This window comes from Tropicibacter alexandrii, from assembly GCF_003667315.2.
Classification (GTDB): Bacteria; Pseudomonadota; Alphaproteobacteria; order Rhodobacterales; family Rhodobacteraceae; genus Tropicibacter; species Tropicibacter alexandrii.
Map to the genome: position 1 here is coordinate 1 of NZ_RCTZ02000029.1, position 51335 is coordinate 51335.

At 64.9% G+C, this 51335-nt stretch carries 49 protein-coding genes; 21 read left to right on the forward strand and 28 right to left on the reverse strand.

From position 1 onward, the window contains the following. Positions 1-272: 272 nt before the first annotated feature. Complete coding sequence (locus D8Z78_RS22560) at positions 273-1127, reverse strand: dioxygenase family protein (protein ID WP_121633147.1); 855 nt, start codon at positions 1125-1127, stop codon at positions 273-275. Positions 1128-1133: 6 nt separating this feature from the next. Next, positions 1134-1349 carry a hypothetical protein gene (locus D8Z78_RS22565; RefSeq protein WP_128910893.1) on the reverse strand — a complete coding sequence of 72 codons (216 nt, stop codon included), beginning with the start codon at positions 1347-1349 and terminating at the stop codon, positions 1134-1136. A gap of 52 nt (positions 1350-1401) precedes the next feature. Between D8Z78_RS22565 and D8Z78_RS22570 the strand changes: the two genes are divergently transcribed. From D8Z78_RS22570 to D8Z78_RS22595, 6 genes are all read left to right on the forward strand, one after another. Next, entirely contained in the window at positions 1402-2325 is a 924-nt protein-coding gene (locus D8Z78_RS22570; protein ID WP_121633145.1) for a LysR family transcriptional regulator, read from the forward strand. A gap of 114 nt (positions 2326-2439) precedes the next feature. Continuing rightward, complete coding sequence (gene arfA, locus D8Z78_RS22575; RefSeq protein ID WP_121633143.1) at positions 2440-3960, forward strand: arabinosylfuranosidase ArfA; 1521 nt, start codon at positions 2440-2442, stop codon at positions 3958-3960. A gap of 26 nt (positions 3961-3986) precedes the next feature. Further along, a complete protein-coding gene (locus D8Z78_RS22580) occupies positions 3987-5072 on the forward strand; it encodes an ABC transporter ATP-binding protein (protein ID WP_121633141.1) in 1086 nt (361 codons plus the stop codon). Between the two features lie 28 nt (positions 5073-5100). Beyond that, entirely contained in the window at positions 5101-6378 is a 1278-nt protein-coding gene (locus D8Z78_RS22585) for an extracellular solute-binding protein (protein WP_121633139.1), read from the forward strand. Between the two features lie 64 nt (positions 6379-6442). Continuing rightward, the gene (locus D8Z78_RS22590) at positions 6443-7330 is read left to right on the forward strand and encodes a carbohydrate ABC transporter permease (RefSeq protein WP_121633136.1); all 888 of its coding nucleotides are present in this window, start codon (positions 6443-6445) and stop codon (positions 7328-7330) included. Further along, entirely contained in the window at positions 7327-8151 is an 825-nt protein-coding gene (locus D8Z78_RS22595) for a carbohydrate ABC transporter permease (RefSeq protein WP_121633134.1), read from the forward strand. The genes D8Z78_RS22590 and D8Z78_RS22595 overlap by 4 nt, the downstream gene beginning before the upstream one ends. A 16-nt stretch (positions 8152-8167) precedes the next feature. Here the strand turns inward: D8Z78_RS22595 and D8Z78_RS22600 are convergent, their stop codons facing one another. Then, a complete protein-coding gene (locus D8Z78_RS22600) occupies positions 8168-9121 on the reverse strand; it encodes a GlxA family transcriptional regulator (protein ID WP_121633132.1) in 954 nt (317 codons plus the stop codon). Positions 9122-9374: 253 nt separating this feature from the next. On the opposite strand from D8Z78_RS22600, the gene D8Z78_RS22605 reads away from it, so the two are divergent. From D8Z78_RS22605 to D8Z78_RS22620, 4 genes are read left to right on the forward strand one after another with little or no spacing between them, the layout of a single operon-like run. Further along, the gene (locus D8Z78_RS22605) at positions 9375-10097 is read left to right on the forward strand and encodes a GntR family transcriptional regulator (protein ID WP_121633130.1); all 723 of its coding nucleotides are present in this window, start codon (positions 9375-9377) and stop codon (positions 10095-10097) included. Next, positions 10094-11029 carry a dihydrodipicolinate synthase family protein gene (locus D8Z78_RS22610; protein WP_121633128.1) on the forward strand — a complete coding sequence of 312 codons (936 nt, stop codon included), beginning with the start codon at positions 10094-10096 and terminating at the stop codon, positions 11027-11029. The genes D8Z78_RS22605 and D8Z78_RS22610 overlap by 4 nt, the downstream gene beginning before the upstream one ends. Next, entirely contained in the window at positions 11026-12522 is a 1497-nt protein-coding gene (locus tag D8Z78_RS22615) for an aldehyde dehydrogenase (protein ID WP_121633126.1), read from the forward strand. The genes D8Z78_RS22610 and D8Z78_RS22615 overlap by 4 nt, the downstream gene beginning before the upstream one ends. Before the next feature lie 5 nt (positions 12523-12527). Continuing rightward, positions 12528-13859 (forward strand): NAD(P)/FAD-dependent oxidoreductase, encoded by a 1332-nt coding sequence (locus D8Z78_RS22620; protein ID WP_121633124.1) that lies wholly within the window; start codon positions 12528-12530, stop codon positions 13857-13859. A gap of 16 nt (positions 13860-13875) precedes the next feature. Here D8Z78_RS22620 and D8Z78_RS22625 read toward each other — a convergent pair whose 3' ends face one another. From D8Z78_RS22625 to D8Z78_RS22690, 14 genes are all read right to left on the reverse strand, one after another. Next, the gene (locus D8Z78_RS22625) at positions 13876-14616 is read right to left on the reverse strand and encodes an SDR family NAD(P)-dependent oxidoreductase (protein ID WP_121633122.1); all 741 of its coding nucleotides are present in this window, start codon (positions 14614-14616) and stop codon (positions 13876-13878) included. Positions 14617-14700: 84 nt separating this feature from the next. Further along, positions 14701-16257, reverse strand: coding sequence for a trimethylamine methyltransferase family protein (locus tag D8Z78_RS22630; protein ID WP_121633120.1), 1557 nt, complete (start codon positions 16255-16257; stop codon positions 14701-14703). 185 nt (positions 16258-16442) lie between these two features. Next, complete coding sequence (locus D8Z78_RS22635) at positions 16443-17471, reverse strand: trans-3-hydroxy-L-proline dehydratase (RefSeq protein ID WP_121633117.1); 1029 nt, start codon at positions 17469-17471, stop codon at positions 16443-16445. Positions 17472-17473: 2 nt separating this feature from the next. Continuing rightward, a complete protein-coding gene (locus D8Z78_RS22640; RefSeq protein ID WP_121633115.1) occupies positions 17474-19519 on the reverse strand; it encodes an NADH:flavin oxidoreductase in 2046 nt (681 codons plus the stop codon). Positions 19520-19934: 415 nt separating this feature from the next. Further along, positions 19935-20390, reverse strand: coding sequence for an SRPBCC family protein (locus D8Z78_RS22645; protein WP_121633113.1), 456 nt, complete (start codon positions 20388-20390; stop codon positions 19935-19937). Between the two features lie 99 nt (positions 20391-20489). Next, entirely contained in the window at positions 20490-21257 is a 768-nt protein-coding gene (locus D8Z78_RS22650) for an XdhC family protein (protein ID WP_240672232.1), read from the reverse strand. Positions 21258-21259: 2 nt separating this feature from the next. Next, the gene (locus tag D8Z78_RS22655; protein ID WP_121633110.1) at positions 21260-22438 is read right to left on the reverse strand and encodes a vWA domain-containing protein; all 1179 of its coding nucleotides are present in this window, start codon (positions 22436-22438) and stop codon (positions 21260-21262) included. Further along, on the reverse strand, positions 22435-23313 hold the full coding sequence (locus D8Z78_RS22660; protein ID WP_121633107.1) for an AAA family ATPase: 879 nt from the start codon (positions 23311-23313) through the stop codon (positions 22435-22437). The genes D8Z78_RS22655 and D8Z78_RS22660 overlap by 4 nt, the downstream gene beginning before the upstream one ends. 110 nt (positions 23314-23423) lie before the next feature. Then, complete coding sequence (locus D8Z78_RS22665; protein ID WP_121633105.1) at positions 23424-25853, reverse strand: aerobic carbon-monoxide dehydrogenase large subunit; 2430 nt, start codon at positions 25851-25853, stop codon at positions 23424-23426. Continuing rightward, complete coding sequence (locus tag D8Z78_RS22670) at positions 25850-26344, reverse strand: (2Fe-2S)-binding protein (protein WP_121633103.1); 495 nt, start codon at positions 26342-26344, stop codon at positions 25850-25852. The genes D8Z78_RS22665 and D8Z78_RS22670 overlap by 4 nt, the downstream gene beginning before the upstream one ends. 21 nt (positions 26345-26365) lie before the next feature. Further along, entirely contained in the window at positions 26366-27220 is an 855-nt protein-coding gene (locus D8Z78_RS22675) for an FAD binding domain-containing protein (protein WP_121633101.1), read from the reverse strand. Positions 27221-27332: 112 nt separating this feature from the next. Next, positions 27333-28505, reverse strand: coding sequence for an MHYT domain-containing protein (locus D8Z78_RS22680; protein WP_240672233.1), 1173 nt, complete (start codon positions 28503-28505; stop codon positions 27333-27335). Between the two features lie 28 nt (positions 28506-28533). Further along, a complete protein-coding gene (locus D8Z78_RS22685) occupies positions 28534-28956 on the reverse strand; it encodes a PaaI family thioesterase (RefSeq protein WP_121633155.1) in 423 nt (140 codons plus the stop codon). A gap of 25 nt (positions 28957-28981) precedes the next feature. After that, on the reverse strand, positions 28982-29641 hold the full coding sequence (locus D8Z78_RS22690) for a TetR/AcrR family transcriptional regulator (RefSeq protein ID WP_240672234.1): 660 nt from the start codon (positions 29639-29641) through the stop codon (positions 28982-28984). Between the two features lie 111 nt (positions 29642-29752). Between D8Z78_RS22690 and D8Z78_RS22695 the strand changes: the two genes are divergently transcribed. The 5 genes from D8Z78_RS22695 to D8Z78_RS22715 all read left to right on the forward strand — a co-directional run bounded on the left by D8Z78_RS22695 (position 29753) and on the right by D8Z78_RS22715 (position 33946). Then, positions 29753-30589: a shikimate dehydrogenase gene (locus tag D8Z78_RS22695; RefSeq protein WP_121633099.1), complete on the forward strand. Its 837-nt coding sequence runs from the start codon at positions 29753-29755 to the stop codon at positions 30587-30589. A 188-nt stretch (positions 30590-30777) separates the two neighbouring features. After that, complete coding sequence (locus D8Z78_RS22700; RefSeq protein ID WP_121633097.1) at positions 30778-31488, forward strand: ABC transporter permease; 711 nt, start codon at positions 30778-30780, stop codon at positions 31486-31488. Beyond that, positions 31481-32215 carry an ATP-binding cassette domain-containing protein gene (locus D8Z78_RS22705; protein WP_121633095.1) on the forward strand — a complete coding sequence of 245 codons (735 nt, stop codon included), beginning with the start codon at positions 31481-31483 and terminating at the stop codon, positions 32213-32215. The genes D8Z78_RS22700 and D8Z78_RS22705 overlap by 8 nt, the downstream gene beginning before the upstream one ends. Before the next feature lie 30 nt (positions 32216-32245). Beyond that, positions 32246-33049: an ABC transporter substrate-binding protein gene (locus D8Z78_RS22710; protein ID WP_121633093.1), complete on the forward strand. Its 804-nt coding sequence runs from the start codon at positions 32246-32248 to the stop codon at positions 33047-33049. A 27-nt stretch (positions 33050-33076) separates the two neighbouring features. Continuing rightward, positions 33077-33946 carry a helix-turn-helix transcriptional regulator gene (locus D8Z78_RS22715; protein ID WP_121633091.1) on the forward strand — a complete coding sequence of 290 codons (870 nt, stop codon included), beginning with the start codon at positions 33077-33079 and terminating at the stop codon, positions 33944-33946. A gap of 43 nt (positions 33947-33989) precedes the next feature. On the opposite strand, the gene D8Z78_RS22720 is transcribed toward D8Z78_RS22715, so the two are convergent. From D8Z78_RS22720 to D8Z78_RS22760, 10 genes are all read right to left on the reverse strand, one after another. Continuing rightward, positions 33990-35315 carry a sigma-54-dependent transcriptional regulator gene (locus tag D8Z78_RS22720; protein ID WP_121633089.1) on the reverse strand — a complete coding sequence of 442 codons (1326 nt, stop codon included), beginning with the start codon at positions 35313-35315 and terminating at the stop codon, positions 33990-33992. Between the two features lie 4 nt (positions 35316-35319). After that, positions 35320-35445, reverse strand: a complete 126-nt coding sequence (locus D8Z78_RS25270) for a hypothetical protein (RefSeq protein ID WP_255446375.1) — start codon at positions 35443-35445, stop codon at positions 35320-35322. Beyond that, positions 35442-36746 carry a c-type cytochrome gene (locus tag D8Z78_RS22725; protein WP_121633086.1) on the reverse strand — a complete coding sequence of 435 codons (1305 nt, stop codon included), beginning with the start codon at positions 36744-36746 and terminating at the stop codon, positions 35442-35444. Before D8Z78_RS22725 ends, D8Z78_RS25270 begins: the two co-directional genes overlap by 4 nt. Further along, the gene (locus D8Z78_RS22730; protein ID WP_121633083.1) at positions 36746-37987 is read right to left on the reverse strand and encodes a formate dehydrogenase subunit gamma; all 1242 of its coding nucleotides are present in this window, start codon (positions 37985-37987) and stop codon (positions 36746-36748) included. Before D8Z78_RS22730 ends, D8Z78_RS22725 begins: the two co-directional genes overlap by 1 nt. Before the next feature lie 111 nt (positions 37988-38098). Continuing rightward, positions 38099-38692: a formate dehydrogenase FDH3 subunit beta gene (fdh3B, locus tag D8Z78_RS22735; protein WP_121633081.1), complete on the reverse strand. Its 594-nt coding sequence runs from the start codon at positions 38690-38692 to the stop codon at positions 38099-38101. A gap of 12 nt (positions 38693-38704) precedes the next feature. After that, entirely contained in the window at positions 38705-41599 is a 2895-nt protein-coding gene (locus D8Z78_RS22740; RefSeq protein WP_121633079.1) for a formate dehydrogenase subunit alpha, read from the reverse strand. Positions 41600-41704: 105 nt separating this feature from the next. Next, a complete protein-coding gene (locus D8Z78_RS22745) occupies positions 41705-41896 on the reverse strand; it encodes a twin-arginine translocation signal domain-containing protein (protein WP_121633076.1) in 192 nt (63 codons plus the stop codon). 69 nt (positions 41897-41965) lie between these two features. Further along, a complete protein-coding gene (locus D8Z78_RS22750; RefSeq protein ID WP_420824338.1) occupies positions 41966-42571 on the reverse strand; it encodes a TorD/DmsD family molecular chaperone in 606 nt (201 codons plus the stop codon). Beyond that, positions 42568-43152: a DUF3306 domain-containing protein gene (locus D8Z78_RS22755; protein WP_121633072.1), complete on the reverse strand. Its 585-nt coding sequence runs from the start codon at positions 43150-43152 to the stop codon at positions 42568-42570. Before D8Z78_RS22755 ends, D8Z78_RS22750 begins: the two co-directional genes overlap by 4 nt. Continuing rightward, positions 43149-43688: a DUF3305 domain-containing protein gene (locus D8Z78_RS22760; protein ID WP_121633151.1), complete on the reverse strand. Its 540-nt coding sequence runs from the start codon at positions 43686-43688 to the stop codon at positions 43149-43151. The genes D8Z78_RS22755 and D8Z78_RS22760 overlap by 4 nt, the downstream gene beginning before the upstream one ends. A 369-nt stretch (positions 43689-44057) precedes the next feature. Between D8Z78_RS22760 and D8Z78_RS22765 the strand changes: the two genes are divergently transcribed. Then, complete coding sequence (locus tag D8Z78_RS22765; protein ID WP_121633071.1) at positions 44058-46004, forward strand: 4Fe-4S binding protein; 1947 nt, start codon at positions 44058-44060, stop codon at positions 46002-46004. A gap of 5 nt (positions 46005-46009) precedes the next feature. On the opposite strand, the gene D8Z78_RS22770 is transcribed toward D8Z78_RS22765, so the two are convergent. Next, positions 46010-46744 carry a hypothetical protein gene (locus D8Z78_RS22770; protein ID WP_121633069.1) on the reverse strand — a complete coding sequence of 245 codons (735 nt, stop codon included), beginning with the start codon at positions 46742-46744 and terminating at the stop codon, positions 46010-46012. 56 nt (positions 46745-46800) lie between these two features. Here D8Z78_RS22770 and D8Z78_RS22775 point away from each other — a divergent pair, with 56 nt between their 5' ends. The 5 genes from D8Z78_RS22775 (at position 46801) to D8Z78_RS22795 (ending at position 51175) form a co-directional block, all read left to right on the forward strand. Further along, positions 46801-46992 (forward strand): DUF6494 family protein, encoded by a 192-nt coding sequence (locus D8Z78_RS22775; protein ID WP_121633067.1) that lies wholly within the window; start codon positions 46801-46803, stop codon positions 46990-46992. 4 nt (positions 46993-46996) lie between these two features. Next, positions 46997-48046, forward strand: a complete 1050-nt coding sequence (locus D8Z78_RS22780) for an Mrp/NBP35 family ATP-binding protein (protein ID WP_121633065.1) — start codon at positions 46997-46999, stop codon at positions 48044-48046. Between the two features lie 2 nt (positions 48047-48048). Continuing rightward, positions 48049-48741, forward strand: a complete 693-nt coding sequence (locus D8Z78_RS22785) for a biotin/lipoate--protein ligase family protein (protein WP_121633063.1) — start codon at positions 48049-48051, stop codon at positions 48739-48741. After that, entirely contained in the window at positions 48738-49217 is a 480-nt protein-coding gene (locus D8Z78_RS22790) for a DUF6505 family protein (protein ID WP_121633061.1), read from the forward strand. Before D8Z78_RS22785 ends, D8Z78_RS22790 begins: the two co-directional genes overlap by 4 nt. 71 nt (positions 49218-49288) lie before the next feature. Next, positions 49289-51175, forward strand: a complete 1887-nt coding sequence (locus D8Z78_RS22795) for a sensor histidine kinase (RefSeq protein WP_240672236.1) — start codon at positions 49289-49291, stop codon at positions 51173-51175. Positions 51176-51335: the final 160 nt, after the last annotated feature.

Sequence of the window (51335 nt, forward strand, 5' to 3'; positions counted from 1 at the left end):
CTCCAATCCTGTCAGCAACAGGGGAAGTGTGACACTTCTGATTTGCAGATGTGGGACACTTTAACTTTGCGGCTACAGGTGACGCGCGGATAATCGAGGTTATGTTGTGAATTGTCGGAACCCGAAACTGATGTGCGCTGGCCATTATTCTGGTGCAGCCGTCGCAAAGCTCGGTCGCGAACCGTTCAAGATCCTTGACCTGTCGGGCATCGAGGCTCCTTCTCCGCGTTGCGACACATGCAACTTAGTTAAAGACGGTATCTGACCTTGGGTCAGGATCGCTGCAGCACGAAATCGTACCGTGATTGCCATCTTGTCTCGCCGCCTTCGACCGGGTCGAACGTCGCGATCAACGACTGTTTCACCCCGAACACCGCGTCCGAGGTCAAATAGTCGTCGCCCGCGACGAAGGTATGCGTGGTGACCGGGTCGAAGCCCTCTGCGCTGACGATGAAATGCATATGAGCGGGGCGATAGGGATGCCGCCCGAGATGCCCCAGCATTTGCCCCACGGGCCCATCATCCGGGATGGGGTATGAGACGGGCTTGATCCCGTCGAACCAGTATTTGCCATCCGCCCCGGTGGTGAACACACCGCGGTTGTTGTGCCGGGGCTGCACATCCGGTTGCTGCACGTCGTAGAACCCGTCCTCGCTGTCGCTCCAGACGTCGATGCGGGCGCCCGCGACCGGGTGGCCATCCAGATCGGTGACTGTGCCGAAGAACCGGCAGGTCTCGCGTCCGCCTGCCTTGGTGATGTTGGCGCCCATCTCGTAATCCGGCACGCCATCGACGTGGAACGGGCCAAGCACGGTGTTTTCCGTGGCCCCGCTGGGGCGGCGGTTGTTGATCGCATCGACCAGCATCGAGACGCCCAGCACATCCGACAGCAGGATGAATTCCTGCCGGTTGCCGCCGCAGATCTGGCCGGTGCGCGTCAGAAAGTCGATGGCCACGCCCCATTCGTCCTGCGTCAGCTCCACGTCCTTGACGAAAGCATGCAGGTGTTTGACGAGGCTTTCCATGACGGTCTTCAACCGCGCATCGGCATCGTCGGAGACACGCGCGTTGACGGTCTCGGCCGAGGCTTCCTCGGTGAAATAGGCGATCTGGGTCTGGTCGGTCATGGCGTCCTATCCGTTGGCTGGGGGGCGCTGCCCGACATGCGCGCGGGTCAGCAGGTCAAGGATACCCTTTCGGGTCACGTCGCGCGGATACTTGTAAGGCGTCTGCACGCCGCTGTCTGCGCCCTTTGTCGGATCGTCGTGCGACAGAGCCGGATCGCGCAACTCTGGCGCGCGGCTTGACGGCTTGAACAGGCCGACAGCGCGGTTAAGCTTGCACGGCACAGGGCCACCGACGGCCCTGTTCCTGGGTCTGGTCTTGGGGAGAACACCGGGAGTGAGTCTTTATCTTCGTTCGCTGAGACCGGTGCAGCTGCGCCTGATCGCCGCGATTGCGCAGCTGGGCAAGTTGCGGCTGGCGGCGGATCTGTGCGGCATGACGACGCCCGCCGCCTCGCGCATGTTGACCGACATGGAAACCCAACTGGACACCGAACTGTTCGAGCGCAGGCCGAAGGGAATGGTGCCGACCCCCGCAGGCGCGGTGTTGGTGCGGCATGCAAGCAAGCTGGTGCATGATGTCGACCAGATGGCAGCGGAATTCGATGCGCATCTCGCTGGCAAGGGGGGCGCGGTCCGTGTGGGCGCGGTGACCGGCGGCGCGCTGGCGATCGTGATCCCCGCCATCCTCGAGATGAAACGCGAGTCGCCCCTCGTGGATGTTTCGCTGGACGTCTCCTCGACCGCGCAACTGATGCATGGGCTCGAACGCGGCGAGTTCGACTTTACCCTCAGCCGGGTCGGGTCGGACGACTATTCACGCGATTTCGACATCACGCCCGCGCAGACGGAATCGGTGCTGTTGATGGTGCGGCGTGGCCACCCCTTGGCAGAGGCCGGGCCGGTTGCGCTGGCCGATCTGCAGGATGCGATGTGGACGATGCAGGACCGGGGCGCACCGATCCGGCACGCGCTGGAAATCGCCTTTCATGACGAGGGCATCGACCTGCCGGAAAACCTGATCAAGACCGCGTCGGTGGTCGCGATCATGGCGCTTTTGCGGGACTCGGACGTGATCGCGGTCATCACGCAGGAAGTCGCTGACCTGCTGCTGTCGCCGCCCTACAACGCCGATCTCGTGCTGTTGGAGACGCAAAAACCGATCTCGATCGAGCCCTATTACGTGTTGTGTCCGCGTGACAGGCTGATGTCGCAAGCCGCCCGGACCCTGCTGGAGCGGGTGCGCGCGCGGTTGAAATAGCTGCGGGACCGCGCGTTACCAATGCTGTCAACGCGAATGTAGAAAATGTAAATTTCTGTTAACGCCGTAGGTGCGTAGGGTCCTCCTCAAGCAAGATTCGCACCGGGAGGGGACATGAAAGGCCGCGCAACAATCCACCGCGATTTCAGCATCGCGCGCATCGACGACCGCCTGTATTCGGCATTCATCGAACATATGGGCCGCGCCATTTACAGCGGCATCTACGAACCGGGGCACCCCACCGCCAACGCGCAGGGCTTTCGCAAGGACGTGCTCGATCTGGTGCGGGGGCTGGAAATCCCGGCGATCCGCTATCCGGGCGGCAACTTTGTCTCTGCCTACAAATGGGAGGACGGCATCGGCCCGAAGGAAGACCGCCCCGTGCGGCTGGACCTTGCGTGGCGGTCCAAGGAAACCAATCAGGTGGGCATCAACGAATTCGCCGGTTGGGCCAAGGACGCGGGTATCGAGATGATGCTGGCCGTCAACCTCGGCACGCGCGGCATCGAAGAGGCGCGCAACTTCGTCGAGTATTGCAACCATCCCTCGGGGACGTATTGGAGCGATCTGCGCCGCAGCCATGGCGTGGCCGACCCCTATGGCGTCAAGATGTGGTGCCTTGGCAATGAGATGGACGGCCCTTGGCAGATCGGCCACATGGAGGCCAAGGAATACGGGCGTCTGGCGGACGAGACATCCAAGGCAGTGAAGGCGTTCGGCGGCGGCATAGAAACCGTGGTGTGCGGGTCTTCGAACGACGAAATGCCAACCTATCCCGATTGGGAACGTCAGGTGCTGGAGGAATGCTACGAGAATGTCGACTACATCTCGCTGCACAAGTATTTCGGCAATTCCAGCCGCAACACCCTGAACTACTTCGCCAAGATCGAGGAAACCGGGCGCTATATCCAGTCCATCGCCGGGGTGATCGATTATGTGAAGGCCAAGAAGCGGTCGAAGCACGACATCTATATATGCTTCGACGAATGGAACGTCTGGTATCACAACCGCGAGCAGGACAGTAAGAACTGGCACAGTTGGGATTGGCCAGAGGCCCCCGCGCTGCTCGAAGAGGATTACAACCTCGAAGACGCGATCTTTGTCGGCGGGCTGCTGAACGAATTCATCCGCCGCTCCGACCGGGTCAAGATCGCCTGCATTGCGCAATTGGTGAACGTCATCGCGCCGATCCGCGCCGAACGGGGTGGCAAGGCATGGGCGACGTCGATCTACTATCCTTACCAATTCGCCAGCCTCTACGGGCGTGGGACGGCGCTGAACGTGGCGGTGGACAGCCCGCGCTATGACGCGGACGCGGCGCAGGATGTGAACTATCTCGACTTGGCGGCCGTGCTGGCCCCGGATGGCACCTCGATCACCGTATTCGCCATCAATCGCAGCCTCGATGAGCCGATGGAACTCGACCTTGCGCTGCACGGGTTCACCAATCTGCAGCTTGTCGATCATCAGGTCATGGGCGGCGATCACGCGCAGGCGCGCGTGGCCAACACCAAGGACGAGCCGGACCGGATCAAACCGCGCAAGGGCGAGGACCTCGGCGTGGTCGATGGCGCGGTCAAGGGCACGCTGCCCGCCTTTTCCTACAGCGTCATCCGGCTGTCGGTCGGATCGTAGGCACGGCACAAAAGGGAGGAGCCAGCATGGAGGACACCGGCGTACACCTGCGGGGCGTGACGAAGGATTTCGGCGCGGTTCAGGTCATTCGCGGCGTCGATATCGATATCGAACGCGGGCAATTCGCGGTCTTTGTCGGGCCGTCGGGCTGCGGCAAGTCCACGCTTCTGCGGATGATCGCGGGGCTGGAGGAAACCAGCGGCGGCAAGATCATCATCAGCGACCGCGACGTGACCGATTTCGACCCGGCGGATCGCGGCGTGGCGATGGTGTTCCAGTCCTACGCGCTGTATCCGCACTTGTCGGTGTTCGAGAACATGGCCTTCAGCCTGCGCCTTGCGAAACGCCCCAAGGCCGAGGTCAAGGACAAGGTCGTTGAGGCGGCGCAGATCCTGCAACTGACCGACCATCTGGACAAGAAGCCCTCGCAACTGTCGGGCGGCCAGCGCCAGCGCGTCGCCATCGGGCGGGCCATCGTGCGCGACCCGGATGTGTTCCTGTTCGACGAACCCTTGTCCAATCTGGATGCAGAGCTGCGCGTCGCGATGCGGCTGGAACTGGCCCGTCTGCATCAAAAGCTGGGTGCGACGATGATCTACGTCACCCATGATCAGGTCGAAGCCATGACGCTGGCCGACGTGATCTTTGTCCTGCAAGGCGGCTATGTGCAGCAATCGGGCGCGCCGCTGGACCTGTATGACGACCCAAGCAACCGCTTTGTCGCCGGGTTCATCGGCTCGCCCTCGATGAATTTCTTCAATGCCACGGTGGAGGACCGGACCGATACCGGTATACGCGCCCGGCTCGAAGGGCAGCCGGACGTGGCCTTTGACGTGGACCTGACCGCGCCGCCCGATCCCGGCGCGACCGTCGTGCTGGGCATGCGCCCCGAACATCTGGTCGTGACCGAGGGCGAGGGCATGCGCGTCACCGTCGACGTGGCCGAGGAACTGGGCGGCGTGTCCTACCAGCATGGCACGCTCGACGGCGGCGACCCGGTGATCTTTCAGCAGACCGGCGCGCGCCACAACATGCACGGCACCGTGCAGACCGTCACCCCGCAGACCGACCGCATTTTCGCGTTCACCCCGGAAGGGGACCGCATTCGGTGAAACACCGACAACAAGGAGGAGGACTGAAATGAAACACACATTGTCCAAGCTGGCGGCCACCACCGCCCTGATCACTGGCCTGTGCAGCCCCGCATGGGCGCAGGTCGAGGTCGAATGGTGGGATTTCCTCGCAGGCGGCGACGGCGTCCGGATGAAGGCGCTGATCAGCCAGTTCAACGAAGAACACCCCGACATCCAGATCGAGGGCACGACGCTGGAATGGGGCCTGCCCTTCTACACCAAGGTGCGGACATCCGTTGCCGTGGGCGCAGGCCCCGACATCATGACCTATCACCTCTCGCGCCTGCCCTTGGCGCTGGAAGAGGACGTGCTGTCGCCGATCTCGGATGCCGATCTGGAAACCGCCGGCCTGTCCAAGGACGACTTCTTCGAGGCGTCGATCACCGCCGCGTCCACCGATGATGGCCAGCTGATGGCGATCCCCTTCGACATCCACGCGGTCGTCGTGCACTACAACCGCACGGCGCTGGAGGGCACGGAATGGCTGGACGATGATGGCAACCTGACCAACATCAACTCGATCGAGGACATGACCAACCTGCTGACATGGGCCAAGGAGCAGGGCTTTTCCGACCCGCTCAGCTTCCAGTCCGAGGGCGGCGGCGGCACATGGCGGATGTTCTACACCCTGCTCAGCCAGCAGGGCGGCGAGATCCTGACCGATGGCGAAGTGCTGGCGGGCGACAACATGGACAAGGCCGTGACCGCGATCCAGACGCTGGCCGACTGGCGCGCAGCCGGGCTGATCCCCGAACAGGCCGCCTATGAGGCATCGGTCGCGCTGTTCTCGGGCAGGAAATCGGTGCTGCACATCAACGGTGTTTGGGAGGTCCCGACCTTCAAGGACCAGACCGAGGACGGCTCGCTGGGTTTTGAGTGGTTCGCCAACGAGGTGCCGCAGATGATGGACCAGCCCGCCACTTGGGCGGACAGCCACGCCTTTGCCATCCCGAACGACCCCGAGATGACGCAGGAAAAGCGCGACGCGGTGTTGGCGGTGATCGGCTGGATGCAGGAACATTCGCTGGCATGGGCGGGCGCGGGCCATATCCCCGCCTACAAACCCACCGTCGAAAGCGCCGAATATGCGGAACTGCAACCCAACGCCACCTACGTGTCCTTGGCGGACAACGCGGCCTTTGACCCCCGGTCCAAGATCGCCGGTGTCGCCTCGCCGATCTATGACGCGGTGGACAACCTGATCGCGCCGGCGGTGCATGGCTTCCTCAGCGCCGAGGATGCCGCCGCCCAGATGAAGGACCAGTTGCAAGGTCTGCTGGACTGATCCAAGACGACCGGGGGCGCCGCGCGTGCCTCCGGACTCCGCCAGATGACAAAGGGAGGTCGCCATGTCCATCGCCACGCGCCGCCGCCGGGAAGTGCGGGATGCGATCCTGCTGGTCGCGCCCTTCCTCATCATCTTCGGCGTCTTTTTCCTGTATCCGACCTACAAGGTCATCGCGCTGAGCTTTACCGACGCGCCGCTGATCGGCGAAGGCAACTGGATCGGGCTCGACAACTACATCAAGCTGTTCAGTGACCGGCTGTTCTATACCTCGGTCTGGAACAACTTCTACTTCGTGCTGCTGACGGTCATCCCGACCACCATCATCGCGCTGTTGATCGCGCTGGCGGTGGGCAAGTTGAAGGGCCGGATGCAGGCGCTGGTTCTGACGCTGTTCTTCCTGCCCTACGTGCTGCCGGTCTCCGTCGTCACGATGATCTGGGCATGGATGCTGGATTTCCAGTTCGGCATCCTGCAACCGCTGATCGAGGCGGTGACGGGCAAGCCGGTGCCCGTGTTCAAGAACCCCTATTGGGTCATGCCGATGATCGCCGTGGTGACGATCTGGTGGACCAATGGGTTCAACGTGCTGCTGTTCATCGCCGGGCTGCGCAACATCCCCGATGATCTGTACGAGGCCGCCGCGCTTGACGGCGCCACCGCGTGGCAACGCTTCTGGCGGGTGACATGGCCGCTTCTGTGGCCGATCACGGCGCTGGTGCTGACGCTGCAACTGATCCTGCAATTGAAACTGTTCGATCAGGTCTACCTGCTGTCCAACGGGGGGCCGTTCAATTCCTCTTACGTGGTACTGATGCAGATGTATCGCGAGGCGTTCCAGCTGAACAATGGCGGCTATGCCTCGGCCATCGCCATGGTGCTGTTCGGGATCATCGTCATCGTATCCGTCCTGCAATTCCAACTGCTCCGCATCGGAGGGCGCCGCAAATGACCGCGAAACAGGGCCGCAACATCGCCTTTTCCGCGCTGGTGCTGATCGCCGCCGCGATCTGGATCTTTCCGCTGTACTGGGCGCTGACCACCTCGCTGCGCAGCGAAAACCGCATCGTCTCCGATGCGGGCGTTTGGATCGACGAGTTGAACTTCTCCGCCTATATCGAGGTGCTGTCGACCTCGAAACTGCCGATCTGGTATCTCAATTCCGTCGGCACCTCGCTGATCATCACCGTGATCGTGCTGATCACCGGGATGATGTGCGCCTATGCGCTGTCGCAACTGCGCTTTCCGGGGCGGCGGTTGTTGTATCTGGTCGTGGTGGCCAGCTTCATGGTGCCGGTACCCGCGCTCTATGTCGCACAATTCGTGTTGATGAGCGACCTTGGGCTGGTCAATTCGTGGTGGGGGATCATCCTGCCGCAGTTGATCGTGCCGGTCGTGGTGATCGTCTACAAACAGTTCTTCGACGCGATCCCGAAGGAAATGCGCGAGGCCGTCCTGCTGGATGGCGGGGGCGAGTTCACCCTGCTGTTCAAGCTCTACCTGCCGCTGAACTGGGGCATCACGGCGGCGCTGGCGATCATCACCTTCATCAGCGCGTGGAACAACTTCTTCTGGCCGTTCCTCGTGGTGACGAGCGAAAGCATGATGACCATCCCGGTCGGCATCACGCAGGTCAATGACAGCTTCGGCGTGTTCTATGCGCGCATGATGGCGCTGGCCCTGCTGGCGGCGGCGCCGGTGATCATCGGCTACCTGATCTTCCAGAAGCGCGTGACAGAGGCGGTCATGATCTCGGCCGGGGTCAAGGGCTGATGGCGGGGCCTGTGCCCTAGCCCAGCCTGCCGCGCTGCATCATCGGTGTGCAGCCAAAGGCGGTCCTGTAGACCCGCGAGAAATGCCCCGGGCTTTCAAAGCCGCAGGCGACGGCCACGTCCATGATCGACATTTCGGTCTGAACAAGTAGGTGGCGCGCGCGTTCCAGCCGCATCTCCATGTAGTATTTCTTGGGGGACGCGTTGAGATACTTGCCAAAGAGCCGCTCCAGCTGTCGCGTCGAGATGCCAAGCTCGCGCGCGATCTCGGACGGCGAAATCGGGTCTTCGAGCTGTTCCTTCATGCGGGCAATTGCGGCGGCAAGATGGGGATTGCGCATGCCGCTGCGCGATTGAAGCGACACTTTCTGTTCCGCCGTGGCCTCTCGGACGGCGGTGTAGACCATCTGGTCGGCCACCGCGAAGGACAGGTCGCTGCCGTGGTCCTCGGCAATCATGTGCAGCATCAGGTCCGCCGTGGCGGTGCCACCGGAGGCGGTGGGATGCTTTGCATCCGAGACGAAGACGTTCCGAAGCAGGCTGACTTCGGGGAATTTCTCCATGAAGCTGTCGTGATATTCCCAGTGAATCGCGGCCTCCCGACCGTTCAGGAACCCGCCAAGTGCCAGCACCCAACTGCCCGAACACAACGCTCCGATCCGGGTTGTGCTCATCCGGTCCTTGCGCCGCAGGGCATTGAGCAGAACGGAATGGTCCTTGGATTGCATCCTGATGCCCGAAAGCACGAACAGCCGATCGCAATCGGGGAGCGCGTCAAACCGATGCTGCACCTCGATCCGGGTGCCATCGGAACTGCTGGCGGTCTGCCCGTCGAGAGAGGCGTAGGACCATCGGTACAAGGTCTGACCAGAGATCAGGTTGGCGATGCGCAAGGGGTCCACCGCACAGGCGAACGCCATATGGGTGAAGTCGTCGACCAGTGCGAAAACGATATGTTGTGGTCCCGACATGCGCGGTGCCCTTACCGGAAAAGCGCTGCGCGGATGGCTTCAAGAGCCGCTGTCGCGCGCTTTTCAAAGATTTTCCAGACGTCTTCGCAGCGGATCACCGCATCATCGGATTGCTCTGCCATGTGGTCCTCCATCGCGTTGGAGATCGCATGAATGTCTTGTGTAGACAAGATGTCTTTTATTAGACTACACACGGTCGTGCCGAAACCTGTCGCAAGCCCCCTTGCGGCATGACTGTTCAGGAGGCGGACCCATGAGCGGACGATCAATCAGCAAGAAGGCGCGCTGCGTCGAGGACCTTCGCCGACGGATTCTGACGCAGGATTTCGAGCCGGGCAGCTACCTCGAAGAGGCCGAACTGTCCGAATCCTACGAGATCTCCCGCCCGCCCCTGCGCGAGGTGTTCAACCAGCTTGCCGGTGAGGGATACGTCGTCCTGCATCAAAATCGCGGTGCGCAGGTCGCGCCGATGACGCACAAGACGATGCGCAATTTCTTCATGGCCGCGCCGATGCTCTATTCCGCCGTCTCGCGGCTGGCCGCCGAACACGCGACCGAGGCGCAGATCATGCGGCTGAAGGACACGCAGACCCTGTTCCGCAAGGCGATCCGCGACGGCGAAACGGCGGAGCGTGCCCTGATGAACCAGCGCTTTCACGCGATCATCGGCGAGATGGCCGATAACGAATTCCTGACGCCCAGCCTGCGGCGCCTGCTGATCGACCACACGCGCATCGGCATGTCGTTTTACAACCCCCGCAACCAGACGATGGCCGCGCAGCGCAATGTCGCCGCCGACCAGCACGACCAGTTCATCGCTCTGATCGAGGCTGGCGACGCCGATGGCGCAGCCCAGCTTGCCCTTGATCATTGGGAACTGTCGCGGGTCGAAATCGAAAGCTTTGTCACACCAGTTGGCATGCAGATCCCGCTTGGCCCCGCGCCGGGCGCTCTGGGCCAGAAAGGAGCCTCATGAAATTCGACGGCATTTATACGCCTGTCATCACGCCGCACCGCGCGGATGGCAGCATCGACCGTGACGCGCTGGTCGCCCAGATCGAGTATCTGATCGAGGCAGGCGTGCATGGGCTGATCAATGGTGGCTCGACGGGCGAATACTATGCCCAGAGCCTTGAAGAGCGGATGGAACTGGCCAGCTTCGTCAAGGACGTGATCGGCGACCGGCTGCCGCTGATCGTCGGCACCGTGGCGATCCGCCTGCCCGATTCCGTGGCCATGGCCGAACATGCGGCCAGGATCGGTGCCGCCGCGCTGCTGGTCGGCTCGCCGCCCTATGCCGTGCCGACCGAGCGCGAAAACGCGCTGAACGCGCTGGCAATCGACCGCGCCGCCGACCTGCCGATCATGCTCTATAACTATCCCGGCCGCATGGGCATCGACATGGGCGAGGAATTCCTCGACCGCGTCGGGCGCAGCCGCAATTTCTGCGCGATCAAGGAATCCTCGGGCGATATCAACCGTGTGCACCTGCTGGCGCGGGATTATCCGCATATCCAGATGTCCTGCGGCATGGACGATCAGGCGCTGGAATTCTTTGCCTGGGGCGCGCGCAGCTGGGTCTGCGCCGGGTCCAACTTCCTGCCAAAGGAGCACATCGCGCTGTGGAACGCCTGCCGGGTGGAGGGCGACTTTGACAAGGGCCGCCGGATCATGTCGGCGATGATGCCCCTGATGCGGGTGCTCGAACAGGGCGGCAAGTTCATCCAATGCGTCAAGCATGGCTGCGAGATGATGGGCAACTACGCCGGTCCGCCGCGCCCACCCCTGCGCCCTCTGAACAAGGACGACAAGCGGCAATTGGAACAGGTGGTCCGCGTGCTGAAACGCACCGTGGCCGAAATCGAAGCCGGGGCAAACGCCGGCACTCAGGCGGAGGCAGCAGAATGAGCGACCTTTTGACAACCGAGGAATACAAGGCCATCGCAGCAGATCTGGACCTGCCGACACAGGCCTTTGTCGATGGCAGCTTCCGGCCCGCCGCGTCGGGCGCGACCTTCGACACGATCAACCCGGCAACGGGCGCGGTGCTGGCCAAGGTGGCGGCCTGCGGCGCAGAGGACGTTGATTTTGCGGTGGAAAAGGCGCGTGAGGCGTTTGAGGACGGGCGCTGGTCGCGCCTGCATCCGTCCGAGCGCAAGGCGGTGCTGATCCGCCTTGCCAAGCTGCTGACGCGCAATGCCCGCGAACTGGCTGTGATGGAAAGCCTCGATTCCGGCAAGACGATCTACGATTGCGAAACCGTAGACGTGCCGGAGACGATCAACTGCCTCAAGTGGCATGCCGAGTTGATCGACAAGATCTATGACCAGGTCTCGCCCGCCTCGGACGATCACATCGCGATGGTGGTGCGTGAGCCCGTGGGGGTCGTGGGGCTTGTGCTGCCGTGGAACTTCCCGCTTTTGATGCTGGCGTGGAAGATCGGCCCGGCGCTGGCGGCGGGCTGTTCGGTGATCGTGAAACCGGCCGAGGAAACGTCCCTCACCGCGCTGCGGGTCGCCGAACTGGCGATGGAGGCGGGGGTGCCCGCCGGTGTCTTCAACGTGCTGCCCGGCACCGGCCCGGATGTGGGCGAGCCGCTGGGCCGTCACATGGATGTGGACGCGCTCAGTTTTACCGGCTCAACTGAAACCGGCCGCCGTTTCTTGCGCTACGCCGCCGAGAGCAACCTTAAGGAAGTCACGCTTGAGATGGGGGGCAAGAACCCGGCCGTGGTGCTGGACGATGCCGAGAACCTCGACCGCGTGGCGGCGCATGTGGTCAACGGTGCCTTCTGGAACATGGGCGAGAACTGTTCCGCCTCCTCGCGCCTCATCGTGCAGAAGGGCGTCAAGGATGCGCTTCTGGACCGGATCAAGGCGCATGCCCGCGAATGGCCGATGGGCGATCCGCTCGACCCGGTGAACCGGGTGGGCGCGCTGGTGTCGAAGGATCACTTCGACAAGGTCTGCTCCTATCTCGGCAAAGGGCCGAAGGTGGTGATGGGCGGCAGCGCCAAGGACGGCTTCGTCGAGCCGACAATCCTTGAAGTCACCGCCGACGCCCCACAGGCGCGGGAGGAGATCTTCGGCCCGGTCCTGTCGGTGCTGACCGTGGACAGCTTTGACGCGGCGATCGCCATGGCCAATGACACCGAATACGGGCTGGCGGCGTCGATCTTTACCGCCAATGTCAAACGCGCGCTCCGCGGCGCGCGGGCGATCCGGGCCGGCACCGTGACGGTCAACAGCTTTGGCGAGGGCGACAGCACGACCCCCTTCGGCGGGTTCAAGCAATCGGGCTTCGGCGGGCGCGACAACGGCATCCACGCGCATGACCAGTACACCCAACTCAAGACGATCTGGATCGACCTGAGCGATGACGCGGATGAGGCCGTCGATTGACGGGGATGCGCGTAAGCCGTCTGCCGGTTCTTCCCGGACCGGCGGCCTGGAACACGATCCTGGGCCCCGCGCCCGTGCGCCCCGCGCTGGACGGCGCGCGGACGGCGGACGTGGTCATCATCGGTGCGGGTTTTGCCGGGCTGTCCGCCGCGCGCCGGGTGCTGCAACTGCAACCGCAGGCCTCTGTCGTGGTGCTAGAGGCGGGCCGCATTGCCGAAGGCTCGGCAGGCCGCAATTCCGGCTTCATGATCGACCTGCCGCATGAGCTGACATCGGAGGATTACGCCGGGGCGGGTGATGACCGCGCGATGATCGCGCTCAATCGGCATGCCATCGGCTTTGCCGGTGAGGCGGTCGATGCCTACCAGATCGACAGCAATTTCTTTGACCGCGCGGGCAAGGTGAACGGCGCGGCCAGCGACACGGCCCATGCGCATAACGAAAGCTACGCGCAACACCTCGCCTCGCTGGGCGAAGGGTCTGAAATGCTGGACGCGCAAGACATGGCTGCGCTGACCGGCTCGCGGCATTACCGCTCCGGGCTGTATACGCCCGGCACGGTGATGCTTCAGCCCGCGGGCTATATCCGGGGTCTGGCCGCCGGGCTGTCGCGGGCGGGCGTGACGATCCATGAGACCAGCGCCGTCACCGCGCTGACCCGACAGGGTCAGGCGTGGAAGGTCGAGACGGCGCAGGGCCATGTCAGCGCGGGCCGCGTGATCCTCACGGTGAACGGCCATCTCGAAAGCTTTGGCTTTGAAAAGGGGCGGCTGATGCAGTTGTTCCTTTATGCCGTCATGACGCCGGAACTGGACGCAGACGCATTGACCAAGCTGGGCGGTCACAGCCGCTGGGGCATCACGCCCTCGGACCCGATGGGCACCACCGTGCGCCGGATCGACACCGGCCAGGGCGGCAACCGCATCGTGACGCGCACTTGCGCGACGCTTGCGCCGGGGCGCCGGATAGGGCCGGGCCATGTGGCCCGCGCCGCCCGCGTGATGCAGCGCAAGTTCGACCAGCGCTTTCCGCAATTGGCCGGGATGCGGATGGAGCACGCCTGGTCCGGGCATCTGTGCCTGACGCTGAATGGCGTGTCCGTCATGCGCCAACTCGACGACGGGCTGTTCTCGGGCTGCGTGCAGAACGGGCTTGGCACCGCGCGCGGCACCCTGACCGGGATCGGCGCGGCGGAACTGGCCTGCGGGGTCGACAGCGCCATCACCCGCCACTTCACCTCCGAGTCAAAGCCCAAACGCCTGCCCCCGCAGCCCTTTCAGCAGATCGGCGCAAATGCCGTGCTGCGCTGGAAGGAATGGCGCGCCGGGAACGAATAAGGCCCCTACGGGGGTATCAAACCTGCGGCAGGCTCAGCTTGGCCATGCGCCCGCCATCGACGGCGTAGACCTGCCCGGTGATGAAACCGCTTTCCTCTGACGCGAGGAACGCGACCAGCGCGGCCACCTCCTCGGGCCGCCCGGTCCGGCCAGCGGGATGAATCCGCGCGATCTCGTCGCGAAAGCCCTCAGGGTCGGGCATGCCGTCGATCATGGCGGTGTTCAGATCAGTGTCGATCCAGCCCGGCGCGACCGCGTTGCAGCGGATGCCCTCGGCCCCGTGATCGACCGCGACGGCGCGGGTCAGCCCGTGCAGCCCGGCCTTGGTCGCGCAATAGGCGGCATGGTTCGGGTTCGCGCCCAGCCCCTCGATCGAGCCGGTGTTGACGATGCTGCCGCGCGTCTTGCGCAGATGCGGCAGCGCGGCGCGGATCATCAGGAAGGGCGCGGTCAGGTTGATCATGACGGACCGGTTCCAATCGTCGAGCGACATGTCCTCGACCCGCGCCTCTTGCATCATGCCCGCATTGTTCACCAGCACGTCCAGCCGCCCGGCCCGGCGCACCACCTCGGCGACTACCGCATCGGGGCTGGCCGGGTCGCTGAAATCGGCCGCGACATGTTCGCAGTCAGGGTCCGGCCCCCGCTGCGCGGTGAACACCTGCGCGCCTTCACGGGTCAGGCGCCGGGCGATGGCCTGACCGATGCCGCTGCGCCCGCCGGTGACCAGTGCGACCTTGCCGTGAAACCGTGTCATGTTCTGGTCCTTCCTTGGCCCCATGCATACCGCCCGACAGAAAAGACCCGCCGGGAGCGGCGGGTCCAGTTGAGGAGGGAACCGTCAATACTCCTGGTTCAGCGCATCCGCTGCCGGGATCTCGCGCTCGCGGCGGGCGATGTAATCCAGCAGCGCCTCGTTCTTGGCCTCGTCCAGGGTCGGTTCCTGATACTCGGACAAGAGCTTGCGGGCATGTTCCAGCGCGCGCTGGGTGATCTCTTTCGATCCTTCGGCGGCCCATTGCTCGATCGAGTTGTTGTCGAAGAGTTCGGGCATGAAGAACGCGGTTTGGAAGTTGTCCTGCGTGTGCGGATGGCCAAGGTAATGCCCGCCCGGGCCCACATCCGGCACCGCCGCCAGCGCTTGGTCGAAATCGCCCCATTGCGGCCCCTGCGCCATGCGGTAGCCCATGGCGCATTGTTCCGCATCGACCACGAACTTGGCAACGGAACAGTGCATCCCGGCCTCGTTCCACCCAGCACTGTGCCAGATGTAGTTCGCGCCCGCATGCAGCACCGCCGACAGGGTGGTGGCGGATTCATAGCCCGCCTGCGCGTCAAAGGTCTTGGCCCCGCCCAGCGTGTTCGAGGTCCGCCACGGCACGCCGTAGAAGCGCGCCATCTGGCCGATCATGAAGTTCATGAGGCTGATCTCGGGCGTGCCTGCCATCGGCGCGCCGGACTTCATCGAGACGGTAGACAGGTAGTGGCCATAAATCGCCGGGCAGCCGCGCCGGATCACCTGCGTATAGGCCAGCGCCGACAGCGCCTCGGCATTCAACTGCGCCACGGTCGCGGGCACGCTTGCCGGCGTGTTCGCGCCGCCCAGCACGAAGGGAGAGCACAGCACGGGTTGGTTGCGCTTGCACAGCGCGCGCATCGCGCCCAGCATCGTCTCGTCCCAGACCAAAGGCGAGTTGCCGTTGCAATTGCCGGTGGTGACCGGGTTCTGCTCCATGAACTCTTCGCCGAAGAGAATGGCGCACATCTCCATCACGTCTTCGGCGTTCTTCGGGCTGGTGGTCATCGCCATGAAGGTCTTGTCGGAATGCTTCATCGACGAATAGGTGATGCGCAGGTGCCGCTGGCTGATCGGGTGATCATAGGGCTCGACGATGTGATGCGCCGAGGAATGCAGGGCGGGCATCATGTGGCTGAGCTTGTGGAACATCGCCAGATCGTCAAGCGTCGGGTTGCGCCGCACGTCGTCGAGGTCGCGCAGATAGGGCGCGCCGGTCATCGGCACGAAGATCGAGTGCGGCCCGCCAAGGCGCACATTCTTGGCCGGGTTGCGCGCGGAATAGGTGAAATCCGCCGGGATCGTCGCGATCAGGTCGCGCACGAGACCACGGTCCAGATAGACCATCTCGCCCACGACCTTGGCGCCCACCCGCTTCCAGTCTGCCAGCGCGATCGGATCGCGGAACTGCACGCCAACATTTTCGAGGATATTCATCGAGGCCGCGTCGATCTGTTCGACTTGCGCGCCATCCATCACCTCGCATAGCGGCAAGGCCCGGGTCAGGCCCGGCAGCATGGTGAAGTCGCGGGTGGTGCGCAGGGTGCGGCGGGCAGAGCGGCCGCCGGAGCGGGCGCGGGGGCGGGTCAGTGTCTCGGTCATGGCGGCCTCCTCTGGGGTTGCCCATAGAATGAGCGCAGGACCGAGTCGGCTCGTGACGGATTGCGAAGCGGAGACGACTACAAACGACTCCGTCGGGGTCGAATGGCACGCGGTCGCCATTGGACGCGGGGCTGCGGCGAAGGATCAGCGCGTCTTGCAGGGCATCGGCATCGCGCCAGTCCGCGTCAGCGCGCGCCCCATGTATCCGAAAGCCGGTACCCTTCGGGCCACGGATCGCTTGGGTCCAGCATGTGTTGATGGATGCCGGTGATCCAGCCACGGCCCGAGATTTCAGGGCGGATGGCGGGGCGGTCGCCCACGGTGGTTGCACCAAGGATCGTGCCCGAAAAGGTCGAGCCGATCAGCGAGCGCGCGGTCAAGCGGTCGCCGGTTTTCATCACGCCACGGGCCTGCAGCAGCGCCATGCGCGCGCTCAACGCCGTGCCGGTGGGGGAGCGGTCCACCTTGCCCGGCTGGATCGCCACGGCGGCGGCGGTTTCCAGACCGTTGGTGGTTTGCGTCAAAGGCCCGGCGAAGAGGCAAAAGGAAATGTGCCGCCAGTCCGGGTTTTCCGGATGGTGGAATCCGATCCGTGCATTGGCAGCGTTGGTGATCTGCACGCCGAGTTTGGCGATGTCATGCGCCTCATCCTCGACCAGCGCAAACCCCATCGCGGCGGCGTCGACGACCACGAAACTGTCACCGCCATAGGCGGTATCCACGGTCAGGGTGCCGATCCCCGCGACCTCCAGCCTGCGGTCCAATTCACCGGCGAAGGAGGCGACGTTCTGGACATGAATGCGCTCTGCCTTGCCATCGCGGCAGTCGGCCCGGACGCGCACCAGCCCGCCGGGGGCCTCCAGCACCATCTCCGTCACCGGCTCGACCATCGGCACCAGCCCGCCATCGAGCAGAACGGTGGCCACGCAGATGGAATTGGACCCGGACATGGGCGGCGTGTCCTCGGGCTCCATGATGATGAAGGCCGCGTCGGCCTCGGGGTGTTTCGGCGGCACCAGCAGGTTCACGTGCCGAAAGACCCCGCCGCGTGGCTCGTTCAGCACGAAGTTCCGCAGGGTCTGGTCGCGGGCGATCCAGCGGGATTGCGTCCAGATCGTATCGCCGGGCGGCGGCAGCACGCCGCCCACGATCACGTCACCCACCTCGCCTTCGGCATGGGCCGAGATGACGTGGATCGTCTTGGACGACCGCACCGTCAGATGTCCTTGACCAGCCGGAGCGCGTCGTAGATGGCGGCGTGGGTGTTGCGCGCGCTGACCGCGTCGCCGATGCGGAACAGCTGGAAGCTGCCTTGCGGGTTGCGCGTCACGGCCTGCGGACGGCCCTCGATCAGCGCCTCGTGATCGACCGCGCCGCCGTTGGTGGACAGGTCCTTGAGGTCGAAATACAGGTCGTCCAGCGGCAGGGTGCCGTAGTTCACGACCACTTGGTCATAGGTCTTTTCACTGGTGAAACCGCTGTAATCCGTGCCGATCAGGGCCTTCAGCCGGTTGCCGTCCTTCTCGACCGCTTTCAGGCGGCGGGTGACGGTGAAGGTCACGTCCTTGTCCTGCAGCGCGCGCATGTAAGGCACAAGGTTCATCGCCATCACCTCGGGGGCAAAGCTGCGGTCGGGGGTCATCACCTCGACCTTGGCGCCTGCTTGCGCGGCGACCTCGGCGGCCATCAGACCTGCGTGATCGCCCGCCTCGTCAAAGATCAGAACGTCCTGCCCCGGCTTCACATCGCCCGAGATCAGGTCCCACGAGGACACGATCAAGGGCTGCTCGGCGGGGTCCTCGAATAGGCCCGTATTGGGCATGCCGCCGGTGGCGACGATTACCACATCGGGGCTCAGCGCGGTGACGTCCTCGGCCTCGGCCCATGTGTTGAAGTGGAAGGCCACGTCGCGCGCCGCGCATTGCGCCATGCGCCAGTCGATGATGGAGATCATCTCGCGGCGGCGCGGGTTTTGCGCGGTCAGGCGGACCTGTCCACCGGGATCGGGCTGGGCCTCGAACACGGTGACGTCATGACCCCGTTCCGCCGCCACCCGCGCCGCCTCCAGCCCGGCGGGGCCGGCACCGACGATCACCACCTTCTTCGCCGTGTCGGCGGGGGGGATGGTGTGCGGCATGGTTTCCTCGCGCCCGGTCGCCGGGTTGTGGATGCACAGGGCCATGCCGCCCTGATAGATGCGGTCCAGACAGTAGGTCGCGCCGACGCAGGGGCGGATGTCCTCCTCGCGCCCCTCCATGATCTTCTTCACCACATGCGGGTCGGCCATGTGGGCGCGGGTCATGCCGACCATATCGAGCAGGCCCGAGGCGATGGCATGGCGCGCGGTCGCCACATCGGGGATCTTGGCGGCGTGGAAGGTGGGCATGCCGGTCGCGGCCTTGACCGCGCCTGCGAAATCCAGATGCGGGGCGTTCTTCATCCCCTGCACCGGGATCACGTCGGTCATCGCCGGATCGGTGTGGATGCGGCCCCGGATCACGTTGAGGAAGTCGACCATGCCCGACTGCGCCAGCTTTTTCGAAATCTCGATGCCTTCTTCTGCGGTGATGCCGCCGGCCTCGGCCTCATCCGCCGTGTAGCGCAACCCGACGATGAACTCGTCGCCCACCCGCTTGCGGATGCCGGCCAGCACGTCCATCAGCAGCTTCATCCGGCTGTCGAGGGTCTGGCCGCCGTAAGGCCCGTCGAGATCGTTGGTCAGCGGCGACCAGAATTGATCGAGCAGGTGGCCATAGACCTGCAGCTCGATCCCGTCCATGCCGCCCGCCTTCATCCGCTCGGTGGCGTCGGCGAAATCGGTGATGATGCGCTCGATATCCCAATCCTCGGCGCGCTTCGGGAAGGCGCGGTGCGCCGGTTCGCGGTGCATCGTCGAAGACACGGAGGGCAGCCAGTCGCCCTTGTCCCAGCGGGTGCGGCGGCCCAGATGCGTCAGCTGGATCATCACCGCGCAGCCATTGTCGTGGCAGGCATCGGTCAGCTGCTTGATATAGGGCACCACCTCGTCCTTGTAGGCGAGGATGTTGTTGAAGACCGGAGGGCTGTCCTTCGACACCGCCGCCGAGCCCGCCGTCATCGCCAGCGCCACGCCCGCCTTGGCGCGTTCCGCGTGGTAGGCGGTATAGCGGCCCTTGGGCATGCCGTCCTCGGGATAGGCCGGTTCATGGCTGGTGGTCATGATGCGGTTGCGCAGCGTCAGATGCTTGAGCTGGTACGGCTGGAGAAGGGGATCGGTGGACATGGCGCGCCTTTTGGTATGATGTCGCCACTATTTTCAAAATGTTCAGTTGTGTCAATTAAAAGTTCATCTGTGTTTATTTCCTGCACGGCAGCGAGGTGCAAAGCCTTGGGCCCGCCGGATCGGTGCGATCCAACGGGAAGCTTCACTGCGGCTCTGGGTGATGATCCCGGCACGGGGACGTGGGGCGAAAAATCCAGCAAACCATGCGACATAGCCCATTTCGGCGGGCTTCATGCGCGAGTACAAAGGCGCACTGATCGCCGGTCAGCACAGAGATGGCCCCTTCCGGTCCCGGACCGGTTCGGCGCCATTGTGCAGCCGCACGGTGCGCGGCGTCAGCAGATTGCGCGATTCGATTGGACGGCGCGCGGGCCACGACAATGGCGCGACCCGCACAGAAAGTCAGGAACCGGGTTCAGCCCGCGACCCGTTCCTCCACGACCTCGGCGAAGTTCTCAAAGAACTTGGCCGCCAGCTTCCGGGCCGTCCCCTGAATGAGACGGCTGCCCAGCTGGGCCAGCTTGCCCGACACCTCGGCCTTGGCATCGTAGCGCAGCAGGGTCGTGTCCGGGTCTAAAGCCGTCAGGGTCACATCGGCGCCGCCCTTGGCATGGCCAGCCGCGCCGCCATTGCCCTGCCCGGTCAGCGAAAACGACTCCGGTGCGCCTGCGGTGTCCAGCGTGACGGTGCCACCGAACTTCGCCTTCACCGGCCCGACCTTGAGCACGACACGGGCCTCGAGTTCGGTGTCGGAATGCTTGACCAGTTCCTCGCATCCGGGAATGCACCGCTTGAGCACCTCAGGGTCGTTGAGCGCCGCATAGACACGGTCGCGGGGTGCGTTGATCGTGATTTCGTCGTTCAGTTCCATGGTCTTGTCATCCTCAGCAACAGGGGAAACGTATCTCGGCAAGCCGCTCGGCCTGCTCCTTGGTCGGGGCAAGTCGGCACATAAGCCGGGCCAGCCACGTCATGACGGCGCACGCCGCCGGCGCACATGAACCAGCTCGGCCAAGATCGACAGAGCGATCTCTTCGGGCGTCACCGCCCCGATATCGAGCCCGGCTGGCGCGCGCACCGCATCGACCCGGGCGGGGTCGATGCCGTCCTTCTTCAGGGTGGCCGCCAAGGCCGCGAATTTCCGGCGGCTGCCGACAAAGGCCACGTGGTCGAAAGGCTGCGCCAGCGCCGATTTCAGCGCGTCGAGATCCGCCTGCCCCTGCGTGGCGATGACGACGATCCGCTGGCCCGGCCCGCGCGTTTCGTCCGGCACGGTGCCGCGCACCTGCCAGTGGAACTGCGGGGCCAGCGCGGCCAGCGCCTGCGCCACGGGCGAGCCGCCGAGCACTACCAGTTCCGGCACCGGCAGGCAGGGTTCGACGAAGATCTCGATGGCGCCCTTGGACGGGCAGCCATTGCGGGCATAGCGCCGCCCGTCGAGCTCGTCACCGGGCGAGACGCCCAGATCCGACAGCACCTCTTCGGGCGCTACGGATACGAGTTGCGGCCTGCCCTCGTCGAGCGCCCGCAACACCGCCGCCTTGACCGCGCCACGCGTGCATCCGCCGCCCAGCCAGCCGTGCAGGATCATGCCGTCTGCACCAAGCACCGCCTTGGCGCCGGGTTTCGCGGCTGTCGCGCCGACCGTGCGCAGGATGGTCGCAAAGGCAAACGCCTCGCCCCGTTCGCGCAGCTCGCGCGCGACGCTCTCCACATCCGCCGTCATGCCCAAAGTCATCTTCACAATCCCACCAGCTCCCCTTCCAGTGCGGCAAGGTCCGCAAGGGTCCCCGCCGCCGCGAACAGATCGAGATGCGGCAAGGCCGCTGCCATGCCGCCCGCCACCGGCGCGTAATCGCGCCAGCCTTTCAACGGGTTCAGCCAGACGATTCGGCAGCCCCGCTTTTTCAGGCGCGCCAGCGCCGCGCCAAGGTCCGACGGCGGCGCGCTGTCATAGCCGTCCGAGAGCACCAGAACGACGCTGCGCCCGTCGACGAACCGTCGGGCATGGGTCCGGGCGAATTGGTCGAGGCAAGGCCCGATCTTCGACCCGCCGCCAAACCCGTCGGCCACCAGCGACATGCGCCCGATCGCGCGCATCGTATCCTTGTCGCGCAGCGCCTCGGTGATCCGGACCAGCCGGGTGTGAAACAGATAGGCGTCCGCCTCCGTATCGGCGCGCATGAGCCCGGCGAGAAACGCGAGAAAGACGCGGGAATAGACGCTCATCGAGCCGGAAACGTCGCACAGCGCCACGATCCTGCGCGGCCTGTCCGGCCTGCGTTTCTTCAGCAGCGTCAGGGGCTCCCCTCCGGTCGCGAGGCTGCGCCGGATGGTCTTGCGGAAATGCAGCCGGTCACCCTTGCGCGCTGCGATCCGACGACGCGAGCGACGATCCCTGAGCGCCGCACCCAGCCGCCGCGCCACCGCCTCGGCCTCGGCGATCTCGTCGGGCTGGACAACCTCGCGCAGGTCCCGGCGCGCCAGACTGCGGTGCCGCGTGGCGATCAGCTTGCCGGTGCCGTCGCGCTCCGCCTCGTCCTCTCCGTCCTCCGGGGCCGTCATGCTGCCGGTCCCTGCCGCCGTGCCCCCTGCGTCTCTCGACGAATGTATCGCTTCCGAGCCTGCAGTTTGCGCCGCAGGCGTCACCTTTTGACGGACCCGCCCGGCATCCATCCAATAGGCGTCGAACAGCGCATCGAACCGGTCCGCCTCGTCGCGGCAGCCCGTGCAGACCGCCTTGAGCGCGCCGCGACAGGCATCCGGCGTGACCGCACCGGACACCTCCAGCGCCCGAAGACACAGCCCGGTTTCCGCCACCCCCAGACGCAAGCCATTCTCGCGCAAATGCGCGAGGAACCCGGCGACGCGCGCGGCGGGCCCCGGATCGCGCCCGGCAAAGCGGGTGACCCGGCTCATGCCGCCTTCCCCGCCAGCCGCTGTGCCACCTCGGTCGTCACCCGCGCGCGGTCCTCCTGCGTCTTGAGCAAGGTCACGAGCGTGGCCTGCAAGACCGCCGGATCGCGTGTCAGATCGGCAATGCCCAAGCCAGTCAAGGCGGCGGCAAAGTCGAGCATCTCGGCGACGCCCGGCACCTTGTCCAATTCTTCGCGGCGCAATGCCTGAACGAAGCCCACCACCTGCGCGGCAAGCCGCGCCTCGACCTCGGGCAGCCGCGCCGCGAGGATCGCCAGTTCGGTGGCCCGGTCGGGATAGTCGACGAAAGCGTACAGGCAGCGCCGCCGCAGCGCGTCCGACAGGTCGCGCGTGCCGTTCGAGGTCAGGATGACCACCGGCTTCGTCACCGCCTCAAGGGTCCCCAACTCGGGCACCGTCACCTGAAAATCCGACAGAATTTCAAGCAGGTAGGCCTCGAACTCCTCGTCGGCCCGGTCGATTTCGTCGATCAGAAGCACCGGCGCGACCGGCTGCGAGATCGCGGCCAGCAAGGGGCGTTCCAAAAGAAAGTCCCGGGAAAAGATCCGCGCCTCGACCGATTGCCCGGTCTCGCCATCTTCCGCCGCCGCGCGGATCGTCAGCAATTGCCGCTGGTAGTTCCACTCATAAATCGCCTGCGACGCATCCAGCCCCTCGTAGCATTGCAACCGGATCAGGCGCGTCTCGCGCACCGCCGCCAAGGCCCGCGCCACCTCGGTCTTGCCGACGCCCGCCGCCCCTTCCAGCAGCAAGGGCCGCCCCAGCGACACCGCCAGCGTCAACGCCATGGCCAAGTCATCGGACGCCACGTAGCCCTGCGCGGCCAGATCGCCCTGCACTTCGCGAAACCCCGTCACGCACGCCTCCCTGCTGTTTCTTCTCTTTTCAAATACCCGGTGGGGGGTGCGGGGGGAGGTGAAACCTCCCCCCGCCCCGGTCGGATCGCGCAGCGATCCGAAACCCATGCTCAGCCGTGCAGCCCCAGATCATGCGCGGTCTTCCAGATCCGCCAATGATCGTGCGGCATGTTGGTGTGCACGTTCCCGAACGGGCGGAAGGCATCCTGCACCGCATTCGAGAAACAGGGCACACCGCCCACATGCGGGCTTTCACCGACCCCCTTCGCCCCGATCGGGTGATGCGGGGACGGCGTGACCGTGTGGTCGGTCTCGTAGTTGGGCACTTCCCACGCGGTCGGCAGGAAGAAGTCCATCAGCGTCCCGGTCTTGACGTTGCCCATGTCGTCATAAGCGATCTCCTGCCCCAGAGCGACGGCCAGAGCCTCGGTCAGACCACCATGCACCTGCCCTTCGATGATCATCGGGTTGATCCGGGTGCCGCAATCGTCCAGCGCGTAGAACCGCCGGATTTCCGGCACGCCGGTATCGACGTCGATATCCATGACACAGACATAGGCGCCAAAGGGATAGGTCATGTTCGGCGGATCGTAATAGCTGACCGCCTCCAGCCCGGGCTCGATCCCCGGAATGGCCTGATTGTAGGCGGCAAAGGCGATTTCCTTCATCGTCTTGAACCGTTCCGGCGCACCCTTGACGACAAAGCGGTCGACATCGAATTCGACGTCGTCGTCATGCACTTCGAGCAGGTAGGCGGCGATCATCTGCGCCTTGGCGCGGATCTTGCGCCCGGCCATCGCCGTCGCCGCCCCCGCAACCGGGGTCGAGCGCGATCCGTAGGTGCCAAGCCCATAGGGCGCGGTATCGGTATCGCCTTCCTCGATGGTGATGCTGTCGGCGGGCAGGCCGATCTCGCTTGCGAGGATCTGCGCAAAGGTCGTCGCGTGCCCTTGCCCCTGCGAAATCGTGCCCAGCCGGGCGATCGCGCTGCCGGTCGGGTGAATCCGTATCTCGCAGCTGTCGAACATCCCAAGGCCGAGAATGTCGCAATTCTTGACCGGACCGGCCCCGACGATCTCGGTAAAGAAGGACAGACCGATGCCCATCAGCTTGCGGGTCTTGCCAGCCTTGAAATCCTCGATGCGCTGCGCCTGCTCGGCCCGCAGCCCTTCGTAATCGACGGCCTTCAGCGCCTTCTCCCACGCGGTGTGATAGTCGCCGCTGTCATATTCCCATCCCAGCGCCGCCGTGTAGGGGAACTGCTCCTTGCGGATGAAATTGATGCGCCGCAATTCGGCCGCGTCCATGTTGAGCTTGATCGCGAGCACCTCGATCATCCGCTCGATGAAATAGACCGCCTCGGTCACCCGGAACGAACAGCGATAGCTGACACCGCCGGGCGCCTTGTTGGTATAGACCCCGTCGACCTCAAGGAACGCCGTCGGGATGTCATAGGACCCCGTGCAGATGTTCATGAAGCCCGCCGGGAACTTGGTCGGGTCGGCGCAGGCGTCGAAGCCGCCATGATCCGCCGTGACATGGCAATGCAGGCCGGTGATCTTGCCGTCCTTCGTGGCGCTGATCCGCCCGGTCATGTGGTAGTCGCGGGCAAAGGCGGTGGTCATCAGGTTGTCCATCCGGTCCTCGATCCATTTCACCGGCTTGCCGGTGACGATGGATGCGACGACGGAACAGACATAACCCGGATAGGCGCCGACCTTGTTGCCGAAGCCGCCGCCGATATCGGGCGAGATGACGCGGATGTTGTGCTCTTCGATCCCCGAGATCAGCGAGACCACGGTGCGGATCGCGTGCGGCGCCTGAAAGGTACCCCAGAGCGTCAGCTTGCCATTGACCTTGTCCATCGACGCCACGCACCCGCAGGTCTCCAGCGGGCAAGGATGCGTCCGGTGGTAGTACATGTCGGATTCGGCGACGACCTCGGCCTCGGAAATCACCTGCTCGGTCGTGTCGCGATCACCCGCTTCCCATGTGAAGATATGGTTGTGATGCTTGCGCGGACCGTGCGCGCCGTCCTTGGGGGCGCCATCCTCGTCGACCGTGTCCTCGCGCAGAACCACGTCGGATTTCAGCGACTCGAACGGGTTGACCAGAACCGGCAACTCTTCGTACTCGACCTCGACGGCTTCGATGCCGTCGGCGGCGGCATAGCGGTCTTCGGCGACGACAAAGGCGACCTCCTGCCCTTGAAACAGCACCTTGCCATCGGCCAGCACCATCTGGCGATCCCCCGCCAGCGTCGGCATCCAGTGCAGGCCGAGCGGCTCAAGGTCCTTGGCCGTCAGAACGGCCAGAACGCCCGGCACCTTCAGCGCCGCGTCGATATTGATGCCGGTGATCCGGGCATGCGCATAGGGCGAGCGGACGAAATCGCCGAACAGCATTCCGTCCAGCTTGATGTCATCGACGTAGTTGCCCTTGCCTTGGGTAAAGCGGGCATCCTCGACGCGCTTGCGCGAGCAGCCCAGACCCTTCAGCTTGCCGACGCGGTCTTCGCGGCTTTCGACTTCGTCCTTCATTCTGCCGCCTCCTTGGCTGCGTTCATCTCGGCGGCTGCGGCCTTGATGGATTTCACGATGTTCTGGTAGCCGGTGCACCGGCAGATGTTCCCCGCCATGCCAAAGCGGATTTCCTCTTCGGTCGGGTTGGGGTTCTCTTCGAGCAGCTTGGTGGCGCGGGTGATCATGCCCGGCGTGCAGTAGCCGCATTGCAGGCCATGGTGCTCCTTGAAGGCCACCTGCAGCGGATGCAGCGCATCCGGCGTGCCAAGGCCCTCGATGGTGGTGATCTCGGACCCGTCGGCCTGCGCCACGAAGACGGTGCAGGCCTTGACCGACTTGCCGTTCAGCGTGACGGTGCAGGCCCCGCAATGCGAGGTCTCACAGCCGATATGCGGACCGGTGATGTTCAGCCGTTCCCGCAAGGTGTAGATGAGCAGTTCGCGCGGCTCGGCGAGGAATTCCTCGGCCTTGCCGTTGACCGTCATCTGGATGTGCATCTTCTTTCCCATTCTATCCTCCCTCGGCCCGTGTCAGGCCCGCGACCAAGCGCGTTCGATGGCACGGCGCAGGATCACGCCCGCCACGTGCCGCTTGAAATCGACCGGACCCCGGTTGTCCTCGGACGGGTCGATGGCCGCTTGCATGGCGGCGACCGCCGCATCCAGCGCCGCCGTGTCGAGCGTGCTGCCCACCAGCGCCGCGCCCGCCTCTTCGCAGAAGATCGGGGTATCGCTGAGGTTGGTCATCGCGATGCTGGCCGAGGCGCAGCTGCCACCCTCCTTGAGGATCTGGACCGCGGCAGCGGCTGTGGCGTAATCGCCGATCTTGCGCTTTTGCTTTTCGTAGGCGTGGCCGCCCTTGGGCAGCGGGATCGTGACGGCGGTCAGAACCTCGTCATCCTCGCGCGCGGTCATGTAGGCCGCCTCGTAAAAATCGCGCGCCGCGACCTGCCGTTCGCTGTCCGGCCCCACAAGCGTAAAGGCCGCATCGAGGCATTGCATCAACCCCGGCATGTCATTGCCCGGATCACCATTGGCGACATTGCCGCCGACGGTGCCCATGTTGCGCACCTGCGGATCGGCGATCTGCAAAGCCGCTTCGCGCAGGATCGGCGCAGCCTGCGCCAGCCCGTCATGGGCAATGATCTCGGACTGGGTGACCATCGCGCCAAGCCGGATGCCCTCGGCCCCGACCTCGATCCCGCGCAGCCCGGCGACATCCTGAAGGTCGATCAGGTGCGGCACCTCGGCCATGCGGAGCTTCATCATGGGGATCAGGCTGTGTCCGCCCGCCATGACCCGCGCATCGTCGCCGTGATCCCTGAGCAGCGCGAGAACGCCGTCCAGATCCTTTGGCCTGTAATATTCGAATGAAGCTGGAATCATCTGCCGTTTCCTCCCCGAAAGCACATGTCTTGCTGTCGGGAATGAGGCATGACGACCGGATGGGCCGCTTCAAGAAATCAACGAAAGCCAGTTATTTTGCACGAAATGCGCCTCAGGATGCACGAATTGCGCCGACTTGCGCCGCCAATGCATCCTGAACGATCAGCAGCTTGGACCGGCTGACCGGCGCGGGCGGCAAACCGTCGCCCCGGAACACGCAGCGGCCCTTGTCCTTATCGCGCTCGAAGCGGCTGACATGGGCCGGATTGACCAGATAGCTGCGATGGGTCTGCAGGAATCCGAGCGGCGACAACCGCTTTGACGCCTCGGTCACGGGCCATGCGCAGAACAGCCGCTGCGAGGTGGTGTAGACCTGCGAATAATGTCCGTCCGCCCGGACAAAGACGACATCCGCCGGGGCGACGAAGACCTTGCCGCCATCCCGCTCGCACGGGATCTGAAGCGCGGCGGGCACGGGTTTCTCCGGGCTTGGCGCTGGCGCGGGGGCGGGTGTTGCGGCCTCGGTCGGGGCCGCGCTCTCGGACGGCATCAGGTAGGTCACGCCCACCCACAGGCAGCCGCCAAAGATCACGAAGCTGAAAACGATCACCCCCAACGCAAGCGTCTCGTTGCTCATGGCGGGGCCGAATTCGGACGCGCCGGGCACCTCGCGGAACCGCGTGCCCGCCATGGCGAGGAAATGCGCAGCCGTCACCGCCACCGCGAAACACACCGTCCCGATCAGGATCGTCCGGTCGCTGCGCTGGCCATAGGCCACCCAGATCGCCATGACGCACAGCCCAAGCGCCACGACCGAGGCACCGATGACGCCGGTTGGCGTGTAGATGGCCTGACACAGTTCCAGCCCGGCCATGCCAATATAATGCATGGCAAGGATACCGACCCCGAGGATCGCACCGGCAAAGGTGATGACCGTCGGGCTGCGCTCCATGAAATGCAGCAAGATCAGCGCGACGCCGACGATCAGGATCGCGATCAACGCCGAAATCAGCGTGATCGCCGCGTCGTAGTAGAACAGCACCGGCAAGCGCAGTCCGAGCATGGCGATGAAATGCATCGCCCAGATGCCGCCCCCCAGCGCGATCGATGCAAGCGCAATCGAAAGCTTCTTTTCGAACAGGGTCTTGTCCGCCATCTTGCGCGTCAGCGACAGCCCGGTAAAGCCGGACACAAGCGCCACGACACAGGCCATGACGACCAGAAAGGCGCTGTGTGAGGTGGGCAGGGTTTCCATGGCGGCACCATGGCCCAAGACGTCACGCATGGCAATTGCCCCGGGCGGGGGCCGGGGCTCAGTCGAAACGCGGGTCTTCGAGCACCATCTGGGTCTGGATCACGATGGCCGCAACCTTGCCATCGGCGCGGCGGACGGTGGTCTGCCAGACCATGGTCTTGCGCCCCTTGTGCAGCGGGGTCGCGGTGAAGGTGGCCCGCTCGCCAGCCTTGATGGCGCGAAAGAAGTTGGTCTTGCTTTCCACCGTGGTGGTGCCCTGCCCCGGCTTGAGGTTCAGGAAGGTCGCGGTGCCTCCCATGTTGTCGCAGACCGCCATGACCGCGCCGCCATGCAGGGTGCCGTTGCGGTTCAGCAATTCCGGCGTCACGGTCAGCTCGCCCACGACCTCGTCCGCATGGGCAGAGACGATGCGCAGCCCGAGATGACGGGCAAAGGGCGGCTGATCGGCGGCAACGGGATGGATGGCGGGGGTGTCGGTCATGTCGGTCTCCGTGATGTCGGACCCTTCATAGCGGGCCGCCCTGCCCTGTCGAGCCTTCGCGCACATGGCACAGGACGGTGTCGATCACCATTTGCCGCAAACGCGCCTGCCCAGCCTCGGTGAACAGGTCCGCGCCGTAGATCGTCGAAAAGGTCGGACGATTGGCGACGTTGAACAGGCACATCGACGAAATCTGCCAATGCAGCGCCACCGGGTCCAGCCCAGCCCGCATCACCCCGGCCGCCTCGCCGCGCGCGATGATCGCGCACAGGGTGTCGATGGCGGGGCGGTTCATGCTGGCAATGGCCTGAGAGGCCCTCAGGTGGCGCGCGTCATGGGTGTTCTCGACCATGACCAGCCGGATGAAATCGGGATTGGCGCGATGATGGTCGAAGGTAAAGCCGATCAGGCGCGCCAGCGCCGCCAAGGGCGGCAGGTCCGCAAGGTCCAGCCGGGTCTCGTTGTCGCGCAGGCGGGCATAGGCCGCTTCGAGACAGGCGACGTAAAGCCCGACCTTGTCCGTGAAATAGTAATAGATCATCCGCTTGGACGTGCGGGTTTGCGCCGCGATCTCGTCGATGCGGCTGCCGGCCAGACCGTGCCGCGCGAACATCTCGGTCGCGATGCGCAGGATGTCGCGGCGCACGCCTTCGGGATCGCGGCGGGTCCGGGTGTCCTTGGTCACGGGCGGCTCCTTTCCCGAACAGGCTACGAGAGACGGTTTTTAACTGTCCAGTACAAAGTCGTTGATGCTTTGTCCGATCCGGTACAAAATGGCACAAACCGGAGAAATCGCATGACCATGGCACTCAAGACCTGCCTGATCGGCCACGGCATCGGGCTGTCGCGCACACCGCGCATGCATATGGCCGAAGGCGCGGCGCAGGGCCTCGATTATCGCTACGACCTGATCGATACGGCGGACATGGATACGCCCGAGATCGGCGCTTTGCTGGCGAAGGCCGAGGCAGAGGGCTATCGCGGCTGCAACGTGACGCACCCGTTCAAGCAGACCGCCATGGCCCATCTCGACGAGGTGTCCACCGCCGCGCAGGCCGTGCGTGCGGTCAATACGGTCGTCTTCCGGGAGGGCAAGCGATTTGGCCACAACACCGATTACTGGGGCTTTGCCACCGCCTTCGAACGCGGCCTGCCCGGCGCGGATGTTTCTCACGTGGTGCAGTTGGGCGCGGGCGGCGCAGGTGGGGCGGTGGCCCATGCGCTGCTGGATGCGGGTGTCGCGAAGCTGGAAATCCGCGACGTGAACCAAGACGCGGCCGAGCGTCTGGTCGCCAACCTCGTCCGCCACGGCGGCGCAGACCGGGTGCGGGTCTGCACCGATCTTGCGACCGCTGTGCAGGCGGCCAGCGGGATCGTAAACGCCACCCCAATCGGCATGGCCACCCATCCCGGCAGCCCCGTCCCCGCCGACATGCTGCGCCCGGAACTGTGGGTAGCCGACATCGTGTATTTCCCGCTCGACACCCAGCTTTTGCGCGATGCGCGCGCCTGCGGATGCCGCACCCTGCCCGGGTCCGGGATGGCCTTGTATCAGGCCGTGCGCGCGTTCGAACTGTTCACCGGGCGACCAGCGGACCCGGACCGGATGAAGGCAACGTTCGACAGCTTCTGAGAAAGACGCCGGGCACGGCATACCGCTGCGCATAATTATGCAGAATTTACTGAATTCATCTTCCACGCGGACAAATTGACGACCCAAGAGGATCGCTCAAAGCTTTATCAGGACAAGCATTCCCTTGCGAGTCACACCCCGAACCGCCTAGCTTTGGCAAGGGCGACGCAAGGAGGCGTGCGGAGGATATGCAGGATTTCGGAGAGGCCTTTGCGCTGGCTTTCGGGCTGGTGCTGTCTCCGACCGGGGATCTGGCAGAGATCGTCGGCCTGTCGCTGCGCGTCAGCCTGACCGCGACGGTTCTGGCCTGCCTGCTGGGCCTGCCACTGGGCGCGCTTTTGGCAACCGCCCGGTTCCGGGGGCGCGGCGCGGTGCTGGTCTTCGTGAACGCGCTGATGGGGCTGCCGCCGGTGGTCGTGGGCCTGCTGGTCTATCTGTCGCTGTCACGCGCAGGGCCGCTGGGCTTTCTCGGGCTGCTGTATACATCGACCGCGATGATCGTGGCGCAGACCGTGTTGATCACGCCCATCGTCGCCGCCCTGTCGCGCCAGATTCTCGAAGACCTGAACGACGAATATGCCGAGCAATTCCGCGCCCTGTGCCTGACCCGCTGGCAATCGGTGCAGGCGCTGCTGTGGGACGGGCGCTATGCGCTGCTAACCGTGGCGTTGGCGGGCTTTGGCCGCGCGGTGGCCGAGGTCGGCGCGGTGATGATCGTCGGCGGCAATATCGACCACCTGACACGGGTCATGACCACCGCCATCGCGTTGGAGACCTCGAAGGGCGAGTTGGCGCTGGCGCTGGCCTTGGGGATGATCTTGATGGCGATTGCGCTTGGCGTGAACGCCTTGGTGCAATCGCTGCGGTTGTCGGCGGAAAGGCAGGCGGCGCATGCGTGACCTTGGCTATGTCGAAACGCTGGAGCACGCGATGCTGCCCTTGACCGTCTCTGGCCTGCGCCTGTCCTTTGGCGGCAAGACCGTGCTGGACGGGCTGGACCTGTCGCTGACCGCCACCGGCGTGACCGTCATCATGGGCCCGAACGGCGCGGGCAAGAGCCAGTTCCTGAAGCTGCTGCACGGGCTGATCGCGCCGGACGCGGGCCAGATCGACTGGAACGGCACGCCCGCCACGCGCGCGACGGCTAGGCAGGCGCTGGTGTTCCAGAAACCGGTGCTGCTGCGCCGCTCCGTCGCCGCCAATCTGGATTTCGTGCTGAAAGCGCGCGGCAAGGATCGTTCGCGCCGCGATGCCTTGCTGGATCATGTCGGGCTGTCGGACAAGGCCCGCCAACCGGCCCGCCGCCTGTCGGGGGGCGAGGCGCAGCGGCTGGCGCTGGCCCGCGCACTGGCGCTCGACCCCGAAGTCCTGCTGCTGGACGAACCCACCGCCAGCCTCGACCCCGGCTCGGTACTGGCGATCGAAGCAATCATCCGCGATGCCCGCACTCGCGGGGTGAAGGTGATCCTTGTCACCCATGACCCCGGGCAGGCGCGCCGTCTGGCGGACGAGGTCGTGTTCCTGCATCGCGGGCGCGTGGCGGAACACAGCTCTGCCGAGACCTTCTTTGACCGACCACGATCCACCGTGGCGCGCGATTTCCTCGATGGACGCATCGTCGTCTGAACTTACCCAAACCTGAATAGGACTGATCCAATGAAACTTGGTGCCCTGACGCTTGCCCTTCTGACCCCGTTTGCGCTGCACGCGCAGGAGTCGATCATCGTGCAATCCACGACCTCGACCGCGAATTCCGGCCTGTACGATTACCTGCTGCCAATCTTCACCGAGGAAACCGGCATCACCGTCAATGTCGTTGCCGTCGGCACCGGGCAGGCGATCAAGAACGCCGCGAATTGCGATGGCGATGTGCTGCTGGTCCATGCCAAGCCCGCCGAAGAGAAATTCGTCGCCGAAGGCGGCGGCACCATGCGCACCGACCTGATGTATAATGACTTTGTCATCGTCGGTCCGGCTGGCGATCCGGCGGGTGTGGGTGGCATGACCGATGTCGAGGCGGCGCTGAAGACGATTTCCGAAAGCGGCGCGATCTTTGCCTCGCGCGGGGACGATTCCGGCACCCACAAGAAAGAAGTCGCCCTGTGGAACGCCGCTGGCGTCGACCCCAAGGCGGGCTCGGGCGAATGGTATCGCGAGACCGGTTCGGGCATGGGCGCGACGCTGAACGCCGGGATCGGCATGGGCGCCTATGTGATGACCGACCGCGCCACATGGATCAATTTCGGCAACAAGCAGGATTACACCATCGCCGTGCAAGGTGACGAGGACATGTTCAACCAGTATGGCGTCATCCCGGTGAACCCGGCAAAATGCCCGAACGTGAATGTCGATGCGGCGCAAAGCTTTGCCGACTGGCTGATCTCGGCCGAGGGACAAGAGGCGATCGCCGGGTACAAGGTGGACGGGCAGCAGCTGTTCTTCCCGAACGCGCCGAAATAACGGGGCATCCGCCCCGATGGGGGTAAGATGATCGAGCCGGAATTCCTGACGGTTCCCGAACTGGCCGAACTGCTCCGCATCAAGGAGCGCAAGGTCTATGACCTCGCCGCGTCAGGCGAGGTTCCCTGCACGCGCGCGACGGGCAAGCTGTTGTTCCCCTCGCGCGGCGTGCGCGGCTGGCTGGAGGCGCATTCCGAGGGGATGGTCGTCAAGCCGCCCCGCCCCGCCGTGGTGCTGGGCAGCCACGATCCCCTGCTCGACTGGGCGATCCGCGAAAGCCGCTGCGGGCTGGCGAGCTACGTGGATGGCTCCACCGACGGTTTGCGACGGTTCGTTGCGCGCGAAGGCGTGGCGGCGGGGTTGCACTTGCTGGATGCCGAGGGCCGCGAGTGGAACACCCCCTTGGTGGCCCGCGCCTGTGCCGGGCAGAACGCGGTGCTGCTTCGCTTTGCCACCCGCGCACGCGGGCTGGTGCTGGGGCGGGATGTCTCGGGTGTCTCCGGCATAGAGGACCTGACGGGACGGCGCGTGGTGCCGAGACAGGTCGAGTCCGGCAGCGACGTGCTGTTCCGGCAATTGGCGGTGAAGGCGGGCCTTGGGATGGAGGCGATGACATTGACCGAGGTTGCCCGGACCGAGACGGAAGCCGTGCAGGTCGTCGCCCGAGGCGAGGCGGATGCGACGCTTGGACTGGAAACGGTGGCGCGGGATTTCGGCCTGCCATTTGTCCCCTTGGTCGAGGAACGGTTCGACCTTCTGGTGCATCGGCCTGCATATTTCGACACGGCGCTGCAACGCTTGATGGCGTTTTGCCAGTCCGAGGCGATGGCGGCGCGGGCGGAGAAGATGGGCGGCTATGACCTCACCGGGATCGGTACGGTGCGGTGGAACGGATGAACCGGGTTTTCCCTCGGCTGCGCCGAGGCGACCTGCTGGGGGCTTAGGCGTCCCAGGCCTGAACCTTGCGGTCGACCGTCTTGCGCGAGACGCCGAGACGGCGGGCGGCTTCGGCGTGGTTGCCGTTGCACAGGTCGAGCACGTGCAGGATGTGGCGCTGCATGACCTGATCGAGATTCTCGATGGCGCGGGTGCCGGTGATGCGGCTGTCGCCTGCGAATTCCGGGGGAAAGGCGCCAAGAATGATCGAGCGTTCGACGAGGTTACGCAACTCGCGCACATTTCCGGGCCAGTCGTAGCGGCGCAGTTTCAGCAGGGTCTCGGCGTCGAGGTCCAGTGGCGGCAGGCCAAGGGTCGAGGAAAATTGCTGGATGAACAGGGCGGCGAGTTCGGTGATGTCCTCGGACCGGTCCTTGAGCGGCGGCATGTGGATACGCAGCACGTTCATGCGGTGATAAAGGTCCGCGCGAAAGCGACCCTGCGCCACGGCCTGTGACAGGTCGGCATTGGTGGCGAAGAGGAAGCGCAGGTTGAGCGGGAATTCGCGTTCCGCGCCGATGGGCCGGACACGCTGGTCTTCGAGCACGCGGAGCAGGGCCGCCTGAACCTGATCGGGCATCTGGGCGACTTCGTCCAAAAACAGGGTGCCGCCATCGGCGAGCAGCAGCAGGCCCGGTTTCAGCGTGTCGCCGGGGCCGTTGATGCCGAACAGTTCCTGCGCGATATGATCGGGCGCGATGGCGGCGCAATTGACGGCAACGAAGGGGCGTTCGGCCCGGTCGGACAAGCGGTGCAACTGGCGCGCGGCCAGTTCCTTGCCCGTGCCGGAGGCGCCGGTGAACAGGACGGGCGTCGGCAGGGGCGCGAGCTTGGTCAGCATCGCGCGCACCTCGCCCAGAGCGGCGGAGGTGCCCAGCAGCTGGCCCGCGCCCTCGGTCCCCAGTTCGTGGCGCAGCAGGGTGTTGTCGCGGCGCAGATACTTGCGATCCAGCGTGCGGGCGACGGCCCCGAGGATCTGGTTCGCGCGGAACGGTTTCAGGACGAAATCGCTGACCCCGGCGCGCAGGGCGGCGATGGCCGTTTCCAGATCGGCATAGGCGGTGATCAGGATCGTATCGGCGAGAAAGCCAAGGCGGCGCTGTTCCGTGACCCATTCGAGGCCGGTCTTCTTGGGCATGACATTGTCGAGGATCACCAGATCGAAATGGCTCTCGTCGAGCTTGACCGTGGCCTCGTCCGGCGAGGCGGCCAATTCAACGCGCTTGACGCGCGGTTGCAGCGTCTTGAGCAGGAAGTTCCGCATCCCCGGTTCGTCGTCGATCACGAGGACCTGCGCGCCGGCCAGATTTTCGCCGTACTCTTCGGGCATCGGCTCAGTTCAGCCGGACATTGGGGCCGGCCCCGGTTTCGGCGGCGGAAAAGCCCAATTCGTGCAGCCCGTAATATGCGCCTACGGCGATCAGGACAGCGGCGACAAAGCCTGTGAACATCGCTTTCATTTGTCTTCCCCGGTTGTGGCCCGTTTGAGGTAGGCGATCAGGTCGGCGCGGTCATCCGCGCCCGCGATCACCTGCATGGGCATCTTGGAGCCGGGAATATAGTGGTCCGGCCCGATGTCGAAAAGTGCGTCGATGGTGGCATCTGTCCAGATGATCTCGGAACCATCCAGCGTGTCGGAATAGGTATAGCCCGGCAGCGTGCCCGCGCGCCTGCCAAAGACATTGTGCAGGGTCGGCCCGGCCTTGCGGCTGGGGCCGGCTGTCAGGGCATGGCAGATGGAGCATTTGCGCATGAATTGCCGCTCACCATTGGGCATGGCATCGGCGTCGCGCAGGAAGCTGCGTTCGCCGTCGATGGCCGGGTCGAATTCATCCAGAAGCGCGACGGGCCAAGCATAGGCGACATCGTCCAGCCCGCCCGCATAGATCGTTGCGCCATCATTGGAGAAGGCGAGCGCCCAGACCGGCCCTTGTCGCGTGGCGCGGAAGTCGCGGGCGATCCGCCAATCCGCGGTGTCGACGATCATGATATAGCCCTCGCCATCACCGACGGCGAGTTGGTTGGTTCCGGCATGATAGGCCATCGCGAGGATGGGGCGCCGGTCGAGGGTGAAATCGGCAATTTCATCGCCGTCATGGGTGACGATCCGCGTGCCGCCATCAACTGCGCCATAGGCGATCCAATGCTCGGTGACGATCAGTTCATTGATGCCGAACCCGTGTCCAAGCACCGGCAGGGCCGCGCCGCTGTCCAGATCGTAGCGGATGAGCTTGCCGGTCGAGGTCCCGGCATACAGCCGGGACGCAGACCCGAAGGCCACGGTGTTGACGCCGCCCGGCGCATCGAGGATGCGCCCCGTCTCGTCGTCGAGCTGCCAAAGTCCGACGGTGCCGTCCCAGCTGGCGCTGGCGGCGGTGTCGCCAAGAATTGCAAGATCGGTGACCTTGCCCGTATGTGTGCCTGCAATCCGCGGCGTCGCATCCCAGACCCGAACGGTAAAGTCGTCGCCCGCCGAGAGGACCGACCCCGGACCGAAGGCCACGGCGTTGACTGCGGCCTCATGGCCTTCGAGCCATTCCGGAACGCGCCCCTTCCAAAGGCCCACCGAGTTGTCGAAACTCGCGGTCGCAACCGTCCCGTCCCCCGCCACGGCAATGTCCATGATGGGCCCGCCATGGCCTTTGAGCGTGGTGAAATCCTGCGCATGGAGCGGCAGGGCCAACAGCCCGAGCAGCGCCGCCCGGCCAAGAGGCCCCGGGGCACGCCCGGGGCGCGGCCTGCGCGTGGCAGCGGGCCACATCACTCAGCCGGGGTCGCCTGGCCGGGCGCCTTGCCTTCCTTGGCCTTGACCTCTTCGAGCCAGAGCGAATGGTGCTGATGCGCCCATGCCTCGTCGACCTCGCCCGAGCCCATGGCATCGAACGCGCCCTCCATGCCGACCGAGCCGATATAGATATGGGCGATGATGATCGCCATCAGGACAAAGGCGACGATGGCGTGCCACAGCTGCGCCAGCTGCATTTCCTCTTGCGGGGCAAGCGCGGTGGGCAGGGTGTCCATGCCGACCAAGGCAGGAAGCCCGAGGTCGTTGAGGATGGCAAAGGTCTTGGCAAAGAGCGGCAATTCATAGGGGAACAGCAGCGACACACCCGAGACAGAGATCGAGGCCCCCAGCAGGATCACGCTCCAGAAGATGATCTTTTGTCCACCGTTGAACTTCTTGGCGGGGGGGTGGTTCTTGCCGATGATGCCGCCCGCCTGCGCGAACCAGGTGATGTCGGTCCGGTCGGGGATGTTGTGCCAGACCCACAGCACGAAGACGAGGATCAGCCCCAGCATGAAGGCGAAGGCAAGGTTGTTGTGGATGTATTTCGAGACCATCAGCAGCGTCGCGTTGGCCTCATGCCCCATCAGCGGCACGATGACCTTGCGCCCGAACAGGGTCAGCAGGCCGGTGATGCCCAGCAGGACAAACGACCCCGCCAGCAGCCAGTGGGAAAAGCGTTCAAAGGCCTGAAAGCGGGTGACGGTGCGGCCGGTCTTGGGTTCGTCCAGCTTGATGCGGCCGCGGCCCAAGTAGAACAGGATCAGCGCGCCGATGGTGCCCAGCAGCAGCCAGCCGCCATAGGTGGCCAGCGGCCCCTCGCGGAACTGGTACCATTGCATGCCACCATCCTGCACGAGGACCTTGCCGACATCGCCTTGGGTCGAGACGTTCACATCGGCCTTGTTGTAGCGCAGGGCGCGCCACAGTTCGGGATCGGAGGCGCCGCCCAGCGGGCCGAGGCCCGGTGCAGACAGAGCATCGCCCCCGATCGCATCGGCGCGGAAGGATTCGTCGACGGGCAGGCCCTGCTGGCGCCGCAGGATGTCGTACAGCGTCTGCGCGCCGCCGGTGGCTTCGCGGGCCTCGGCGAGTTGCGCCTGAACGTCTGCCTCGGGGGCGGATTGGTTGAAAAGTGGCCCGGCTGCGAGGGCAAAGACCAGCAGCGCGAGGGCCACAAGGAAGAAACCGCCGAACCCTTTGGAATTCCGGGACATGTCAACCTCTGAATTGGGAGTAGATAGGGCCGCGTGGCCCGGATTGGGCCACGCGGGTGTTTCAGAAAGTAGGATGGGTGATCACCCATCCTACCTCAGGTCACGCTGAAATCAGCCGTCCTTCTGGTCGTAGGCCGTGCCCCAACCCCAGGCGCCCGAGCCAAAGCCACGGGCCACGACGCGCTCGCGGTAGATGGCCGACACGACGTCGCCATCCCCCGCCAGCAGCGCCTTGGTCGAGCACATCTCGGCGCAGATCGGCAGCTTGCCTTCGGCGATCCGGTTGCGGCCATACTTGGAGAACTCCGCATTGGAGTTGTTCTCTTCGGGGCCACCGGCGCAGAAGGTGCACTTGTCCATCTTGCCACGGGATCCGAAATTGCCCGCCTGCGGGTACTGCGGCGCGCCGAAGGGGCACGCGTAGAAGCAATAGCCGCAGCCGATGCACAGGTCCTTGGAGTGCAGGACGACGCCTTCCTCGTTCTGGTAGAAGCAATCCACCGGGCAGACCGCCATGCAGGGCGCGTCCGAGCAGTGCATGCAGGCGACCGAGATCGACCTCTCACCCGGCTTGCCGTCCTGAATGGTCACGACGCGGCGGCGGTTGATCCCCCACGGCACCTCGTGCTCATTCTTACAGGCGGTGACGCAGGCGTTGCATTCGATGCAGCGCTCGGCGTCACACAGGAACTTAGCTCTTGCCATTCTCTTTCCTCCTTACGCCGGCATGATCTTGCAGAGAGTACATTTCGTCTCCTGCATCTGGGTCACGCTGTCATAGCCATAGGTCTGCGCGGTGTTGGTCGATTCCCCCAGCACATAGGGGTCTGCCCCGTCCGGGTATTTCGACCGCTGGTCCTCGCCCTGGAAGTGACCGCCGAAGTGGAACGGCATGAAGGCAACGCCCTCGCCGACCCGCTCGGTGACCATCGCCATGACCTTGACCTTGCCGCCTTCCGGACCTTCGACCCAGACCTGCGCCCCGTCCCGCACACCAAGGTTGTTGGCGTCGCGCGGGTTGATCTCGACGAACATGTCCTGCTGCAACTCGGCCAGCCACGGGTTGGACCGGGTTTCATCACCGCCGCCTTCGTATTCGACCAGACGACCGGAGGTCAGCACGATCGGATAATCCTTGCTGAAATCCTGCTTCTGGATCGAGGCATACATCGTCGGCAGGCGATAGAACTTGCGGTCCTCGTAGGTCGGATAGTCGGCGACCAGATCGCGACGGTTGGAATACAGCGGTTCACGATGGACGGGCACCGGATCCGGGAAGGCCCAGACCACGGCCCGCGCCTTGGCGTTGCCGTAGGGGGCGCAGCCATGCTTGATCGCGACGCGCTGGATACCGCCGGACAGGTCGGTCTTCCAGTTGGTCTTGGGACCGGCCACGGCATCGATTGCTGCGCGCTCCTCGTCGGTCAGGTCAGCGTCCCAGCCAAGGTCCATCAGCATCTGCATGGTGAACTCGGGGTAACCGTCCTGAATTTCCGAACCGGGGTTGTAGACCCCCTCGGCCAGCAGGTTCTCGCCGTTGCGTTCGACACCGAAGCGCGCGCGGAAGGGCAAACCGCCCTCGGCCACGGGCTTGTTGATGTCGTACAGGTTCGGCGAGCCGGGATGCCCCATCTCTGCCGTTCCCCAGCACGGCCAAGGCAGACCGTAATAGTCGCCATCCGCCGGGCCACCCACCGCCTGAAGCGTGGTGCGGTCGAACGTGTGCTGGTTGGCCATGTGCAGTTTCAGGCGCTCCGGCGACTGGCCGGTATAGCCCACCGTCCACATGCCACGATTGATCTCGCGCAGCGTGTCCTCGATGTTCGGCGTGTTTTCGTCGTCCATCGCGATGTTGCGGAACAGGCGGTCGGCAAAGCCGAACTTGTTCGCGAACAGGCCGATGATCTCATGATCGGGCTTGGATTCGAACAGCGGATCAAAGATCTTTTCCCGCCACTGGATCGAGCGGTTGGACGCGGTGACCGACCCATAGGTCTCGAACTGCGTGGCCGCGGGCAGCAGATAGACGCCATCGGTGCGGTCATGCAGCACGGCCGAGACCGTGGGATACGGGTCGACAACGACCAGCATGTCCAACATTTCCATCGCCTTCTTCATCTCGACCATGCGGGTCTGAGAGTTCGGCGCGTGGCCCCACAGGACCATGGCCCGGACCTTGTTCGGCTGGTCCATGTTCTCGGCATCCTCAAGGACACCGTCGATCCAGCGCGACACGGGAATCCCCGTCTCGTACATCAGATCCTTGTCCTTGCCGTCGGCGCCCTTCATCTTGGCGAACTGGCCGTTCAGCCAGTCGAAATCCTCGCCCCAGACGCGCGCCCAGTGCTGCCAAGAGCCCTTGGCCAGACCATAGTAGCCCGCCAGCGTGTGCGACAGGACGCCAAGGTCGGTCGCGCCTTGCACGTTGTCGTGGCCGCGGAAGATGTTGGTGCCGCCACCCGAGACACCCATGTTCCCCAGCGCAAGCTGAAGCACGCAATAGGCGCGGGTGTTGTTGTTGCCGGTGGTGTGCTGGGTGCCACCCATGCACCAGATCACGGTGCCGGGGCGGTTGTTCGCCATGGTCATCGCGATGCGGCGCAGCTGCGAGCCGGGGGCGCCGGTGACGCGCTCGACCTCTTCGGGGTTCCACTTCGCGACTTCTTCGCGGATCTGGTCCATGCCCCAGACACGGGTGCGGATGAACTCCTTGTCCTCCCAGCCGTTCTCGAAGATGTGCCAGAGGATACCCCAGACCAGCGCCACATCGGTACCGGGACGGAAGCGCACATACTCATCCGCATGCGCCGCCGTGCGGGTAAAGCGCGGGTCGCAGACGATCAGGGGCGCGTTGTTCTGCTCCTTCGCGCGCAGCACGTGCAGCAGCGACACCGGGTGCGCCTCGGCGGGGTTGCCGCCGATGATAAAGATCGCCCGGCTGTTGTGGATGTCGTTGTAGCTGTTGGTCATGGCGCCGTAGCCCCATGTATTCGCAACACCCGCAACGGTGGTCGAGTGACAGATCCGCGCCTGATGGTCGACGTTGTTGGTGCCCCAGTAGCGGGCGAATTTCTGGAACAGGTAGGCCTGTTCGTTGTTGTGCTTGGCCGAGCCCAGCCAGTAGACGCTGTCAGGTCCGCTTTCTTCGCGGATCTTCATCATGCCGTCGCCGATCTCGTTGATCGCCTGTTCCCAGCTGATGCGCTTCCACTCGCCACCCTCTTTCTTCATCGGGTATTTCAGGCGGCGCTCGCCATGGGCGTGCTCGCGGACCGAGGCCCCCTTGGCGCAATGCGCACCGAGGTTGAAGGGGCTGTCCCAACCGGGCTCCTGCCCGATCCACACGCCGTCCTGCACCTCTGCCATGACAGTACAACCGACCGAGCAATGGGTGCAGACGGATTTCTTCAGCTCGACCGCGCCATTGGCGGCGGACTGAGCGTTGGCGGCGGTGACGGTGCCCCCTGTGGCCGCGATGGCGGCAAGGCCACCCACCGCAAGACCGGAGCCACGCAGGAACGCGCGCCGGTCAACCGAAGCGTTGGCCGCCTCGGACAGGATCGAAGTCCGCTGGGGGCGTCGCGCAACCCCGTTGGTCTTTTTCCTAAGCATGTTTCTCTCTCCCTATACGTGCACCATGCACGCTGGACTACGGATGGGTCTTTGGCAGTCGGGCCTCTCGCAACCAGTCGCCAATCCCCGTGATGCAAGCGTCCGTCAGAAACGGGCGCTGGCGAGGTAGGCGCGGGTATGCGCCGTGTCCTGCATCTTGTTCGATGACAGATCAGGCTCTGCGGCCTCGACTTCGCCAGTGGTCGTGGCCAAGGCCACCGCTGCCACCGGGGCCGTCGTGCCCGCGAGCTTCAGGAAATCGCGGCGCGAGGCCTCTTTTTCCGGTTTCATGTCCATCTCCTTGGATGGGGTTCCGACGGTTGCCCGCCGCTCGTTACACGGGGGGTGCCCCCCGCAGGCTCAAAATCACGACAGGCGGAAGGCCTCTGTCTCGATCTCCATGAAGGCACGGCCGATGCTGCCCACCGGCGCGTAGAACACGCTGTTCTTCGCGGCCTCCAGATCGGCAAAGAAATGCGCCGCCCACGGGCCGATATGCTTGTTGTAGAAATCGCGCTGCTGTTGCAGGCCCGCAGGCTGACCAAAGCGCCCGACGATCAGCGCGCCCATCATCTCCATCAGGCTGGCGATATTGTCCTCGGGTTCGAACACGTTCTCGGCCCGCGCCAAGCCCTGCACCGCCATGTCCCGCCGCAGCGCCGCCAAGGGTTTCTCGTTGAGAAAGCCGGTCAGGTAGTAAGAGGCATAGGGCAGCAACTCGCCCCGCCCCAGCCCGATGAACAGCTTGTTGTATTCGCTTTCCACCGTCTTGGGCCGGGTGACCTTGGCCATCTTGGCCAGCGTGGTGATCCCCTGCCCCAGCGGGCCATCGTCACCGGTCAGGCTGGCGGTCTGCGCCAGCAGCATCTCGTCGGGCGGACCGGACAGGATCACGCCGAGAAAGTTGTAAAGGTCCGCGCGCAGGCGGTCTTCCTCGGCGACCTTGGGGGCCTCTGCAGCAGTCATCGTCATCCTTCCATATCCTCGAAGCGGAACCGCATGCGGCGGGGCTTTGGCGCGACGATCTCGTCCTGCGCCGCCGCGTCCCGGACGTGATCCGGGACCTCCTGTTCAGTTTCCTCGGGGGCCACGGCCATCGGTTCCGGCGCGCCGACCGGAACGGCCTCACCTTCGTCCTCGTCCCGGACCGGGTCCGGGGCCTCCGCCTTTGCCGCTTCCAGCGCCTTGTCGAACATGCCCTTGCCGACCTTGTAGGCCGTCTTCATGTCCGGCAGGCAGCGCGCGGCATCGGTGTAATCTTCGCCGTAATCGACAAGGCCATCCAGATTGGCCAGAACCGGGTTCATCCGCCACAAGCGCCGCAAGGCGCGCGTCTTCAGCGCTTGCGGCAGGTGCGCCTTGAGAAAGGCGCGGACCTGCTCGGGATCGGTCAACTCTTCCGGCGCGGGAAAACCCGCCTCCTCCAGCAGATCGGCCTCGGGGCGGTCTGCCAGCGCACGCTCCGCCTCGGCGCGTTCGGTGGCCTCGCGGGCGGCGCGTTCGGCCTGTTTCTCGGCGGCCACGGCCGCCTTGCGCTTCTCCCAAAAGCTCATTGCAGGCGCCTCCGCTTCAGCGCGGGCGAGGCATAGATATCCGCCGGCTTGACGATCCGCGCATCGCCGACCCCGTCCTGCACCAGATCGATCCGCTTGCGGTCGCGCTTGCGCTTGATGAATTCCTCTTCGTGATAGAACTCTTCGACGAAGTCGCGCACCCACGCCACCAGACCGGGTGTCATGGGCACTTTTTCCACGATCTCCTCGCCACTGTCGGTGTAATCCTGCGCCTCGTAGGGCGACGCCGTCACCAACAGCACGTCATAGGGGCTGGGGCCCTCGGTCTCGCTTTCGCGCATCACGATGTAGAGGCTGGGGATCTCGGCGGACAGGCCTGCAAGATAGGCCTCCGCATCGGCGCCGTGCAGTTCCAGAACCGGGGTCGCGGCGTGGTATTCGACCACATCGCCTTCGCGACGCAGCTCGCGCCACTCGGCAGCCCCGGCACCCGGCAGCACGCCGACCGCCTCCCAGCGCCATTTCAGCCAACGGGTCACCCCGGGCGTCCTGCGCAGGACGACCCCAACCGGCATTGTGCGATAGGCATTCGGATTGTGGATCAAGATTGGCCTCCCTCGTGGGCAGGGTGGCGCAAGGATTCCGCAGGGTGAAGCTTTTTTGTGCACTATGGCATCCCAAACCACGCATCCGGTCAAATTGACCAGCCCGGTCAGGCCACCCCGAAGCCGTTGGACGTTTTGTCCAAGTCGAGCATTTTTGTCAGATTTGTGACCCGGCAGCATCCCGCCGGTCGCGTGCCTCGAATCACGTGATTCGCGGCCAAGGGCAGCCACGATCCGCCTCTTGAATCCGGTTGTGAGCGCCCTCGAATCATGTGTAGCTAACCGACGCGCGCAGGGGCAAATCAGCAGAAAACCGCCCTGCGCCATGGGAGGATCAGCATGGTCAAGTCATTGATAACGTGTGACTGTCTTGGGACGCAGGCCATAGATGCAGAGGCGCTGGCACAGGCCACGGGTCTGACCGTTCCCCGCCCTTGCCAAGCCCTGTGCACCACCCAGATCGACCGCGCGGCAAGCGCGCTGGCGGGGAGTGACACAATTTTCTGCTGCACGCAGGAAGCCCGGGTTTTCGAGGCTCTGGCCGAGGAAATCGGGGTGGATGCCCCCCCGGTCTTGGACCTGCGCGACCGCGCCGGGTGGAGCGCGGATGAGGCCCCGAAACTACCCAAAATGTCCGCATTGGTCGCCGAGGCCCTGCTGCCCGCCGCCCCGGAAAAGACGTTGGACGTGATCTCCGAAGGGGTCTGCCTGATCGTGGGCCCCGCCGATGTGGCGCTGGACGCCGCCGAGGCGCTGAAGGATCATCTGGCCGTCACCGTCCTGCTGCCCGAGGGCAGCGAGGTGCCCGACACCCGCGCCTATGACGTGATCACCGGGCGCCTACGCCGCGCCAAGGGTGCGCTGGGGCAGTTCGAGATCACCATTGATGCCCTCCGCATTGTGGAACCCGGTGGGCGCGGCGCGCTGACCTTGACCGAGCCGCGCGATGGCGGCAAATCCCAGTGCGATATCCTGCTGGACCTGCGCGGCGACACGCCCTTGTTCCCCGCCCATGAAAAGCGAGAGGGCTACCTGCGCCCCGATCCCGGCCACGCTCCCGCCGTCGCGGCGGCGGTAATGGCGGCGAGCCATATGGTCGGCACCTTCGAGAAGATCCTGCATGTGCGGATGGAGCCGCTGCTTTGCGCCCATTCCCGCGCCGAACAGACCGGCTGCACCCGTTGTCTGGACCTCTGCCCCACCGGCGCGATCACCTCGGCGGGCGAGCATGTCACCGTCGATCCGATGATCTGCGCGGGTTGCGGGGCCTGTTCCGCCGCCTGCCCCTCGGGCGCGATTTCCTATGACGCGCCGCCCGTGGACCTGACGATGCGGCGCATCCAGACCTTGGCCAAGGCCTATCTGGATGCGGGCGGCACCGCGCCGCGCCTGCTGGCGCATGACCCGCATGGGGCCGAGATGATCCGCCTGAGCGCGCGCCACGGGCGCGGATTGCCTGCGGATGTGATCCCGCTGGAGCTGCCGAAGCTCGGCGCGTTTGGCCATGCCGAGGCGGTGGCCGCGCTTGGGGCCGGGTGCGCCTCGGTCCACCTGCTGGCCGGGCCGGGCGCGGATTTCGACGCGCTGAACGCCCAGATCGCGCTCGCCAATGCCATCGGCGGCGACCGTGTTCACCTGATCGACACGCCCGACCCGGATGCGATGTCGGACATCCTTTACGACCACGCGGCCCCTGCCCCGAACCACACGCCGGTGCGCCCCATGGGCACCCGTCGCCAGATCACCCGGCAGGCGGCCCGCGCCCTGCATCCGGGCACGCAAACCCTGCCCTTGCCCGAAGGCGCGCCCTATGGCGCGGTGGTGGTCGATCAGGACGCCTGTACCCTGTGCCTATCCTGCGTGTCGCTGTGCCCCTCGGGTGCCTTCGGCGACAATCCCGACCGGCCCGAGCTGCGCTTTCAGGAGGATGCCTGCCTGCAATGCGGCCTTTGCGCCAATATCTGCCCCGAACAAGCCATCACGCTGGAACCGCGTCTGGACCTGACGGATCAGGCGCTGGATCAGCGCGTCCTGAAGGAAGAGGAACCCTTTGCCTGCGTCGAATGCGGCGCGCTGTTCGGGGTGAAATCGACCATCGACCGGATCACCGCGAAACTGGAAAGCCATTCCATGTTCCAAGGCGGTGACAAGATCCGCATGATCCAGATGTGCGACGATTGCCGGGTGAACGCGCAATTCCATTCGGACAACAACCCGTTCACATCGAACCCGCGCCCCCGTCCCCGCACGACCGAGGACTACCTGTCAAAGCGCAAGGATCACTGATGGACTCAGTCGATCACCAGCGCGCCGCCCAGATCGGCGGCTTTCATGCCGCCGACATAGGCCAGCACCGCCTCGACCTCGTCCAAGGTCAGGGTGATCGGCACAATGGGGCTTGGTCGGTCGTGAGCAAAGGGTTCGGTCACGTCCTCGATCTGGGTAAAGCTGGGATGCGGGTTCAGCGCGTAGAAAGCGGTGAAGCGGTACTCCCAGTCGGGCAGGCTGCGCAGCACGGCGAAACTCGGGGTCGAGCCAATCGACGACCAGCGCGTCGTGTCATCGACCGCGTGGCAGCGCGTGCATTTCTCAAGGCTGACCTTCAGCCCCAAGGCCGGGTCACCGGTCAGTTCGACCTCGGCGACCACCGCTTCGCGCGCCTTGGGCAGGGTGAACAGCGCCTCGCCATCCGGCGCGTAGGCCAGCACCGTGTTGCGGCCCACGTCAGAGGTGAACCAATCGGCCAGCCGCGCGGTGTCGTCATCGTCGATCCGCACCTCCAGCGACCAGACCGCCCCTGCGCCCTCGAACAGGGCGCGGCCCGTGTCGCCCAGCACCATCTCGGCCGCTGCCGGATCGACGAATTCCACCCGCACCTGCGTCTTGAGCGAGAACCGCGGCAGCGCGTATTTCAACAAACCGCTGTCCACCAGCGCGGGCGGCGCGTAGAGACGCACCAGTTTATCCTGAGCCACCGCCTTGAAGGGCAGGACCACAAGGGCCAGTATCACAACAATCGCGCGCATGTCGGTCAGCCTAAGCCCGGCACGCGGTCTGCGTCAACTTCCACGGGAGAGAACCGATGAGCGACGATTTCAACATGTCCATGCGCAAGTTCCTGAAGCAGGTCGGCGTGACCTCTCAGCAGGCCATCGAAGAGGCCATGCGCGAGCACAACACCGCTGGCAAGACCTATGCCGTCAAGGCCACCATCACCATCGAAGAGCTGGACCTGACCCACGAGGTCACCGGCTCCATCAAGGGTCAGGAGTAAACCATTGGCAACGCGTGACGAAGTCCTCGAGCTTCTGAAAACCGTCAAGGCCCCCACGGGCGAGGATATCGTCTCGGCCGGGGTGGTTCGGGCGCTTGGCGTCGCCGAGACCGGCGTGCGCTTTGTCCTCGAAGTGCCGCCCTCGCAGGGCGATGCGTGGAAGCCGGTCAAGGAACAGGCCGAAGCGGTACTGAAGGCGGCGAATGTGGGCAATGTCAACGTCGCGCTGACCGCCGAGGGGCCGCCGCCCTCGCTTGGGGCGAAGCCGAAACCCAAACCGCAAGGCCCTCAGGCGATCCCCGGTATTGCCAGCGTGGTCGCCATCGCCTCGGGCAAGGGCGGCGTGGGCAAGTCCACCGTGTCGGCCAATATCGCCTGTGCCTTGGCGCAGATGGGCCGGAAGGTCGGGCTGCTGGATGCGGATGTCTACGGGCCGTCGCAGCCGCGCATGCTGGGTGTTTCCGGTCGCCCCGCCTCGCCCGATGGCAAGACGATCCTGCCCTTGCGCAATCACGGCGTGACGATGATGTCGCTGGGCCTGATGATCAACGATGGCGAGGCCGCCGTCTGGCGCGGGCCGATGCTGATGGGCGCGTTGCAACAGATGCTGATGCAGGTGCAATGGGGCGCGTTGGATGTGCTGATCGTCGACCTGCCCCCCGGCACCGGCGACGTGCAGATGACCCTTGCGCAAAAGACCCAAGTGGCCGGAGCGGTCGTCGTGTCGACCCCTCAGGACGTGGCCCTGATCGACGCGCGGCGCGGGATCAACATGTTCGAAAAGATGAACGTGCCGATCCTTGGCATGATCGAGAACATGTCCACCCATATCTGCTCGAATTGCGGGCACGAGGAGCACGTCTTTGGCCATGGCGGCGTCAAGGCCGAGGCCGAAAAGCTGGGCGTGCCCCTGCTGGCCGAAGTGCCGCTTGACCTGCAAATCCGTCTGGCCGCCGATGGTGGCGCGCCGATCGTCGTCAGCCAGCCCGACAGCCCGCAGGCGCAGGCCTTTCACAAGGTGGCGCAGGCGCTGGTGGATGCGGGCGTCGCATGAGCATGACCGAAGCGCTGACCTTCCCCCCCGCCATGGCGGGGGAGGTCGTGACCGGCGACCCGTGCGAGGTGGCGGTGATGCGCGCCATTCAGGGCGTCGATGCCGGGCTGATCCCCTACCGCGTGGCGGCGGACCGGGTCGGCGCGGCGCTGGTCTTTGCCCCCGAAGTGCCCTTGGCGCAGGCCATGGCCATGCTGCCGCTGTGTCAGGTCGGTTTTCAGAACGCGCTTGGTGCGCTTGCCCCGCCCGAGGTCGCCGTGCATCTTGACTGGGACGGCGGGCTGCGGGTGAACGGCGCGCAATGTGGGCGGTTCCGGGTCTTTGCTTCTGACAACGACCCCGAGGCTGTGCCGGATTGGCTGGTGGTCGGCTGGGACCTGCCGCTTTTGCCGCTGTCAGAGGACACCGGCCACACCCCCGACCAGACCGCCCTGTTCGTCGAAGGCTGCGCCGATGTCGAGCCCGCCCTGCTGGTCGAGGCATGGGCGCGCCACACGCTGAACTGGATTGCCCGCTGGGAAGACGAGGGGACAAAACCCCTCCACGCCGAATGGCGCGGTCTGGCCCATGGCGTGGGCGAGGACACTGCCGATGGCACGTTCCTTGGCGTCGACGAACACTTCGGCAAACTGCTGCGCCGCGACGGCGACACCACCCTTATCCCGCTGACGACCCTGTTGGAGAGCACCCCATGAAACTCGCCCGCGCGATCCATTTCGACGAAAGCGACCAGTATGTCTTTGCCAACCCGGCGCGCACCGGCGAATGGTGCATCTCGGGCGGGTTCGAGTTTTCCGACTGGACCGAGGGCGATCTGGTCGGCAAGCAGCGACAGGCATTCGCGAATGGTTGGCTGGGGCTGGAGACGTTCGGGCGCGTGACCTTCGTCGCCGTGACCCAGATCGAGCCCACTGAACTGGCCGAGTTGGAGGTCGCGCTGGCGGAACACTTCGTCACCACCTACGGCGCGCCGTCCATCGACGCCGCCCGCCCCGTCGCCCGCGAAGAACTGTTCCACATGGCCGACCTCTGCGAAGATCACGACCCCAACACCTTGCTCACCGTCGCACGCGAATTGACCGAGGCCGGCGTGAACGAGGCCTTCCGCCTGATCGAACCGGACGAAGCGGAGCTGGAACAATTCGCCATCCACGGATCGCTGGACGAGTGATCCGGCGGCGGTTCATCCGCTCGATCCGCCTTCGCCTGCTGTTTTTGGCGCTGGCGCCCTTGGTCGTGCTGATGCCGCTTTTGTTGCTGCTGGGCATGACGCGATGGACGGCGGATTATGACAAGCTGCTGATCGCCAATGTCGATTCCGACCTGCGCATCGCCGAGCAATATCTGAACCGGCTGATGGCGCAGACTGGCGATGAGTTGACCGGCACCGCCGAAAGCACTGCTTTTGCCCGTGTGCTGACCGCCCCTGACTTGCAGCGCGACACCTATTTCCGCGCCACGCGCGAGAAGCTGGGGCTGGATTTCCTATACTACCTGCCCGAGGGCGACGCGGTCGGTGACCCGTCTCGCTGGCCGGTGATCGTCGCTGCCCTGAACGGCACGCCCACCACCGCCATCGACATCTTTGGCGCCGACGACCTGCGCGCCCTGTCCCCGACCCTTGCCAGCCAAGCGCGCATCAACCTGATCGAAACCAAGGCCGCCGTGCCCACCGACCGCACCGTCGAGGAACGCGGCATGGTCGTGCATGCCGCCGCCCCGGTGATCCTGCCCGGTCAAAAAGGTGTGCTGGTTGGCGGCATCCTGTTGAACCGCAACCTGCAATTCATCGACACGATCAACGCGCTGGTCTACCTGAACGCGGTCACCGGGGGCGAACGGCAAGGCACCGCGACGCTGTTTCTGGACGATGTGCGCGTCTCCACCAATGTCCGCCTGTTCGAGGACGTGCGCGCGCTGGGAACCCGTGTCTCTGCCGTGGTCCGGCAGGCCGTGTTGGGCGAGGGGCGCACTTGGCTCGACCGCGCGTTTGTGGTGAACGACTGGTATATTTCCGGCTACTTGCCTCTGCGCGACAGCTTCGACCAGCCGGTGGGGATGCTTTATGTCGGCTTTCTCGAAGAACCCTTCGCCACCGCGAAACGGCAGGCCTATATCGCGATGCTCGCGGCCTTTGTCTTGGTGCTGGCCCTGTCCGCGCCGCTGTTTTTGTGGCTGGCCAAGGGGATCTTTGCCCCGCTGGAATCGATGACCGCCACCATGCGCCGCGTCCGTCAGGGCGACCTGTCCGCCCGCAACGGCCTGCGCGCCCGTGACGAGATCGGGCAGGTTGCCGGGCATCTGGACGACCTGCTGGATCAGGTTCAGGACCGTGACGCGCGCCTGAGGGCTTGGACGGACGAGCTGGAACAGCGCGTCGATGCCCGCACCGCCGAGTTGAAAGAGGCCAATGCCAAGTTGGAGGACACATGGCGGCAGTTGGTCATGAGCGAAAAGCTCGCCTCCATCGGCGAGATCACCGCCGGCGTCGCGCATGAGATCAACAACCCGGTGGCGGTCATTCAAGGCAATCTCGACGTGATGCGCGAGGCGCTTGGCGAACACGCTGCCCCGGTCGAGACCGAGCTGAACCTGATCGACCGCCAGGTGAGCCGGATCAACGCCATCGTCGGCAAGCTGCTGCAATTTGCGCGGCCTTCGGATTTCTCGGGGGCCGAGGAAAGCGTCTCGCTGGAACCGGTGGTGCGCGACTGCCTGCTGCTGGTGGGGCATGTGCTGGACAAGGCCGCGATCCGGGTCGAGACTGATCTGGCCCCTGCCCCGGACGTGACCATCGAGCCGGGCGAGATGCAGCAGGTGGTCATCAACCTGCTGGTCAACGCGGTGCACGCGATGGAAGAGGCCGGGGCGATCCACCTGACCCTGCGCGAAGAGGTTCGCAACGGGGTCGAGGGCGCCGCCTTGGTGGTGCGCGACACCGGACCGGGCATTCCGGATGCGCTGCTCGACACGGTCTTTGACCCGTTCTTCACGACGAAGCAGGGCGAAGGCACGGGTCTAGGCCTGTCGATCTCGCAAACCCTGATCTCCCGCGCCGGGGGCCGCATCACCTATCGCACCCCATCCGAGGGCGGGGCAGAATTCACGGTTTGGTTGCCCGCCGCATGAAAAACCGCGCCCCTTGTGGGACGCGGTATCAAGGTAGAGGTCCCGGGTCTTCGCCCGGGACGGGTTAGACCTTTTCGACCCTTACGGCGGAGTATTTGAACTCTGGGATTTTGCCGTAGGGGTCGAGGGCGGCGTTTGTGAGGATGTTGGCGGCGGCTTC

Bases quoted from the DNA above. Each gene is read 5' to 3' on its own strand.
- D8Z78_RS22600 (WP_121633132.1), bottom strand. From the start codon at position 9,121: ATGTCGGGACCACAACATATCGTTTTCGCACTGGTCGACGACTTCACC.
- D8Z78_RS22765 (WP_121633071.1), top strand. From the start codon at position 44,058: ATGGTCAAGTCATTGATAACGTGTGACTGTCTTGGGACGCAGGCCATA.
- D8Z78_RS22615 (WP_121633126.1), top strand. From the start codon at position 11,026: ATGAGCGACCTTTTGACAACCGAGGAATACAAGGCCATCGCAGCAGAT.
- D8Z78_RS22730 (WP_121633083.1), bottom strand. From the start codon at position 37,987: ATGTCCCGGAATTCCAAAGGGTTCGGCGGTTTCTTCCTTGTGGCCCTC.
- D8Z78_RS22720 (WP_121633089.1), bottom strand. From the start codon at position 35,315: ATGCCCGAAGAGTACGGCGAAAATCTGGCCGGCGCGCAGGTCCTCGTG.
- D8Z78_RS22670 (WP_121633103.1), bottom strand. From the start codon at position 26,344: ATGGGAAAGAAGATGCACATCCAGATGACGGTCAACGGCAAGGCCGAG.
- D8Z78_RS22580 (WP_121633141.1), top strand. From the start codon at position 3,987: ATGGAGGACACCGGCGTACACCTGCGGGGCGTGACGAAGGATTTCGGC.
- D8Z78_RS22640 (WP_121633115.1), bottom strand. From the start codon at position 19,519: ATGTCCACCGATCCCCTTCTCCAGCCGTACCAGCTCAAGCATCTGACG.
- D8Z78_RS22590 (WP_121633136.1), top strand. From the start codon at position 6,443: ATGTCCATCGCCACGCGCCGCCGCCGGGAAGTGCGGGATGCGATCCTG.
- D8Z78_RS22700 (WP_121633097.1), top strand. From the start codon at position 30,778: ATGCAGGATTTCGGAGAGGCCTTTGCGCTGGCTTTCGGGCTGGTGCTG.
- D8Z78_RS22650 (WP_240672232.1), bottom strand. From the start codon at position 21,257: ATGACTTTGGGCATGACGGCGGATGTGGAGAGCGTCGCGCGCGAGCTG.
- D8Z78_RS22795 (WP_240672236.1), top strand. From the start codon at position 49,289: ATGCCGCTTTTGTTGCTGCTGGGCATGACGCGATGGACGGCGGATTAT.
- D8Z78_RS22655 (WP_121633110.1), bottom strand. From the start codon at position 22,438: ATGAGCCGGGTCACCCGCTTTGCCGGGCGCGATCCGGGGCCCGCCGCG.
- D8Z78_RS22665 (WP_121633105.1), bottom strand. From the start codon at position 25,853: ATGAAGGACGAAGTCGAAAGCCGCGAAGACCGCGTCGGCAAGCTGAAG.
- D8Z78_RS22755 (WP_121633072.1), bottom strand. From the start codon at position 43,152: ATGAGCTTTTGGGAGAAGCGCAAGGCGGCCGTGGCCGCCGAGAAACAG.
- D8Z78_RS22630 (WP_121633120.1), bottom strand. From the start codon at position 16,257: ATGACCGAGACACTGACCCGCCCCCGCGCCCGCTCCGGCGGCCGCTCT.
- D8Z78_RS22605 (WP_121633130.1), top strand. From the start codon at position 9,375: ATGAGCGGACGATCAATCAGCAAGAAGGCGCGCTGCGTCGAGGACCTT.
- D8Z78_RS22560 (WP_121633147.1), bottom strand. From the start codon at position 1,127: ATGACCGACCAGACCCAGATCGCCTATTTCACCGAGGAAGCCTCGGCC.
- D8Z78_RS22595 (WP_121633134.1), top strand. From the start codon at position 7,327: ATGACCGCGAAACAGGGCCGCAACATCGCCTTTTCCGCGCTGGTGCTG.
- D8Z78_RS22585 (WP_121633139.1), top strand. From the start codon at position 5,101: ATGAAACACACATTGTCCAAGCTGGCGGCCACCACCGCCCTGATCACT.
- D8Z78_RS22775 (WP_121633067.1), top strand. From the start codon at position 46,801: ATGAGCGACGATTTCAACATGTCCATGCGCAAGTTCCTGAAGCAGGTC.
- D8Z78_RS22675 (WP_121633101.1), bottom strand. From the start codon at position 27,220: ATGATTCCAGCTTCATTCGAATATTACAGGCCAAAGGATCTGGACGGC.
- D8Z78_RS22770 (WP_121633069.1), bottom strand. From the start codon at position 46,744: ATGCGCGCGATTGTTGTGATACTGGCCCTTGTGGTCCTGCCCTTCAAG.
- D8Z78_RS25270 (WP_255446375.1), bottom strand. From the start codon at position 35,445: ATGAAAGCGATGTTCACAGGCTTTGTCGCCGCTGTCCTGATCGCCGTA.
- D8Z78_RS22715 (WP_121633091.1), top strand. From the start codon at position 33,077: ATGATCGAGCCGGAATTCCTGACGGTTCCCGAACTGGCCGAACTGCTC.
- D8Z78_RS22790 (WP_121633061.1), top strand. From the start codon at position 48,738: ATGAAACTCGCCCGCGCGATCCATTTCGACGAAAGCGACCAGTATGTC.
- D8Z78_RS22745 (WP_121633076.1), bottom strand. From the start codon at position 41,896: ATGGACATGAAACCGGAAAAAGAGGCCTCGCGCCGCGATTTCCTGAAG.
- D8Z78_RS22725 (WP_121633086.1), bottom strand. From the start codon at position 36,746: ATGTGGCCCGCTGCCACGCGCAGGCCGCGCCCCGGGCGTGCCCCGGGG.
- fdh3B (WP_121633081.1), bottom strand. From the start codon at position 38,692: ATGGCAAGAGCTAAGTTCCTGTGTGACGCCGAGCGCTGCATCGAATGC.
- D8Z78_RS22610 (WP_121633128.1), top strand. From the start codon at position 10,094: ATGAAATTCGACGGCATTTATACGCCTGTCATCACGCCGCACCGCGCG.
- D8Z78_RS22710 (WP_121633093.1), top strand. From the start codon at position 32,246: ATGAAACTTGGTGCCCTGACGCTTGCCCTTCTGACCCCGTTTGCGCTG.
- D8Z78_RS22785 (WP_121633063.1), top strand. From the start codon at position 48,049: ATGACCGAAGCGCTGACCTTCCCCCCCGCCATGGCGGGGGAGGTCGTG.
- D8Z78_RS22645 (WP_121633113.1), bottom strand. From the start codon at position 20,390: ATGGAACTGAACGACGAAATCACGATCAACGCACCCCGCGACCGTGTC.
- D8Z78_RS22695 (WP_121633099.1), top strand. From the start codon at position 29,753: ATGACCATGGCACTCAAGACCTGCCTGATCGGCCACGGCATCGGGCTG.
- D8Z78_RS22760 (WP_121633151.1), bottom strand. From the start codon at position 43,688: ATGCCGGTTGGGGTCGTCCTGCGCAGGACGCCCGGGGTGACCCGTTGG.
- D8Z78_RS22740 (WP_121633079.1), bottom strand. From the start codon at position 41,599: ATGCTTAGGAAAAAGACCAACGGGGTTGCGCGACGCCCCCAGCGGACT.
- D8Z78_RS22685 (WP_121633155.1), bottom strand. From the start codon at position 28,956: ATGACCGACACCCCCGCCATCCATCCCGTTGCCGCCGATCAGCCGCCC.
- arfA (WP_121633143.1), top strand. From the start codon at position 2,440: ATGAAAGGCCGCGCAACAATCCACCGCGATTTCAGCATCGCGCGCATC.
- D8Z78_RS22750 (WP_420824338.1), bottom strand. From the start codon at position 42,571: ATGACGATGACTGCTGCAGAGGCCCCCAAGGTCGCCGAGGAAGACCGC.
- D8Z78_RS22625 (WP_121633122.1), bottom strand. From the start codon at position 14,616: ATGACACGGTTTCACGGCAAGGTCGCACTGGTCACCGGCGGGCGCAGC.
- D8Z78_RS22705 (WP_121633095.1), top strand. From the start codon at position 31,481: ATGCGTGACCTTGGCTATGTCGAAACGCTGGAGCACGCGATGCTGCCC.
- D8Z78_RS22680 (WP_240672233.1), bottom strand. From the start codon at position 28,505: ATGCGTGACGTCTTGGGCCATGGTGCCGCCATGGAAACCCTGCCCACC.
- D8Z78_RS22620 (WP_121633124.1), top strand. From the start codon at position 12,528: ATGCGCGTAAGCCGTCTGCCGGTTCTTCCCGGACCGGCGGCCTGGAAC.